At 38.9% G+C, this 57,671-nt stretch carries 50 protein-coding genes and 1 tRNA gene (2 of these 51 running past the window's edge); 31 read left to right on the top strand and 20 right to left on the bottom strand.

All coding sequences use genetic code 11. The features are described 5' to 3' along the window. From nuoK to FHK88_RS13305, 5 genes are all read left to right on the top strand, one after another. On the top strand, nucleotides 1–68 hold the 3' end of the coding sequence (gene nuoK / locus FHK88_RS13285; protein ID WP_264480694.1) for an NADH-quinone oxidoreductase subunit NuoK. Its footprint begins 283 nt before the window's first position; 68 of the gene's 351 nt are visible here — the last part of the coding sequence; its start codon lies off the left edge, out of view; its stop codon occupies nucleotides 66–68. Nucleotides 69–73: 5 nt separating this feature from the next. Beyond that, the gene (nuoL, locus tag FHK88_RS13290) at nucleotides 74–1,948 is read left to right on the top strand and encodes an NADH-quinone oxidoreductase subunit L (RefSeq protein WP_227431190.1); all 1,875 of its coding nucleotides are present in this window, start codon (nucleotides 74–76) and stop codon (nucleotides 1,946–1,948) included. A 1-nt stretch (nucleotide 1,949) separates the two neighbouring features. Beyond that, nucleotides 1,950–3,635 (top strand): NADH-quinone oxidoreductase subunit M, encoded by a 1,686-nt coding sequence (gene nuoM / locus FHK88_RS13295; RefSeq protein ID WP_227431191.1) that lies wholly within the window; start codon nucleotides 1,950–1,952, stop codon nucleotides 3,633–3,635. A 3-nt stretch (nucleotides 3,636–3,638) separates the two neighbouring features. After that, a complete protein-coding gene (locus FHK88_RS13300; protein WP_227431192.1) occupies nucleotides 3,639–5,114 on the top strand; it encodes an NADH-quinone oxidoreductase subunit N in 1,476 nt (491 codons plus the stop codon). Nucleotides 5,115–5,273: 159 nt separating this feature from the next. Beyond that, on the top strand, nucleotides 5,274–6,137 hold the full coding sequence (locus tag FHK88_RS13305) for a ferredoxin--NADP reductase (RefSeq protein ID WP_227431193.1): 864 nt from the start codon (nucleotides 5,274–5,276) through the stop codon (nucleotides 6,135–6,137). 126 nt (nucleotides 6,138–6,263) lie between these two features. On the opposite strand, the gene FHK88_RS13310 is transcribed toward FHK88_RS13305, so the two are convergent. Next, complete coding sequence (locus FHK88_RS13310) at nucleotides 6,264–7,004, bottom strand: hypothetical protein (RefSeq protein WP_319800169.1); 741 nt, start codon at nucleotides 7,002–7,004, stop codon at nucleotides 6,264–6,266. A 237-nt stretch (nucleotides 7,005–7,241) separates the two neighbouring features. Between FHK88_RS13310 and FHK88_RS13315 the strand changes: the two genes are divergently transcribed. Beyond that, nucleotides 7,242–8,129 carry an energy transducer TonB gene (locus tag FHK88_RS13315; protein ID WP_227431194.1) on the top strand — a complete coding sequence of 296 codons (888 nt, stop codon included), beginning with the start codon at nucleotides 7,242–7,244 and terminating at the stop codon, nucleotides 8,127–8,129. Nucleotides 8,130–8,224: 95 nt separating this feature from the next. Here the strand turns inward: FHK88_RS13315 and FHK88_RS13320 are convergent, their stop codons facing one another. From FHK88_RS13320 to FHK88_RS13340, 5 genes are all read right to left on the bottom strand, one after another. Next, on the bottom strand, nucleotides 8,225–8,935 hold the full coding sequence (locus FHK88_RS13320; protein ID WP_227431195.1) for a MipA/OmpV family protein: 711 nt from the start codon (nucleotides 8,933–8,935) through the stop codon (nucleotides 8,225–8,227). A 153-nt stretch (nucleotides 8,936–9,088) separates the two neighbouring features. Further along, nucleotides 9,089–9,820, bottom strand: coding sequence for a rhomboid family intramembrane serine protease (locus FHK88_RS13325; protein ID WP_227431196.1), 732 nt, complete (start codon nucleotides 9,818–9,820; stop codon nucleotides 9,089–9,091). Nucleotides 9,821–10,159: 339 nt separating this feature from the next. Continuing rightward, complete coding sequence (locus FHK88_RS13330; protein WP_227431197.1) at nucleotides 10,160–11,371, bottom strand: alpha-hydroxy acid oxidase; 1,212 nt, start codon at nucleotides 11,369–11,371, stop codon at nucleotides 10,160–10,162. Between the two features lie 220 nt (nucleotides 11,372–11,591). Next, nucleotides 11,592–13,346: an L-lactate permease gene (locus FHK88_RS13335; RefSeq protein ID WP_227431198.1), complete on the bottom strand. Its 1,755-nt coding sequence runs from the start codon at nucleotides 13,344–13,346 to the stop codon at nucleotides 11,592–11,594. 597 nt (nucleotides 13,347–13,943) lie between these two features. Beyond that, complete coding sequence (locus tag FHK88_RS13340) at nucleotides 13,944–14,237, bottom strand: glutaredoxin family protein (RefSeq protein ID WP_227431199.1); 294 nt, start codon at nucleotides 14,235–14,237, stop codon at nucleotides 13,944–13,946. A gap of 101 nt (nucleotides 14,238–14,338) precedes the next feature. On the opposite strand from FHK88_RS13340, the gene mtgA reads away from it, so the two are divergent. The 3 genes from mtgA to FHK88_RS13355 all read left to right on the top strand — a co-directional run bounded on the left by mtgA (nucleotide 14,339) and on the right by FHK88_RS13355 (nucleotide 17,876). Beyond that, nucleotides 14,339–15,022 (top strand): monofunctional biosynthetic peptidoglycan transglycosylase, encoded by a 684-nt coding sequence (gene mtgA / locus FHK88_RS13345; protein ID WP_227431200.1) that lies wholly within the window; start codon nucleotides 14,339–14,341, stop codon nucleotides 15,020–15,022. Between the two features lie 261 nt (nucleotides 15,023–15,283). Then, nucleotides 15,284–17,389: a polyphosphate kinase 1 gene (ppk1, locus tag FHK88_RS13350; protein ID WP_227431258.1), complete on the top strand. Its 2,106-nt coding sequence runs from the start codon at nucleotides 15,284–15,286 to the stop codon at nucleotides 17,387–17,389. Between the two features lie 241 nt (nucleotides 17,390–17,630). Beyond that, the gene (locus FHK88_RS13355) at nucleotides 17,631–17,876 is read left to right on the top strand and encodes a hypothetical protein (RefSeq protein WP_227431201.1); all 246 of its coding nucleotides are present in this window, start codon (nucleotides 17,631–17,633) and stop codon (nucleotides 17,874–17,876) included. A 123-nt stretch (nucleotides 17,877–17,999) separates the two neighbouring features. Here the strand turns inward: FHK88_RS13355 and FHK88_RS13360 are convergent, their stop codons facing one another. Continuing rightward, a complete protein-coding gene (locus FHK88_RS13360) occupies nucleotides 18,000–18,704 on the bottom strand; it encodes a tRNA-(ms[2]io[6]A)-hydroxylase (protein WP_227431202.1) in 705 nt (234 codons plus the stop codon). A 513-nt stretch (nucleotides 18,705–19,217) separates the two neighbouring features. Between FHK88_RS13360 and FHK88_RS13365 the strand changes: the two genes are divergently transcribed. The 11 genes from FHK88_RS13365 (at nucleotide 19,218) to FHK88_RS13415 (ending at nucleotide 34,026) form a co-directional block, all read left to right on the top strand. Further along, the gene (locus FHK88_RS13365) at nucleotides 19,218–21,428 is read left to right on the top strand and encodes a malate synthase G (RefSeq protein ID WP_227431203.1); all 2,211 of its coding nucleotides are present in this window, start codon (nucleotides 19,218–19,220) and stop codon (nucleotides 21,426–21,428) included. 480 nt (nucleotides 21,429–21,908) lie between these two features. After that, nucleotides 21,909–22,928, top strand: coding sequence for a porin (locus FHK88_RS13370; RefSeq protein WP_227431204.1), 1,020 nt, complete (start codon nucleotides 21,909–21,911; stop codon nucleotides 22,926–22,928). Nucleotides 22,929–23,405: 477 nt separating this feature from the next. Further along, a complete protein-coding gene (locus FHK88_RS13375; protein WP_227431205.1) occupies nucleotides 23,406–24,398 on the top strand; it encodes a porin in 993 nt (330 codons plus the stop codon). Nucleotides 24,399–24,545: 147 nt separating this feature from the next. Further along, nucleotides 24,546–26,180: a CTP synthase gene (locus tag FHK88_RS13380; RefSeq protein WP_227431206.1), complete on the top strand. Its 1,635-nt coding sequence runs from the start codon at nucleotides 24,546–24,548 to the stop codon at nucleotides 26,178–26,180. A gap of 237 nt (nucleotides 26,181–26,417) precedes the next feature. After that, nucleotides 26,418–27,284: a 3-deoxy-8-phosphooctulonate synthase gene (gene kdsA / locus FHK88_RS13385; RefSeq protein WP_227431207.1), complete on the top strand. Its 867-nt coding sequence runs from the start codon at nucleotides 26,418–26,420 to the stop codon at nucleotides 27,282–27,284. 56 nt (nucleotides 27,285–27,340) lie between these two features. Further along, entirely contained in the window at nucleotides 27,341–27,562 is a 222-nt protein-coding gene (locus tag FHK88_RS13390; protein WP_227431208.1) for a copper ion binding protein, read from the top strand. A 209-nt stretch (nucleotides 27,563–27,771) separates the two neighbouring features. Next, a complete protein-coding gene (locus FHK88_RS13395; protein ID WP_227431209.1) occupies nucleotides 27,772–30,063 on the top strand; it encodes a heavy metal translocating P-type ATPase in 2,292 nt (763 codons plus the stop codon). Between the two features lie 357 nt (nucleotides 30,064–30,420). After that, complete coding sequence (gene eno, locus FHK88_RS13400) at nucleotides 30,421–31,737, top strand: phosphopyruvate hydratase (RefSeq protein ID WP_227431210.1); 1,317 nt, start codon at nucleotides 30,421–30,423, stop codon at nucleotides 31,735–31,737. 25 nt (nucleotides 31,738–31,762) lie between these two features. Then, nucleotides 31,763–32,116: a septum formation initiator family protein gene (locus tag FHK88_RS13405; protein WP_227431211.1), complete on the top strand. Its 354-nt coding sequence runs from the start codon at nucleotides 31,763–31,765 to the stop codon at nucleotides 32,114–32,116. Between the two features lie 339 nt (nucleotides 32,117–32,455). Beyond that, the gene (ispD, locus tag FHK88_RS13410) at nucleotides 32,456–33,187 is read left to right on the top strand and encodes a 2-C-methyl-D-erythritol 4-phosphate cytidylyltransferase (protein ID WP_227431212.1); all 732 of its coding nucleotides are present in this window, start codon (nucleotides 32,456–32,458) and stop codon (nucleotides 33,185–33,187) included. A gap of 185 nt (nucleotides 33,188–33,372) precedes the next feature. After that, nucleotides 33,373–34,026: a BLUF domain-containing protein gene (locus FHK88_RS13415; protein ID WP_227431213.1), complete on the top strand. Its 654-nt coding sequence runs from the start codon at nucleotides 33,373–33,375 to the stop codon at nucleotides 34,024–34,026. A gap of 357 nt (nucleotides 34,027–34,383) precedes the next feature. Here the strand turns inward: FHK88_RS13415 and FHK88_RS13420 are convergent. From FHK88_RS13420 to pyrC, 3 genes are all read right to left on the bottom strand, one after another. Beyond that, a tRNA-Glu gene (locus FHK88_RS13420) sits at nucleotides 34,384–34,459 on the bottom strand. 141 nt (nucleotides 34,460–34,600) lie between these two features. Further along, nucleotides 34,601–35,401: a ribonuclease T gene (gene rnt / locus FHK88_RS13425; RefSeq protein WP_227431214.1), complete on the bottom strand. Its 801-nt coding sequence runs from the start codon at nucleotides 35,399–35,401 to the stop codon at nucleotides 34,601–34,603. Between the two features lie 173 nt (nucleotides 35,402–35,574). Continuing rightward, nucleotides 35,575–36,675, bottom strand: a complete 1,101-nt coding sequence (gene pyrC / locus FHK88_RS13430) for a dihydroorotase (protein WP_227431259.1) — start codon at nucleotides 36,673–36,675, stop codon at nucleotides 35,575–35,577. Between the two features lie 358 nt (nucleotides 36,676–37,033). On the opposite strand from pyrC, the gene FHK88_RS13435 reads away from it, so the two are divergent. Beyond that, nucleotides 37,034–38,269: an argininosuccinate synthase gene (locus FHK88_RS13435; protein ID WP_227431215.1), complete on the top strand. Its 1,236-nt coding sequence runs from the start codon at nucleotides 37,034–37,036 to the stop codon at nucleotides 38,267–38,269. Between the two features lie 131 nt (nucleotides 38,270–38,400). On the opposite strand, the gene FHK88_RS13440 is transcribed toward FHK88_RS13435, so the two are convergent. Further along, complete coding sequence (locus tag FHK88_RS13440; RefSeq protein ID WP_227431216.1) at nucleotides 38,401–39,648, bottom strand: hypothetical protein; 1,248 nt, start codon at nucleotides 39,646–39,648, stop codon at nucleotides 38,401–38,403. 99 nt (nucleotides 39,649–39,747) lie between these two features. Here FHK88_RS13440 and FHK88_RS13445 point away from each other — a divergent pair, with 99 nt between their 5' ends. Beyond that, nucleotides 39,748–40,320 (top strand): L,D-transpeptidase, encoded by a 573-nt coding sequence (locus FHK88_RS13445; protein WP_227431217.1) that lies wholly within the window; start codon nucleotides 39,748–39,750, stop codon nucleotides 40,318–40,320. A gap of 148 nt (nucleotides 40,321–40,468) precedes the next feature. On the opposite strand, the gene FHK88_RS13450 is transcribed toward FHK88_RS13445, so the two are convergent. After that, complete coding sequence (locus tag FHK88_RS13450) at nucleotides 40,469–41,971, bottom strand: CYTH and CHAD domain-containing protein (RefSeq protein WP_227431218.1); 1,503 nt, start codon at nucleotides 41,969–41,971, stop codon at nucleotides 40,469–40,471. Nucleotides 41,972–42,295: 324 nt separating this feature from the next. Continuing rightward, nucleotides 42,296–43,879 (bottom strand): isocitrate lyase, encoded by a 1,584-nt coding sequence (locus FHK88_RS13455; protein ID WP_227431219.1) that lies wholly within the window; start codon nucleotides 43,877–43,879, stop codon nucleotides 42,296–42,298. A 347-nt stretch (nucleotides 43,880–44,226) separates the two neighbouring features. Between FHK88_RS13455 and FHK88_RS13460 the strand changes: the two genes are divergently transcribed. Continuing rightward, nucleotides 44,227–45,216, top strand: a complete 990-nt coding sequence (locus FHK88_RS13460) for a LysR family transcriptional regulator (RefSeq protein WP_227431220.1) — start codon at nucleotides 44,227–44,229, stop codon at nucleotides 45,214–45,216. Between the two features lie 106 nt (nucleotides 45,217–45,322). Here the strand turns inward: FHK88_RS13460 and FHK88_RS13465 are convergent, their stop codons facing one another. The 3 genes from FHK88_RS13465 to FHK88_RS13475 all read right to left on the bottom strand — a co-directional run bounded on the left by FHK88_RS13465 (nucleotide 45,323) and on the right by FHK88_RS13475 (nucleotide 49,208). Then, nucleotides 45,323–46,111, bottom strand: a complete 789-nt coding sequence (locus FHK88_RS13465) for a lytic transglycosylase domain-containing protein (protein ID WP_227431260.1) — start codon at nucleotides 46,109–46,111, stop codon at nucleotides 45,323–45,325. A gap of 289 nt (nucleotides 46,112–46,400) precedes the next feature. Then, entirely contained in the window at nucleotides 46,401–47,675 is a 1,275-nt protein-coding gene (locus FHK88_RS13470; protein WP_227431221.1) for a cation:proton antiporter, read from the bottom strand. Nucleotides 47,676–47,714: 39 nt separating this feature from the next. After that, nucleotides 47,715–49,208 (bottom strand): YihY family inner membrane protein, encoded by a 1,494-nt coding sequence (locus FHK88_RS13475; RefSeq protein ID WP_227431222.1) that lies wholly within the window; start codon nucleotides 49,206–49,208, stop codon nucleotides 47,715–47,717. Between the two features lie 126 nt (nucleotides 49,209–49,334). On the opposite strand from FHK88_RS13475, the gene wrbA reads away from it, so the two are divergent. Together wrbA and FHK88_RS13485 are read left to right on the top strand one after the other, a co-directional pair. After that, on the top strand, nucleotides 49,335–49,937 hold the full coding sequence (wrbA, locus tag FHK88_RS13480) for an NAD(P)H:quinone oxidoreductase (protein ID WP_264480696.1): 603 nt from the start codon (nucleotides 49,335–49,337) through the stop codon (nucleotides 49,935–49,937). A gap of 54 nt (nucleotides 49,938–49,991) precedes the next feature. Then, the gene (locus FHK88_RS13485) at nucleotides 49,992–50,432 is read left to right on the top strand and encodes a hypothetical protein (protein WP_227431224.1); all 441 of its coding nucleotides are present in this window, start codon (nucleotides 49,992–49,994) and stop codon (nucleotides 50,430–50,432) included. 123 nt (nucleotides 50,433–50,555) lie between these two features. Here FHK88_RS13485 and FHK88_RS13490 read toward each other — a convergent pair whose 3' ends face one another. Next, a complete protein-coding gene (locus tag FHK88_RS13490) occupies nucleotides 50,556–51,281 on the bottom strand; it encodes a DUF3108 domain-containing protein (RefSeq protein ID WP_227431225.1) in 726 nt (241 codons plus the stop codon). Between the two features lie 321 nt (nucleotides 51,282–51,602). Between FHK88_RS13490 and yaaA the strand changes: the two genes are divergently transcribed. Together yaaA and FHK88_RS13500 are read left to right on the top strand one after the other, a co-directional pair. Next, nucleotides 51,603–52,403, top strand: a complete 801-nt coding sequence (gene yaaA, locus FHK88_RS13495) for a peroxide stress protein YaaA (protein ID WP_227431226.1) — start codon at nucleotides 51,603–51,605, stop codon at nucleotides 52,401–52,403. A gap of 54 nt (nucleotides 52,404–52,457) precedes the next feature. After that, a complete protein-coding gene (locus tag FHK88_RS13500) occupies nucleotides 52,458–53,006 on the top strand; it encodes a hypothetical protein (RefSeq protein WP_227431227.1) in 549 nt (182 codons plus the stop codon). A gap of 189 nt (nucleotides 53,007–53,195) precedes the next feature. On the opposite strand, the gene FHK88_RS13505 is transcribed toward FHK88_RS13500, so the two are convergent. The 3 genes from FHK88_RS13505 to groES form a co-directional block, all read right to left on the bottom strand. Further along, nucleotides 53,196–53,372, bottom strand: a complete 177-nt coding sequence (locus tag FHK88_RS13505) for a hypothetical protein (RefSeq protein ID WP_227431228.1) — start codon at nucleotides 53,370–53,372, stop codon at nucleotides 53,196–53,198. A 229-nt stretch (nucleotides 53,373–53,601) separates the two neighbouring features. Further along, nucleotides 53,602–55,251: a chaperonin GroEL gene (gene groL / locus FHK88_RS13510; RefSeq protein WP_227431229.1), complete on the bottom strand. Its 1,650-nt coding sequence runs from the start codon at nucleotides 55,249–55,251 to the stop codon at nucleotides 53,602–53,604. An 85-nt stretch (nucleotides 55,252–55,336) separates the two neighbouring features. Continuing rightward, on the bottom strand, nucleotides 55,337–55,627 hold the full coding sequence (gene groES, locus FHK88_RS13515; RefSeq protein WP_227431230.1) for a co-chaperone GroES: 291 nt from the start codon (nucleotides 55,625–55,627) through the stop codon (nucleotides 55,337–55,339). Between the two features lie 236 nt (nucleotides 55,628–55,863). On the opposite strand from groES, the gene FHK88_RS13520 reads away from it, so the two are divergent. From FHK88_RS13520 to FHK88_RS13535, 4 genes are all read left to right on the top strand, one after another. Next, on the top strand, nucleotides 55,864–56,397 hold the full coding sequence (locus FHK88_RS13520; RefSeq protein ID WP_227431231.1) for an acyl-CoA thioesterase: 534 nt from the start codon (nucleotides 55,864–55,866) through the stop codon (nucleotides 56,395–56,397). 87 nt (nucleotides 56,398–56,484) lie between these two features. Further along, nucleotides 56,485–56,694 carry a Fe-S cluster assembly protein IscX gene (iscX, locus tag FHK88_RS13525; protein WP_227431232.1) on the top strand — a complete coding sequence of 70 codons (210 nt, stop codon included), beginning with the start codon at nucleotides 56,485–56,487 and terminating at the stop codon, nucleotides 56,692–56,694. Between the two features lie 58 nt (nucleotides 56,695–56,752). Then, nucleotides 56,753–57,226 (top strand): GyrI-like domain-containing protein, encoded by a 474-nt coding sequence (locus FHK88_RS13530; RefSeq protein ID WP_227431233.1) that lies wholly within the window; start codon nucleotides 56,753–56,755, stop codon nucleotides 57,224–57,226. Between the two features lie 80 nt (nucleotides 57,227–57,306). After that, nucleotides 57,307–57,671: the 5' portion of a hypothetical protein gene (locus tag FHK88_RS13535; protein ID WP_227431234.1), read on the top strand. Its footprint extends 19 nt past the window's final position; only the first 365 of its 384 coding nucleotides appear in the window; the start codon lies at nucleotides 57,307–57,309; the stop codon falls past the right edge of the window.

A 57,671-nucleotide genomic window follows, 5' to 3' on the forward strand; every position in this document is an offset into this window, starting at 1 on the left:
TTTTATTGCAATTTTATCATAAGCGGGGTCATTTAGATGTCGATAGTGCCAATGAGATGAAAGGATAAGTGCCATGAGTTTATTATCATTGACCTTTATATTCCCATTCATTGGCTTTTTGATATTAGCCACAATGCGTGACCGTTTAAGCCAAGATACGGCAAGAGCTGTTGGTGTTGGTAGTATGGGGCTAAGTGCGCTGTGTGCATTGGTCGTATCGATTCAGTTTTTGACAACTTATGAGTCTGGTACTGTCGTCAATATACCTTTGTGGACATGGATGCAAATAGGAGATTTTGCACCAGCTTTTGGATTGAGCTTTGATGGTCTTGCATTGACGATGACAGGTATCATCACTGGCGTGGGCTTTCTGATTCACTTATTCGCATCTTGGTATATGAAGGGTGAGTCTGGTTACTCACGCTTTTTTAGTTATATGAATCTGTTTGTCGCCAGTATGTTATTGCTGGTATTGGCAGATAATTTGTTGCTCTTATATCTTGGCTGGGAAGGTGTTGGTATCTGCTCTTATCTATTAATTGGTTTCTATTTTCATGATAGAGCCAATGGTCGAGCAGCCATTAAGGCATTTACAGTGACCCGTGTGGGTGATGTGTTTTTGGCGTTTGGACTGTTCTTATTGTTCCGTGAGTTTGGGACATTAAATATTCAAGATATTATTACTCAAGCCCCTGCATTATATGCAGTCAATAATCAAAATATGATTTTGGCGACGATGATGCTTGTTGGTGGTGCGATGGGTAAGTCTGCCCAGATTCCATTACATACATGGTTGGCAGATGCAATGGCAGGACCAACGCCTGTATCGGCTTTGATTCATGCGGCAACGATGGTAACGGCAGGTGTCTATTTGATTGCACGGATGCATCCAGTATTCTTATTAACACCAGGTATTTTATTGTATTGGGTCGGTGCCGTTGGTGCGATTACACTTGTAGTGGCTGGTTTTTGTGCTTTGGCACAGACAGATATTAAACGTATCTTGGCCTATTCAACAATGAGCCAAATTGGCTATATGTTTTTAGCACTGGGTGTTGGTGCTTGGCAAGGTGCGATTTTTCACTTGATGACGCATGCTTTCTTTAAGGCATTATTATTCTTATCTTCAGGTGCTGTCATTATTGCTGTTCATCATGAGCAGAACATCTTTAAGATGGGCGGATTACGCAAAAAGATTCCATTGGTATTTTGGAGCTTTATCGTTGGTGGCGGTGCATTGGCAGCTATTCCATTTGTGACCATTGGTTATTATTCAAAAGATGCTATCTTGTGGGAAAGTTATGCTGCAGGACACCAAATGTTGTTTTATATGGGTGTATTTGGGGCATTTTTAACGTCTATATATACCTTTAGAATGATTTGGTTCACCTTTTATGGTGAAGAAAAGACACATGCTCATAAGCTGTCAGGATTATCCTATCAGATACCTTTGGCTGTGTTATTGGTATTATCGACAGGACTTGGTGCATTGATTACGCCACCGCTACAGGGTGTGTTGCCAGAAGGCGTCGGGAAACTTTTAGAAGTGGCTGGTGAGGCACATGGTAAACACTTTGCTGAGTTTACAGCGATGGGGGCAATGCTGGCAGGTGCTGCTGTGGCATACATGCTGTATGTGGTCAATGCTGGTCAATTATTAGCAAAATTTAAAGCGTCTAGCATTGGTGGTGCTATTTATTATTGGTGTTATAACGGCTTGGGTTTTGATGCGTTATATGATTGGATTTTTGTGAAACCATTCTTGTTGATTGGTCGTTTGCTAAAAGTAGATCCAGTGGATAAAACATGGGGTGTTTTACCAATGCTTGCCTCTATTGGAAATAAGGCCGTGGTGGCAATACAAACAGGCTCACTGCGAGGGTATGCTGCTAGCTTTGGTATTGGCATGGCAGTGTTATTGGTACTTGTGATGATGACGGTGGTATAAGATGACTCAATTACAGCTTTCTTGGATGTTACCAGCGCTTATTTCAGTACCTTTTATTGCCGGAATTTTATGCTGGCTGGTTGAAAAGGTCAGTGATAGATTGCCACGCTGGGTAGCATTGTTTGGCATGATTATTACATTTGTCATGACACTCATTTTATGGCAACACGGCGGATTTACTGGTATGAGCCAGCAGGTATATCCTGCGAGTGCTGATTTGCCATGGTTTGCTCAGTTTGATATGCCGTGGATTGATAGCTTTGGGATTCGCTTCCATTTAGCTATGGATGGCTTGTCACTATTGATGGTGGTTTTAACAGCTTTGTTAGGTATTTTAGCTGTAGGTTGTTCTTGGGGTGAGATACAGCGCCGTGTTGGCTTCTTCCATTTGAATTTATTATGGAGTTTGGGTGGCGTTATTGGTGTCTTTTTGGCTATCGATTTGTTTTTGTTCTTCTTCTTTTGGGAGATGATGCTTGTACCGATTTACTTTCTAATTGCGCTTTGGGGACATAATATTCCAGGTGGTAAAAGTAGAGAGTATGCAGCAACTAAGTTCTTTATTTATACTCAGGCATCTGGCTTGATTATGCTGATTGGTATCTTGATTTTGGTGATTGTAAGCTATGCAGCAACTGGAAAAGTAAGCTTTAATTATAATGATTTATTAGGGGTACAACTGGGAGGATGGGAATATCCGATTATGTTGTGTTTCTTTATTGGCTTTGCGGTGAAGTTACCGGTAATGCCTTTTCATGGTTGGTTGCCAGATGCTCATGCCCAAGCACCTACTGCTGGTTCGGTCGATTTGGCTGGTATTTTGATTAAAACAGCAGCTTATGGGTTGTTACGTTTTGTCTTACCATTATTTCCAACTGCATCACAAGAATTTGCACCAATCGCAATAACATTAGGCACAATTGGTATTTTTTATGGAGCATGGTTGGCGTTTGTGCAAACCGATGTCAAGCGCTTACTGGCTTATACCAGTGTATCTCATATGGGCTTTGTGGTATTAGCAATCTATGCAGGTACGTTATTAAGCCTGCAAGGATTGATGGTACAAATGCTGGCTCATGGTTTATCTTCAGCCGCCTTATTTATTATGGCAGGACAGTTATATGAACGTCTACATACGCGTGATTTGACAGTGATGGGTGGTATGTGGGGGCAGTTGCGTTATTATCCTGCATTTTTGATGTTCTTTTGTGCCGCCTTATTAGGTATACCTGGAACAGGGAACTTTATTGGAGAATTCTTAATCCTATTAGGCTCATTTGAGCAGTATCCAGTATTTGTCATTCTGGCGACATTCAGTTTGGTGTGGGCAGGTTTATATTCTTTAATACTGATTTATCGTGCTTTATTTGGACAACCGCAGAAGTTTGAAGCTGTGTCAATGCAACAAGCCTCTTATTCTCATATAGATGAATCAGCAAAAGTGGTAAAAGAACCTGAAGTCAATCCAAGGGTTACGACAAAGCGTCGAATACTCTATGACTTAAATGCACGTGAAATGACGATGTTATTAATATTAGTTGTTGGCTTAGTTTGGTTGGGATTGTTCCCCCAGCAGGTGTTGGATACATCTAGTCAAAGTATGCAATGGATTAATAATGCCTATACTTATCATCAAGTTGTAAATATAGATATGCTGTCAACATTAACAATCGAGGAGGCGCGTTAAGTCATGAATGAATTAATGACGATAGGTTTAAATAGCTTAATGCCATTTGCCTCTATTATTATTGTTGTTTTGACGGTTTTGTTGGTGATGATTTTGATTGCTGCAAAGCGCTCACACTTCATCACGGCAACAATTAGTGTGATTGGATTGAATGCAGCACTGATTGTGCTGATGATGCAAATCTTAGGTTGGTATGCCATACCAGCCGAGATAGTCGTAGACCCTATGTTTGTGGTTGACTCTTTTGCCCAGTTTAACATGGTTGTGATTTTAGTATCATCACTGGCTTGTTTTACCTTATCTTATGCTTATTTTGAGTCATTCAAAGATAAAAAAGAAGAGCTGTATTTATTGATGCTACTCTCTACTATTGGCGCAATGTTGATGGTGTGTGCGCATAATCTTGCCTCATTCTTTATCAGCTTAGAGTTATTGTCCGTGCCATTATATGGCATGCTGGCATATGCTTTTATGCGCAATCAATCGTTAGAGTCGGGTTTAAAGTATCTGGTTTTATCAGCAACTGCCTCTGCGACATTATTGATGGGTATGGCATTTGTGTATGCGGAAGTGGGTACATTAGACTTTAAAGAAATCAGTGTTGCTATGCATTATGTACTAGAGTCACCATTGATGATTCTGGGTGCTACTATGATGTTATTTGCCATCGCTTTCAAGTTATCTGCTGCCCCTTTCCATACATGGACACCTGACGTCTATGAGGGTGCACCAGCGCCAATTGCGACATATCTGGCATCTGTGAGTAAAGTGGCCATGATGGGATTAGCCATTCGTTTCTTAATTGATACAGCCGCCTTAGCAATTGAAAGTTTGCAAATGCTAATGATGGTTATTGCAACGTTATCAATATTGGTAGGTAACTTATTGGCAGTTCGTCAAAATAATTTAAAGCGTCTGCTAGGTTACTCTTCAATTGCTCATATGGGATATGTGCTGGTAGTGGTTGTTAGTATTGGTGCTGCTGCTGAAGTTGTCAGTAATATGTATATGGCAATGTATGCACTGACGTCGATTGGCTCTTTTGGCGTAATTACATTAATGTCAAGCCCTTATCAAGATGCAGGTGAGGCTGATAAACTCAGTTATTATCAAGGCTTATTCTGGCGTCGACCAGTGATGACAGGGATGATGACGATTATGTTGCTATCTTTGGCAGGTATCCCATTGACAGCAGGGTTCATTACCAAGTTTTTTGCAGTGTTATCAGCTGTTCAGGGGATGCAGTGGTTCTTAGCTGTTATGATTGTTGTTGGTAGTGCTATCGGCTTATACTATTATCTACGTGTATTACTGACAATGTATAAACGCCCTCATGGTAATATTAAATTTGATGCGATGCCTCATTGGGGCGCTCAAGTTGGTGGCATCATGATTATGATAGTAACTTTAGTGGTGATTTATTTTGGTATATTACCAAATGACTTGATTATATGGTCGGAGCAGGCACGGATTTGGTAATCTAAAAAGAAATAACTGTATAGACTGTAAAAGGTTGTTTGAGCATATATAGGTGTTGGGTTTATGTTAAACTTAACACCTATTTTTATATAAAAATAGGCTGAATTTTGCTATAAATATGAACATTGATAATAGTTATTAGCCTATGAGTAAGTATTTATGAGTAATAATATTGTGCCGGTACGGGTATTGAGCAAGACAACATGGACACCAAAGCTATTTAGCTTTCGGGTGACACGTCCTAGTAGCTTTAAGTTTACAGCAGGTCAGTTTGTACGTTTGGGTGTCAATCCCAGTCAGCTTACCTACTATAGACAACTGAAGCTGTGTAACCAGCTAGCTGGTTATGACCCTGCTTCTAATTTACAAAGTATGACATGGCTACCTGCAAATACAGATATTTTTCGAGCCTACTCGATTGTTTCATCGCCTTATGATGAAGAGATAGAGTTTTTTTCTATTGTGATTGCTGATGGTGCATTTACCTCACAGCTCCAGCATTTACAAGTTGGTGATGAATTGCTTTTAAATACCACACCTTTTGGATTTTTGACATTGGCACGTTATCAAAAACCATTACCAAAGGATTTATGGTTATTGGCAACAGGAACAGGTGTTGCGCCTTTTCTATCTATGTTACAAGATTTGCAAACATGGCAGGATTATGAACATATTGTTTTGGCATACAGTGCAAGAACATGTGCAGAGCTTGCTTATCTTGAAAAAATTGGGCGACTAGTTGAAGAGTTTGCTCAGTTAGTAGAGAGTCCTGCAACATTTACTTTTGTACCAATTGTGACACGTGAAGAAATGGCAGGTGCATTAGCAGAACGTTTGCCTAAGCTTTTATTAAGTGGTGAGTTAGAAAAGCAGGTTGGTATGAAGTTATTGCCTGAAAGCTCTCATGTTATGCTTTGTGGAAACCCACAGATGGTTGATGATACAAAAGAAGCCTTGAAGCAGATGGGGCTAACCATGAATCGACGTGGTGAGGGCAATATTGCAGTAGAAAACTATTGGTAGTTCAGTCTAGGGTGTTGGGATAAGGAAGGATTAATTAAGTTTGCTTAATGGTGAAGTGTAGGAAACAATAAGGCATCAAAGGAAAGACACCTTGATTCCTACACTCAGTTATACTGACAGCTTATTTTATTCCATGCTAGGGCTGGTTGCATCACTAACTGGTTGGATAGGACCGTCCATCAGTTCTGGTTGATCAGCTGGGGTGACAATGTCTTCGCCGCTGCTATTAATAAACAAGTTTTTAATTTTAACTTGTGACTTTAGTACTAGTTGTTCTTCTTCCACAACACCATAATTCACATGAAACTTATGTAAAGTACTCATGATTTTTTCATTTTTCTTTAACCAGCGATGTATATCTAAGTAAATGATATTATCTTTGGGACGGGCGATATTGATATAACTTAGAATAAAGCCAAGAGGGTCTTTTTTAAGGATTCGATGATAAAACCAGATGACAGCTTTAATTCCTTGTAGTTTTAAAAATGACTGACAGCGTAGTTTTAGTACATCGGTATAGGTCTTTTGCGCAAAAACAAAGCGTTGTACATTGTTATCAATCTGCACATGTACCAGACCAAAGTTACCAGCAACTTCTGCATAGATGCCAGCGACTTCAATTGTACAAAACAGGCGAAACCAGTCATCGTGTAACTCAACTCGCAGCTCTAAAATAGCGTCCACATTATTGGTTACGAATTTTTTGAGTGCATCATTGATATATTGTTGATTCACAGGTAAAGCAAACTCATCATCAACTATATCGGAGGCTTTATCCATCAAGTTTTTTGCTGTTGAGGCAATGTGATACCATGTTTCACTCAGGCTATCTGAGACAGTATCGATAAATGGCTGTGATTCTTGCACAGATTTAATCCTTCTGGTTAAACAAACGAACTTAGTGTTCAATGTATGAAGAGTGTGTTTTCAAGTGTTTGCAATGATGCTAACTGAAGTTGTCATGAATGTATAAAATAGTCGCCCATTTTAACAAAGTTACTCGTCATCTGTGTTAGATTATGTGACATATCAGCGCATCATGGTATCATATGATGTGTCGATAAATCAGCCACAAAACGTGTTTGTAAGTCAAAGAGATTATTGATGGCTCATATAAAAGATTCCCAAAGTTACCATTTTTCTGCTCAAGCACCACAGCGTGATTTTAGCATGCTGTTTGCAGTTGTCGTAGCAGTGGTGGTGCATGCTGTCATCATTTGGGGGATTACATTTTCAGATAACATTAGCCCCGCAGATAAAGTACAAGAAGTGGCAACTGTACTGACGCAAAATATGCAAGAAAATGAAGAGGCTAATTTTATTGCCAATGCTTCACAAGAAGGCGGTGGGCAAGTGAGACAGCAGCTACGCTTGGAGACGACTCAGATTAGTCCGATGAGTGATGATGCGATGAATGATACACAAGATATCATCAATCTACAAAAACAGCAGCGTCAACAGCGTTATCAAGATAGCTATCTAAGAACGACGCTCAGTTATCGTGAAGTAGAGCAACAAAGTGATAATAAAGAAGAAGATACACACGATGATTTACGAGAGCAGGAGGAAAGATTGCGTCAAGAGATTGCCACTCTTGAAGCGCAATTGTCACAAAAGCAGCAAGTATTTGCTAAAAAGACAAAAATTGAAACAGTGGATAGTAATGCGACCACACATGGCAAAGCAGCACAGTATTTAGAGCGCTTTCGTCAGCATGTAGAAAATGTAGCGACTCAACACTATCCTGCACAGGCACAATTACAAAATATTCATGGTGATGTGCGTTTAATGGTTATTATTAGTAGTGATGGTACAGTCAAAGCCATTCGTTTATTAGAATCTTCGGGTTCAACGATTTTAGATGAAGCCGCTAAAAAGTCAGTACGTCAATCTGCACCTTTCGGTAAGTTTACCGATGATATGAGTGATATAGTAGAGTTGCGTATCATTAGGACATGGCGATACTCAGATAGTATTCAGGTAACTTATTAGTTAGTAGCGTTGAGCTTATGTCATTATAGTTATAAAAAAATGGCTTAGGGTTTTATTCTCTAAGCCATTTTTACAGCTGTTTTAGGAATGGATTTTTAAAAATTATACAATAAACCGATGGTTGTTTTTGCTTCTGTGCGATTTTTTACCATTGGGCTGTCATACTGTGCATCTGGTAGATAGGTGAAGCTTTGATTCGCAAATCCAGCAAAATGCTCATTAATTTCGTAACGGGCACTTAAGTTAACATAAGGGCGGAAGCTTTGTTTAGCTTGATAAGCATCAACGCCTGAGCGTTTTGCCTCTTGTTCACTTACTCCATAATAGTAGTTGCTATAGTTTTTATCATACCACTCAAATCCTACACTCGGATATGCTGTAAAGTTATCACGACTGTACTTTGCCACATAGTTAATCCGACCCATATTGCCATCGCTATTTCCACTGACATCATGGGCGGCTTGTATACGAAAACCGCCAATTGGAGTAGTGTGTAAGTATTCTGCACCTACAACAATACTTCGTTTACGTTCATCAAGCTGTGCCAAATTACCTTTAGCATCATCTGGATTAAACGGTGTGCCATTTAGCTGGGCATAGGCGGAAATTCGTTTGTTATTATCTTTTGTAAGATAAGCACCAATTTGATTTCCACGCGCATACACACGATTATTATCATAAAATAGGCTGGGTAAAATATGAACCTGTGTATCCTTTGTATCATAGACAGAGCGAGTCATGACAGCATTAATACCCACACTCAGTTTTGCTTCTGGATCTGCTGTTAATGGCTTCGTCTCAGCCATGACAGTATGGCTGCAGCCAATGGCAACTAGAGCAAGCAACGTGCGATGATATATCATAGGTATATGAGTGGTTCGTTGGAGAGATGATAAAAGCATGAGAGTCTCACATATAGAGTTGATATGAAATGTATATGGGATATTTTAGTTTGTTAATTAGCTCAAGTGTAATGCTATCTGCTGATGAATGTCTAGCCAAATCCAGAAAAAACTTATCGTACATAGACAAATGATGCTCCAAGGTAGGATGACTGAAAGTACTTTGGATTTTAAATGTGATAAGGCTATTGAACCTCCAATTACGGCACCTGTTAATGCACCTCCAATATGCCCTGCGTTGTCTATACCAGGAATCGCAAATCCATAGACCAGATTAATTGCCATAATAATTGCCAAGCTTTTCATATTAAGTTGAATACCATTGACTGTCATTTTTAATAATGCGGCAACTAACAAAGCACCACCAATACCCATAATGCCACCTGAAGCACCTGCAGATATTGCCGGTAGAGTGGTACTGCCATCTAGTAGAGACTGCCAACCTAAATAGTTATTTAGCAAGTTGCCACCCACTGCTGATAATAAGAAAATAATAAGAAACTTAATATGACCAAACATTGGCTCAGCAACTTGTCCAAAAAAATACATGGCAAAGGCATTAAATAGTAAGTGCATCAAACCAATATGTAAAAAGGCACTACTGAATAGTCGCCATGGCTCATAGCCCATACTGAGAGGGAGAACATTTGCACCCCATTTAATAAGATCTTGTGAGGAAGGATTATCGATATTAACACCAGTTAGGGCTTGGATAATAAAGAGTAGTACTATTGAAATTAGCAATAAAGTTGTAACTGGAGCGAATTTTAATAAACTTTGTATTTTCATAACGGTCTTTAACTAGATGTTAGGCATAGAGTGAGAATGGTGACATGGTTGTAGTATCAACTTAATTTTCTTCCTTTGCTTTTAGCTAGCTAGATGGTTTATACCGTTGATAGGTATCATCCAGTCGTATGGAGTGAGAATTAATTGACCATCATGTCGTCGTCCTTTTGACTATAATGAAGGTGGAGTAATAAAAAACCACCTTTTGTATCTATATCATAAAATATATAACAAAAGGTGGTGGTTTTTTGACGACTTGCCCTAGATTAGATAAGAGCATACCTCATGCCTATGCAATGATGCTCATACTATGCAAGATAACTTGGTCCCAGTACACTTTTAACCCCAATGCATCGGTGCAATATGAGGATTAGATGCTTTTAAATGCTCAAATGTACCTTTAACAAGGATGTCATCAGTAACTGTATGAATGTCTGTATGACCACAAAATGCCATGGTGACATCACATTCTTTGTAGATAATCTCTAATGCACGGCGAACACCATCTTCACCATATGCACCTAGACCATACAAGAATGAGCGCCCAATCATTGTACCTTTTGCACCCATTGCGATGGCTTTTAGTACATCTTGTCCAGAGCGGATACCACTATCAAGCCAAATTTCAATATTACTGTTTTCTGCTTGGATGGCTTGTACAATATCGGGTAGGGCAGCAATAGAAGAAGGTGCGCCGTCAAGTTGGCGACCACCGTGGTTAGATACAATTAATGCATCTGCGCCACTACGTGCAGCTAAGATGGCATCTTCTGGCTCCATGATACCTTTAATAATCAGTTTGCCACCCCATAGCTCTTTGATTTGTGCAACATCATCCCAGCTTAATCCTGGATCAAATTGTTCAGCTGTCCAAGAAGATAAAGAGGATAAATCCCCAACACCTTTAGCATGACCGACAATGTTTCCAAATGTATGGCGTTTTGTGCCAAGCATGTTCATGCACCATTCAGGCTTGGTCATTAAGTTGAGAATATTTTTAAGTGTTGGTTTTGGTGGTGCAGACAGACCATTTTTAATGTCTTTATGGCGTTGTCCAAGTACTTGTAGGTCAGCTGTCAGAATCAGAGCTGAACAGTTGGCTGCTTTGGCACGATTGATAAGATTATGCATAAACTCTTTATCGCGCATCACATATAGCTGAAACCAAAAAGGACTACTGGTATTTTCAGCGACATCTTCAATTGAGCAAATACTCATGGTAGATAGTGAAAAAGGGATACCAAACTTTTCTGCCGCGCGAGCTGCGTGGATTTCACCATCTGCCCACATCATGCCAGTAAATCCAGTAGGTGCGATAGCAACTGGCATCTTCACATCTTGTCCAATCATCTTGGTAGCAAGGCTGCGTCCTTCCATATCAACAAGCACTCTTTGACGCAACTTGATACGGTCAAAGTCAGTTTCATTATTGCGGTAGGTTGTTTGTGTCCATGATCCAGAGTCGACATAGTCATAGAACATACGCGGTACTTTGCGTTCAGCTACTTGGCGTAGATCTTCAATCTCTGTAATTTTTGTTAAGTCTTTCATAATACTACCTTTATTTATGACATAAAGCCTGTGTCACATGATGACACAGACTTAAAGAAGCAATGCAATGGATGAGCAAAGTAAGGTTATGGAATGCCTTCTTATATTCTAATACCATATTAACGAATATTCATGTACTATCTGAACTATTTCAGTAAAGTAAGGTAAATTAAAATAGGGTTTGTCAAACTTTGCTCATTAATACACATAAGAAATACAGTTAGGCTGCTTTTTTACCACTAATGCTCATGACAGTAAAGAATACTAGAGGCCAAATAATGGCTAATGCCCACCAGAGCATATTACCAAAGATTAATGCCATGCCAATAAAGCCAGCCTGTACTACATAATAAATCATTGCCAGTAGTGTCTTACGGATGACATAGCCTTCTTTATTAATCAAGCCAACGACCGCACAAGCTGCTACAACGTTATGTACAGAAACCATATTTCCTGCTGCACCACCAATGGCTTGTAGAGCCACAACTTGCGCGGCTAAATTAGTATCTAGACCAATCTGTCCAGCGGTTGACCATTGGAAGTAAGAGAACATCATATTACTAATGGTATTAGAGCCAGCAATAAATGCACCCATTGCACCAATCCAAGGTGATACTAATGGCCATGCACCATGGAACGCATTGGCAGCACTTTCAGCAAGCAAAATAGGCATAGCAGGTAGAGATGTTGCCACTTCAGTAGCTGAACCTGAGTTGATAAATACTTGCACCATAGGAACAGAGAACAACAAGGCAGGTGCTGCCGCAATCATGGTCTTGGCTGAATTTGACCAGCTGCGTTTGACAGCAGAGCTATTCATACTAAAGAGCCAGATACATAGTAGTGAGGTAATGATTAAAATAGTACCAGGTGAGTATGCCAGCTGAATCTTACTAGAAATAGAAGTACCGAACAGGTTGGCAAACTTAATGGTTGTCATATCACCTACTAAGAAAGCTTTTAGAGGAGCAACCACACGAGTAATAATTAATAGCACAATCACAATGATATAAGGTGAAAAGGCACGAATAATTGAAAAACGAGGTGCAACGCTGTCATCAAATTTCTCTTCAGCCAATGTACCTAGCCAAGCTGGATCCCAGTCAGAACGAGGTGCGAAATCAAAAGTTTCTTTTGGTACTAAAAATCCAGCTTTGGCAGCAGGTAGTACAATTAATAAACCAATGAAACCACCAACTAATGATGGAAACTCAGGACCTAAATATTTTGCTACTAAGAAGTAAGGAACAGTAAAGGCAAGACCTGCAAAAATAGCAAATGGCCATGCTTTTAAACCTTCAACAAATGAACGCTTTTCACCAAAGAAGCGAGTTAAGAAAGCACTAAGAATTAGCGGGATTAGAAATCCGATCAGAGCATGTAGAAGCCCGACATTTGCTGTGATTTGTAGTAGATACTGCTCTACTGTGCTTGGAGTAATGGCTTGAACGATATCTTCTTTACCACTAATACCAGTATTCACACCCAGTAATAAAGGCGTTCCAACAGCACCAAACGAGACTGGTGTTGATTGAATGATAAGCACTGTCATCACACATGCCATTGCAGGGAAACCTAATGCTAGAAGCAACGGTGCGCCCACTGCTGAAGGTGTACCAAATCCTGATGACCCTTCTACTAATGAACAAAATAACCAAGCAACAATAATAGCCTGAACACGTCGGTCAGGTGAGATATCCATAAAGCCACGGCGGATGGCAATAATAGCGCCACTTTCTTTAAGTGTGTTTAACAGTAAAATAGCGGCAAATACAATAAATAAAATTGTTAATGCAACAATGATACCATTAACAGAAGCAGCGGCAACCTGTGCGCCACTGGCATGCCAAACGAATAATGCTAATGCTGCAGTGACTAAGTAGGCAGCACCCATAGCAATTTTTGCTGGTAAACGTAATAAAACCAGCAGTCCTAGTACCACTAAAATTGGGGTAAGGGCTAAAAAAGTATACATAAACATTCCTTATTTGAATAGCTCCAGACATCCAAGGTTGGTAATAGTTGATAACCTCATGTCTGTCTTTGCATTATCACCCGTACCCATTAATCACACGTGGATATTTTGTACGTTAATATTATGAAGAATAGGCGAGTAATAATATCAATCATTAACACCCAATAAGCTAAAAATATAAACAAAGCATATTTAGAAAATAAGATACTGTTAAATAAGCTTTGTTCTTGTTCTCAGTTTCTGTCTTATATCTAGAAGTACAATTGCGTATCATATTCAAAGACAAGAAAGATTCTTATTGGACAAGCCATCATACCTAAATTTTTACAAAATGATACTATTGTTCACAGAGCAGATAACTAATTTGGTAGTCGTTCTTAAAGAATTGTGCTACATAAAAGGTGTGTGATGTTTGGAAAGACAATGAAATTGCGGGGTTGTCGGTGTGGAAGGACAGATAAGTAAGCTATGATTGATTTTCCTTATCATTGAGTTGAGTTCGACTTATGATAATTAAAATGAGACGTATTTTTTCACTTAATCTTATCTTGTATTATTGCCTGTTGAGTGCAATAAAGCCATGCTATTATTAAGGTTTTATAAAAGTTGTTGCATGTCGGGTAGTGTAAAAGGGTAATCAAGACGAGCAGAAGGCGTTAGTAATACAGGAATTTTTTCAGCAAACTGCATCATCAAATCTTCATCTAAATCTGCTATGTCCAGTACCTTGTAGGTTATAGCGTATGTTCCACAAAATAGCCTAAGCAAATTTTCTGCATCATCACACAAATGACAGCCGAGTGTACCTAATAAATACCAGTCTGTTACTTGTGTGTTGTCATGTGTCTGTATAAGTGATAATACTGCTGTACTGTTAGTGATAGGTTGCATAAATAATAAATCCAATAGTGATAAGCATATGAAGCTTATCATGACATAGGCGATGAGTTAAGATATATTGAGCATCCTTGTTAACTTTTAGGTCTTTATTCATGGCAGTTATTGGTAAATTTATTAAACGTCTAGTATGGGCGTTAATTTTGCTTGTTGTCGCATTTCATGTATTGGTTGCTGGCTTATTAGCTATTTGGAAAACACAACCAATTAATAACACGATGTTTATGTTACAGCACCGCTTATCTGGTGGTAGTATCACTCAGCAGTGGGTTGAGTATGCAGATATTGCGAAGTCTGCTAAGCAAGCAGCCATTGCCAGTGAGGATGCGAAGTTTGTTAGTCATGATGGCTTTGATATAGAAGGTATTGAAGTTGCTATGAAGAAAAATGAAGCATCAGGAACATTAGCTGCAGGTGGTTCGACCATTACACAGCAATTAGCAAAAAACTTATTTTTAACGCCACATCGCTCTTTTATTCGTAAAGGGGAAGAGGCAATCATTACGGTAATGATTGAAAATATGTGGGATAAACAACGTATTTTGACTGCTTATTTGAATGTGGCCGAGTTCGGTGATGGTATCTATGGTATTGAAGCAGCAGCTCAGCACTATTTTGATAAGTCAGCTAGCCAGCTTAACCCCAGTGAGTCGGCATTACTTATTAGTATGCTGCCTAATCCAAAGTATTATGAAAAACATCTTGATGCTAGACGATTACGTAATAAGCAACGAATTATTGAAAGGCGTTTAAAGTCTGCGACATTGCCTGAGTCATAAAGTACCAGACTCTAATAGATTAAAAAATAAAGTTTGTGATGTGATGGCTCCCCTGTTGCTATGGAATCGTCATATTCTTATGTTATGGTGCGCTGAGCCTTTATTTCTATTTAGTACAAGTGACTGATGATAGAGCATAAAAATTTTAGGAGAGAGAATATGTCAACAAATTCTAGCCAAAAAACAAATGTGAATGAGAATAATAGCCAGATAACAACGGTTAATGTTAAAGCAGAAAATAAGACAATAGCTCAAAGTGAAATGACCCAAATTGATTGGCATAAGTTGCCTGATGGTACTTATTCACCAAACTGTTATATTAACCGTGAGTTGTCATGGTTGCAGTTTCATCTGCGAGTTTTGGCTCAAGCAACCAATCCTAACCATCCTTTATTAGAGCGCTTATTTTTTCTCATTATTTTTTCATCAAATATGGATGAGTTCTTTGAGATACGCGTCGCTGGCGTGATGAAAAAGATGAATCATGGTAATGTTTCTATTGCTTCAGATGGGATGAAGCCAAGTGATGTTTTGGCAGAAATCGCAAAAATTTCTCATGCGGCTATTACTGAGCAGTATCGTATTTTAAATGAAGATATTTTGCCTGAGCTGGCAAAGCAAGATATCCGCTATTTAAAGCGTGATGAGCTAGATGATAAACAGTCTGCATGGATGCGCAATTATTTTATCGAACAGGTTATGCCAGTATTAACACCAATCAGTATTGACCCTGCGCATCCGTTTCCACGTTTGGTAAATAAAAGCCTAAATTTTATGGTGAGCTTGGAAGGTAAAGATGCTTTTGGTCGAGATATTAATTTGGCAGTCGTACCAGCACCTCGTAGCTTGCCACGTGTCATTCGTTTACCTGATGAGCTGACGGGGGGTAAAGAGCATCATATTATGCTATCAGCGGTGATTCATGAGCATGTTAATGAGCTGTTTCCAGGGATGAAGGTCACAGGCTGTCATCAGTTCCGCCTGACCCGTAATGCCGATTTAAAACTCTCAGATGATGTTGATGATATTGCTAAGGCATTAGAAGGAGAGCTGGATAACCGTCGCTTTGGTGATAAGGTACGTTTGGAAGTGACAACCAATTGCCCCCAAGAGATTAGCGACTATTTGCTTAATGAATTTGAGTTGCATGAAAATCAGTTGTATCGAGTGAATGGTCCTGTGAATTTAACACGATTACTATTTGACTTTAATGTCCCTGAATTGCGTTATCAGCCCTTTACTCATGTGATTCCTAAGCCATTCCGTCGAGAGTCCTTTGATAAAGGCGATAGCATGTTCACTGCCATGCGCCGAGGTGATGTTTTGGTTCATCATCCCTTTGATTCTTTTAGCCCGATTGTATCTTTATTGTGGCAGGCAGCTCATGACCCGAAAGTACTGGCGATTAAACAGACATTATATCGCTCAGGAACAAACTCGGAGATTGTACAGGCATTGGCGGCGGCGGCTCGTAATGGTAAGGAAGTCACGGCTGTGATTGAGCTGCGCGCTCGTTTTGATGAAGCCAAAAATATTGAGGTAGCTAACTTATTACAAGAAGCAGGTGCAGTTGTTGTTTATGGAATTGTTGGTTATAAAACACATGCTAAACTTATGCTTATCGTTCGCCGTGAAGATAATCGTATTCGCCGTTATGTGCATTTAGGTACAGGTAACTACCATGCAGGTAATGCCAAGGCATACACTGACTATGGCTTATTTACTGCTGACCCTGATATTTCAGAAGACGTGCATAAGATTTTTCAAGAGCTGACAGGTATGGGCAAACCTGCAAAAGTTAATAAGCTATTACATGCGCCTTTTACATTACATGATAGCCTAATGCGCTTTATTGATGATGAAATTAAGCATGCTAAGGCGGGTAAAAAAGCACATATTATTGTCAAGGTAAATGCCCTGACAGAGCGCAAATTGATAGATAAACTTTATGATGCGTCACAGGCAGGTGTCAAAATAGAGCTGATATTACGCTCTATGTGCTGTCTGCGTCCACAAGTTAAAGGTTTATCAGAAAACATCACTGTACGCTCTGTTGTAGGACGTTTCCTTGAGCATACCCGTGTCTATTATTTTTATAATGATGGTGATGAGCGTCTATATTGTGGTAGTGCAGACTGGATGGATAGAAATCTATTCCACCGTGTAGAAGTTGCTTTCCCCATTGAAGATAAAAAGTTGTTCCAGCGTGTTTATCAAGAAGGGTTGATTAACTATCTACAAGATAATGTACAGGCATGGGAATTATCTGGCGATGGTTGCTGGCATGCCTTACAACCACAGTCTGATGAAGAAGCTCATATTGCTCAAAAGCATTTGTTAAGTGTGATTAATCATGTCAATGATTAAGTGATAAGCATATCAATACTTCAGTGTATTTGACAGCTTATTATTAGTTGATATGCTTAATTTACAATGGATATCACACCCTCCTTCCTTGCTTTTTTTTAAAGTGGAAAGCTGGGAAGGGGTTACATATAGTCACATATTGCTACATCATTACTTTAGTAAAATCAATAAGATAAATATATTATAAATAATAAGTAGGAAGGATTAGCGTAATTTAATTAATAGTATAGGATATGAAATTATGACAAATAAAACAGAAGCTACCCTTGAAAAATCAAAAGAAATGATTGACTCAGAGCATGTCAATAAAGGTGATATGCCAGCACGACAGCCAGATAGCAGAGACCAACAGGGGCAGCCTTTTGATGGTGGTCTGAATGAAGAAACGGCTGGCACGGAATCACCGCACAGTGAAGCTTTGAATGAACAGAACCGCTATGAATCGGTAGACCATGCGCAGTCTCGGACATTACCTACTCAAAAATAGTTCATAGAAAAGCAATTCAATTAAAGTCAAACTATTCATAGCTAGAGCATTTTACTTTGCTCTAGCCACTACCTATCCCTATCCCTAGCTCTAGATTTAGATAGACAAAAAACAAGTTTGCTTTTAGGCTGGTACGCCACTGTGAAAGCGTAACTCTGTATCAGGGCTAGTGATTAACTCAGCCTCTACCTGTCTAAAAAATGCCACCCGCTCATCTACTGGTGTGTCACTTAATGAATCGGCTAATGCTAAATAATCCTCATAGTGACGGCTTTCTGACTTTAATAAATAGCGATAGTATTTGGTTAGGCGCTCATCATCGATGATATTTGCCAGCGCAGCAAAACGCTCACAAGAGCGTGCTTCGATAAATGCACCAATAATTAAAACATCAATCATCGCAGCAGGTTCATAAGTGCGTTTGTGTTTTAGTAGCCCCTTAGCATAGCGTCCAGCAGGTAGGTGTGACCATGATAAGCCACGCTCTGCCATGATACCTACCACCTGCTCATAATGAAGCATCTCTTCTCGGATAAGCTGTGCCAGTTTGAGTTGTAATTCTTGATGGAACTCATAACGAAAGATAAGGTTCATAGCAGTGCCAGCCGCCTTTTTTTCACAGTTGGCATGGTCTTGTAATAATAGCGGAATATTATTAATTGCGGCATCTAACCATTTCTGAGGTGTTCTTGCGCCTAAAAACTCATGGATATGTGAGATATCGACGTGATGGGCTGGCAGGTTTGTAACCGTGGATTCAGAGCTATTCGTTTGTGTGTCTGTTAGCATTGTTGATTGAGATAGGGTAGTCGTCATTTGTTTACTCATCAGTCCTCATTCATCTCTGACTAGGGTGTTTTTTTTAGCAAAAATTGCTGTTATAGTCGATATTATACAATGATACAGATAGGTAACAGCAAACATATGCATTGTTGTTATTAAAGTTATTATCAAAATCTAAAAAATATACAATGGATTGAGACAGCTCACGTTCTAATGCAAGCCATATTTCATCAGGGTTATCAAATAATTAAAGCCTAGATATTTATCTAATGAATGATATTTTCTTGTATATTTTATTATTTGATAGTAGGATAAAAAATCTTCCCGCTCTAAACAAAGACATATTGTCATAAAGCTTCATGATTTTATGGCACATGTTATTTTTGATTTACTAGAAGCGGACTGTTGAACATTCATCTTTGTAAGAAAAATTTAGCCAATTTTTATACAACAGTAAAATATAGCTGTACCCCTTGTAAATACTAATTTAACGGGGTAAATGTTTAACAAGCTAATATCAAACCAACAAAACTTGTAACCAACAATAAGGAAAGCGCTATGACTCAAAGCCAAAATGCAAATCAAGCCCGAGTTCAAAAAGGATGCCTAGCCATTGATAATGAGCTTTTTGACTTTATCGAAAAAGAGGTTCTGCCTCGTGTCGATGTTGACTCAGATAGTTACTGGAGTGGTTTTGAATCCGTGGTAAAAAACTTTACACCACGTAATAAAGCGCTATTGGCAGTGCGTGATGACATGCAAAGCAAAATTGACCAGTGGCATTTGGATAACCCTGCACAGCAAGGTGAAGTTGACTTTGCTAAATATAAGCAGTTTTTGACAGACTTGGGATATCTATTGCCAGAAGGGGAGGATTTCCAAGTTTCTACAGAAAATGTTGATGCTGAGATTGCAAGCACCCCTGGACCTCAGCTTGTAGTTCCTGTACGTAATGCTCGCTATGCTTTGAATGCAGCCAATGCACGCTGGGGCAGTCTTTATGATGCTCTATATGGTACAGACATGATTGATGAAGCTGATGGTAAAGAAAAGGGCAAAGGATATAATCCTAAAAGAGGTGCTGAAGTCGTTGCCTATGCCAAAAACTTTTTAGATGAGCACTTTACCTTGCAACAAGGAAAATATAGTGATGTTACGGGCTTTAGCGTGGTTGATGGTCAGTTAAATATTGCCCAAGGTGATACCAGCACTAGCTTAAAAAATCCAGAAAAATTTGCTGGTTATGTTGGTAGTGCTGAAAGTCCAACGGGTATTTTACTAAAAAATAATAACTTACATGTTGAAATCCAAATAGATGCCAATCATCCAGTGGGTAAAGATGACCCTGCCAATATTAAAGATGTATTGCTTGAGTCAGCAATCACTGCCATTCAGGACTGTGAAGACTCTGTAGCGGCTGTGGATGCAGAAGAAAAAGTTGAAGCTTACCGCAACTGGTTTGGTTTAATGAATGGTGATTTAAGTGAGACCTTTAGTAAAGGTGGAAAAGAGCTAACCCGTACATTAAACCCTGACCGTGAATATACCACACCAGATGGTGGTAAGTTGCTTTTACCGGGGCGTTCTTTACTATTGATTCGTAATGTTGGACATCTAATGCAAAATCCTGCCATTTTGGTAGATTTGGGTGATGGACAAGAAGAAATCTTTGAAGGCATCATGGATGCACTTATCACACCTTTATTATCATTAAATGACATCAAAGGTAAAAGCAGTTTATCAAACTCTCGTGAAGGCTCAATGTATATTGTGAAGCCAAAAATGCACGGTCCAGATGAAGTGAAGTTTGCTAATGATTTATTTGCTGCCGTTGAAGATGTGCTTTCTTTACCTCGTAACACCATCAAAATGGGAGTAATGGATGAAGAGCGTCGCACAACTGTGAACTTAAAAGAATGTATCCGTCAAGCCAAAGAGCGTGTCATCTTTATCAATACAGGCTTCTTAGACCGTACAGGTGATGAAATTCATACCAGTATGAAAGCAGGTGCATTTGTGCGTAAAGGTGATATGAAGTCGCAAGCATGGCAACCTGCTTATGAGCAGTGGAACGTGGATATTGGTTTAGAAACAGGATTGTTAGGACGCGCACAGATTGGTAAAGGAATGTGGGCAAAACCAGATGAAATGAAAGAAATGGTTGCGACCAAAATTAATCACCCCAAAGCTGGTGCTACTACCGCATGGGTACCATCACCAACAGGTGCAACATTACACAGCTTGCATTATCATCAGGTGAATGTTCCTGAAGTACAAGAGAGTCTAAAGAATCGTCAGCGTGCCAGTGTTGATGATATCTTGACCATTCCGCTTGCCAAAGATACTAACTGGACAGAGGAAGAAAAACGTCAAGAGCTAGAAAATAATGCTCAAGGTATCTTAGGTTATGTTGTACGCTGGGTGGACCAAGGCGTTGGTTGCTCTAAAGTACCAGACATTAACAATGTCGGCTTAATGGAAGACAGAGCTACTTTGCGTATTTCTAGTCAGCACATTGCTAATTGGTTACATCATGGTATCGTGACTAAAGAGCAGGTTATGGATGCACTTAAACGCATGGCAAAAGTCGTTGATGAGCAGAATAAAGATGATGCGAATTATCGTCCAATGGCAGCAGATTTTGATAAATCATATGCGTTCAAGGCTGCTTGTGACTTAGTATTTAAAGGACATGAACAGCCCAGCGGCTATACTGAGCCTTTATTGCATCAATCACGCTTAGCAATGAAACAGAATAAGCCTCTATAGGTCTAAAAACTCTTCAAATTATGTAAAAGTTTGTTAAAATCTTTTATATGTTTATTAAAGCTGTATTTGGAAAGATAGATAAATCCCTGTTCCCATAAGGGCTGGCAGGGATTTTTATAATTTGCGACAAAAAATAATGACTCAAGCGCCGAAAAAAATGTTGCAAATTATGTCAAAGTTGATATGCTTATAAGCAAGGTATGAGTTTGGTAATGTTTGTTGCTCACAATACAACATAAGAGTCTGATTCTTACGTGAATTTATTGAAAGCGCCAAATATAGAATAAAAAGTCTAGTCTTTCATGAATATGTCATTAGAGATATACCTACTATACTGAACAAAGAAGATTTTTAACTCTTTGTGACTATAACTGAATAATTTTGAGGATTTCAGTTAAGTTATATAAGTTTAAACAATTGGGCGTTAGCTGTTAGGGCAGCCCATCACTAAAAATGTAATGTAAAGTGGAGAGATTTCCCATGAAAAAACTACTTTTAGCGTCAGCTGTTGCTGCTCTATCTGTATCTGCTGCGCAAGCGGCTCCTACCGTTTATGGTAAAGCGTTTTTAACTCTTGATGCAACATCTCAAGACAGCGAAACCACTAACAAAATTACTAACAAAAAAGAGAAAGATGACAGCAAAAGCCGTCCAGCTCTAAGCTCAAACTTCTCACGTATTGGTTTTAAAGGTTCTGAAGCACTAACAGCAAATACTGACTTAGTTTATCAACTAGAATATGGTGTTAATATTGATTCTAGCTCAGGTCAATTCTATGCACGTGATACTTACTTAGGTCTATCTAACAAACAACTAGGTACAGTAATGGCTGGTCGTTTGACTGGTATTGATGACTCAGTTGATTTTGCTAATGTTACTGCTGGTGGCTTAGCTGATGGCGTATTAGCACCAGGTGGTGATCGCTATAATAATGCATTTGCTTATGCTTCACCAAGCTATGATGGTGTACAGTTCCTAGGTATGTATGCATTAGATGAAAATAAAGAAGTAGCTACTAGCCGTGATGGCGGTGGTGTTGCAGCTGTATATGCTCCAGCAGGTCAGCCTTTTAGAGCAGGTGCAAGCTATCTTCACTTCGCTTCAAGCAAAAAAGTTGCACAGATTACTGGTGATGCTCAAATCAAAGATGCCTTCCGTGTTAGTGGTTCTTTTGACGTAAGCCCTGTAGTTACAGTGGGTGCATTGTATCAGTTAGCTGACTATAATGCAGACAAAAAAGAAAATGCTGTAACAATCAGTGGTGAAATGAAAACAGCAACTCCTTGGACTGCATATGCACAAGGTGACGTAGTTAAAAACGTTGGCGGTGCTGATGATGCTGATTCTTATCGTGTTGCAGTTGGTGGTAAATATGCATTTAATGGCAACACTACTGGTCATGTATATGGCGTAATGGGCCAAAAAGAGTCAGAAGATGTTTTATACAAAGATAAAAATACAAGCTTTGGTATCGGTGGTGGTCTAGAATACAAATTCTAATTTTATTTAGAATTTGATACCACAAAAAACTCACCTTTCGGGGTGGGTTTTTTTATTTGTGATGTAGCTGTGATACAACCTTCTATCTATCTAATTCATTTCTTATGACAATAATAGGTCATGTCACCTTAGTTTCTAATAATGCCAATGATGAGGGTTTGTTAAATATTTATCTGTGCATTTGGTATTTATAAGAGCAATGACGTTTATTGTCTTGATTAAGACAAATGCCCTCCATTTTTTGACAAAGATGAATATTCAACAGTCCCTATTATCTAACAAAATATAAGAATAAATCTTTTATCTTTCATGAATCTGTCATAGATATATAGCATACTAACACCACGTAAGAAGAAGCCTAAATCTTTGTAACTACAATGATTATTTGAGGATTTCAGTTGTGTTACTAGATTATATATCTGGGTATTAGTAATTAGACTAGCCCATCACTTAATATGTAAAGTGGAGAGAGTCCCCATGAAAAAACTACTTTTGGTATCAGCAGTTACTGCTTTATCTCTATCTGCTGCTCATGCAGCACCAACTGTATATGGTAAAGCATTTTTGACTCTTGATGCCTCATCAACAGATTCTGAAACCACAGTAAATGGTAAAAAAACATCTGATGAGAGCAAAAAACGTCCAGCGCTAAATTCAAATAGTTCTCGTATTGGTTTTAAAGGCAAAGAGCCATTAGCGAATGATATCAGTCTGATTTATCAACTAGAGTATGGTATTGATGTATCTGCTGACAATCCATCAAAGCAGTTTAGATCTCGTGATACATACTTAGGTTTATCTCATGCTCAGCTTGGTACAATCAAAGCAGGTCGCTTGTCTGCTATTGATGGGAAAGTAGACTTTGCTAATGTGACGGCTGGTGGATTAGCAGATAGAGTTATGGCTTCGTTTGAAGGGCAACGCATGAATAATGCTTTTGTTTATAACTCACCAGACTTTAATGGTGCACAAATATTAGCCATGTATGCTTTAGATGAAGATAAAAGTGGTCGTGAATATACTGGTATTGCAGGAAAGTATGAGCCAGCAGGACAGCCTTTTAAAGCTGGAGTCAGCTATATTCATGGTGCATCAGCAGGTGAAAAAAACTTAAAAGATGCCTTCCGTGTTAGTGGTAACTATAAACTTAATGAAGGCATTACAGTAGGTGCTTTATATCAGTTAAGTGACTATAATGCTGATGATAAGGAAAATGCAGTTACTATCAGTGGTGAGATGAAAACTGCGACACCTTGGACTGCCTATGCACAAGGCGATATGGTGACGAATGTAAAAGGTGCTAAAGATGCAGATGCTTTCCGTGTCTCCGTAGGTGGTAAATATGCCTTCAATGGTAGTACAACAGGACATATTTATGGTGTTATGAGACAAAAAGAAGAAGAAAAAGCGATGACTAAGATGAAAGAAACAACTTTTGGCATCGGTGGTGGTCTAGAATACAAATTCTAATTTGACCTAGAATTTGATACTATAAAAGACTCACCTTTCGGGGTGAGTTTTTTATGGCTGAGAATATACTGCTAGATAGGAAGTCAAGCCTGTTTTTTTGAGCCAAATTTTAGTAAAATTTGCATTTACCATAAATAGACGATGACTATGACCAAATTTATCTTCGTAACAGGTGGGGTTGTATCCTCACTGGGCAAAGGCATTACAGCAGCTTCTGTTGCTGCCATTTTAGAAGCACGTGGACTAAAAGTTACCATGACTAAGATGGATCCTTACATCAATGTAGACCCTGGCACGATGAGTCCTTTTCAGCATGGTGAAGTGTTCGTCACCGAAGATGGTGCAGAAACTGACCTTGACCTTGGTTATTATGAGCGCTTTTTAAGGCACTCAAAAATGAGCAAGAATAATAACTTTACTAGTGGTCGTATCTATCAGACTGTGCTTAATAAGGAGCGTCGAGGCGATTATTTAGGGGGTACAGTACAGGTCATTCCGCATATTACCGATGAGATTAAAAGTAAGATTCATGCCAGCGGTGCAGGTTATGATATTGCTATTATTGAGATTGGTGGTACGGTAGGTGATATTGAGTCACTGCCTTTTATGGAGGCAGTTCGTCAAATGCAAGTGGAGCTGGGGCGTAGCAATGCTATGCTGATGCATTTAACATTAGTTCCTTATATCTCTAGTGCTGGAGAAACAAAGACAAAGCCAACCCAACATTCTGTTAAGGAGTTGCGCTCTATTGGGTTGCAACCGGATATTTTAATTTGTCGCTCTGAGCATCATATTAGTGAAGATAATCGCCGTAAGATTGCACTATTTACGAATGTTGAAGAGCGTGCCGTTGTGATGTGTGAGGATGCTGATAGTATCTATCAGATACCTAGAACTTTATATGAGCAGGATTTAGATGACCTAATTTGTGAGCGCTTTGGTATCCAAGCACCAGAGGCTGACTTATCAGACTGGGATGCCGTGGTCGATGGTCTGTTAAATGCACAAGGGAATGTGACTATTGCGATGGTTGGGAAGTATGTTGAACTCCCAGATGCTTATAAGTCAATTAATGAAGCACTGTTGCATGCGGGTATTATTCATAAAACTCATGTCACCATTAACTATGTTGATGCTGAAAAGCTGGAAACGGATGACAGCTTGTTAGAGCAGGTCAAATCTGCTGATGGTATTTTAGTTCCCGGTGGTTTTGGTGAGCGTGGTAAGCTGGGTAAGATGAAAGCCATTACTTATGCCCGTGAAAATAAAGTACCTTATTTAGGTATTTGTTTGGGCATGCAGTTGGCAGTGATTGAATATGCCAATAATGTGATGAATATTCCAGCAAACTCAACAGAGTTTGATAGAAAAACGTCTGAGCCAATTATTGGTCTAATCACAGAGTGGCTAGATGAGCGTGGTGAGCTACAGATTCGTAGTGATGATTCTGACTTGGGTGGTACAATGCGCCTAGGTGGTCAGCAAGCTGAGCTTGTAGAGGGTACAAAACTGCGTAAAATCTATGGTGCTAGTACCATTACTGAGCGTCATCGTCATCGTTATGAGATGAATAATCGTTATGTGGAGCCATTAGAACAGGCGGGTATGACGATATCAGGCTATTCAACGAAGCAGCATCTGGTCGAAGCTGTCGAGATTAGTGACCATCCTTGGTTCGTGGCAGTACAGTTCCATCCTGAGTTCACCAGTTCACCTCGTGGTGGGCATCCATTGTTTTCTAGCTTTGTAAAAGCAGCCATAGATCATCAGCAGACACACTAAGTAAATATTTTAAGATGATATTGGTGCTGATTTTATATTAATGGCATCGCATCTGAGACAGTTATTGTAGTTATGTATCATTTATTCAAAAGACCAATGTGATATTGGTCTTTTTTTCTTTGAAGCTAGAGTTTATTGGAGATTTGAAATAGATCAATCGAAAATAGATTAATCCATAAAATTGGTATAACCTATAGGTCATTTGATTGTTTTATAAATTGTATAATAAGGAAACCTATGAGTAATACAGAGAAAGCACAACCTCAGTCACATATCCAGTTGCATGATATTTGTATTGGTAATGATCAGCCTTTTGTACTGTTTGGAGGTATGAATGTGCTGGAATCAAAAGAGCTAGCATTTGAAATTGCTGAGGCATATATAGACATTTGTCAGCGGTTAAATATTGGCTATGTGTTTAAAGCCAGTTTTGATAAAGCAAACCGCTCAAGTTTGCATTCATTCCGTGGTCCGGGGCTGAAGAAGGGTGTAGATTGGTTGGGACAAATTAAGCAAAAATATCATGTGCCGATTATCACGGATGTTCATGAGCCATATCAAGCTGAACCAGTAGCAGAGGTTGCTGATATCATTCAATTACCTGCATTTTTATCACGGCAGACGGACTTGGTGCAAGCAATGGCAAAAACAGATGCCATTATTAATATCAAAAAAGCTCAGTTTTTAGCACCACATGAGATGCGTCATATTATGAATAAATGCCTAGAGGCAGGTAATGACCGTATTATCTTATGTGAGCGTGGTACAGCATTTGGCTATAATAACTTAGTGGTCGATATGCTGGGGTTTGATATTATGAAAAAAATGCAAGTTCCTGTATTTTTTGATGTGACACATAGTTTGCAACAGCCAGGAGCAAGGGCTGATAGTGCTGGTGGACGACGTGAGCAGATTAGTACATTAGCACGTGCAGGCATGGCGACAGGATTAGCAGGTCTCTTTCTTGAGGCGCATCCAGACCCAGATAAGGCAAAATGCGATGGTCCGTGTGCGTTACGTTTACAGCAGCTTGAGCCATTTTTACAGCAATTAAAACAAATTGATGACTTAGTGAAGGGGTTTGCGGTACTTGATACGCACTAAAACAGACCTCATGAAGGTGCTATATATAAGCTTTTTTGTTAATGGAGATATTTATCATGTCAAAGCAAGCGGCAACTATCTATATAGAAGGAATGACGTGTCAGGGCTGTGTCAAAAGTGTTGTTAATGCTGTCAGTGCGCTATCTGGTGTGGATAGTGTTGATGTTAGCTTAGAGAAAAAGCATGCTGATGTGTCCTTTGATATGACACAAGTTTCTTTAGATGAACTGCGTGAGTGTATTGAAGATGCTGGCTTTGATGTGATGAATATTCAATAACAGATTGGCTTGGATGAGGGGAATGTCTGCAATGATGTTCCTTTTATGATATTCATTTATTGTATTTTTAGAGGTGCAGGCTGGTAGTATGCCTTATGTACCTTCGTTCTTCTGTCTTGTCATGATTGTATTTGGAGTCATAGACAGCGATAAAATAAACACACAAGTGGCATGTTCGTTTGTACTGGCATGCCTATAAAAAGGCTAAAATGAGCGCTACATTAGATTCTTCAACTTCTACAAAGACAAATTCAGAACACATACAGTTATCAATACAGGATATGTCCTGTCAAGCATGTGCCTCTCGCATAGAAAAAGTATTAAATAAAAAGTCTGCCATCTATCAGGTCTCGGTAAGCTTTGCCGGTGAGACTGCTAATGTGGAGTATGATCCATCACAGACATCGGCAGATGAAATCATTGGGTGGATACAAAAGACGGGATTTGAGGCAAGTATATACCAGCCGGATACTTTGTTTTCACCAGATGTAGAAGATGAGCATTCCCACAAATTCCCATGGCAACTGTTTATATTATGGTTGTGTTTGTTGCCATTTTTGCTAGGTATGGTGGGTATGTTGGCTGGACAAGGTATGGCATGGATGCCACCGTTATGGATGCAGTTTGTTTTGGCAACAGTGGTGCAGTTTGGCTTGGCACTGCCATTTTATAAAAGTGCATGGGCATCTATAAAAGGTGGTCTTGCCAATATGGATGTTCTGGTTGTTATTGGTACATTGACTATCTGGACGTATTCAACATATAGCTGGCTGGTGAGTAGTGGGTGGTCTCATCATGCGATGGGAGATTTGGATTTTTCCCAGCTTATATCGTCTATGCCAACAATGCATATGCCAATATATTTTGAAGCAGGGGTGATGATTATTGCCTTTGTCCGTTTAGGGAAGTATTTGGAACATCGTACTAAAAAGAAAAGCTTGGATAGTATTCATTTGTTGTTAAGTCTAACCCCTGAAATGGTGGAAAAACAGCAGACAGTCAGCAGTAATATAGATGGCAATGAGACAGAAAGCTTTCAGTCTGTACCTTTAGCCGATGTACAGTGTGGAGATAAGTTGCGAGCAAAGCAAGGCACTCGTATCGCAACGGATGGTATAGTGGTTGCTGGGGAAGGGTGGTGTGATGAGAGTCATTTAACAGGAGAGTCTGTACCATTATCTAAAAAGATTGGTGATCATGTGCTGGCTGGTGCGATGGTGGCAAATGGTAGCTTGGTATATCAGGTGCAGGCATTGGGTGGAGATACACAGCTTGCAGATATGGTACAGGCACTGAGTGAAGCACAAGGCAGTAAAGCTCAGTTGGCACGGTTAGCGGATAAGGTAGCTGCTGTTTTTGTACCGATAGTTGTCATATTGGCATTGATTACTTTTATTATCACGTGGTGGTTGACTGGCGCTCTAAACCTGAGTGTATTACATGCCGTCTCTGTTTTAGTCATTGCTTGCCCTTGTGCGTTAGGATTGGCAACACCTGCAGCGATTATGGCTGGTATGGGTGTGGCAGCTCGTCATGGTGTATGGTTTAAAGACGCCCAAAGCTTAGAGTCTTCTGGGACTGTTGACACAGTTGTATTTGATAAAACGGGGACACTAACACAGGGTCAACCCAGCTTGGTCACACATATGATGGTGAATCAAGCATTGCGCTGGCAAGATGTACTTCAGCTGGCTGCCAGTGTCGAAGCCCATGTAAGCCATCCTTTAGCAGATACTATTGTACGTACTGCAAAAGAAAATCAGTTGCCACTTTTTCCAGTACAGAGAGTAGAAGTTGTGCAAGGTCAGGGTGTTCAAGCACAGGTTGAAGGTTATGGGTTGGTCAAAGTTGGGACGCCTGAATTTGCTTCCTTGACGCTGCCTAGATATATGCCACAAATATGGCAGACAGCCAGTAATGTCGCAGTGAGTGTTGATGGTATTGCATTAGGAATGTTTGCTCTGGCAGATGATGTAAAAGAAGATGCTCATCAGACAGTCAGTCAGTTACAAGAACAAGGCTACCATGTCATATTAATGAGTGGTGATAAGCAATCAGTAGTTAATCATGTTGCCTCTGTATTAGGTATTACTGAAGCTTATGGCTCAATGAGTCCAAGAGAAAAAGCCAGTAAAATTGATGAGATACAGCAACAGGGACAGAAAGTTGTTATGGTTGGAGATGGTGTCAATGATGCTCCAGCTATGGCAGTTGCAACAGCAAGTTTTGCCATGGCAGAAGGTACAGATGTAGCAAAACATAGTGCCTCAGCCCGTCTACTTGGCGCATCACTTGACCATGTATTGACAGCCCAAAATATTGCTCATGCTACTATCAGAAATATTAAGCAGAACCTGTTTTTTGCCTTTATTTATAATTGTATTGGTATTCCATTGGCCGCTTTTGGCTTTTTAAATCCAATGATAGCAGCTGCTGCAATGGCGATGAGCTCAATCTCAGTGCTATTAAATGCGTTACGATTGACCCGATATCAACCATAAATTGGGATACCGTCTATAATTTACTACAATGCACGGTTGATTTACTAGAGAAGCAGAGTATTTCATAGATATTAAATCTATCCCACTCTATGCTATGATATATGGTCAGTCCCATATAGAATCACTATAGAGCTAGGCTTATTAGCAGTGCGATGACCTATTCCTTATCTGCTTGTCTGGTCGTGATATTATTTTGAATTGATTTTTGAAAAAATAGTTTTGTCAAAACTTATGTGGTTGAAGTGAGATTAGATTGCTTTACTAAAAGTCTCTGATCGGTTACTGAATAAACGCTACAGAAAAAAGTTACTTGGCAAAATATCTGAATACACTTAACACTAAGGATAAGAGCCTCTTATGTACGCTGAAAATACCAATAATGTTTCTGAGATTTCTGACATTCGTGCCCGCGAGATATTAGACTCACGTGGCAATCCAACCATCGAAGCAGATGTGATTTTAGCCGATGGTACATTGGGTCGCGCAGCGGCTCCAAGTGGTGCATCAACTGGCTCTAGAGAAGCATTAGAGCTACGTGATGGTGATAAGTCACGATATGGCGGTAAAGGTGTCAAAAAAGCAGTCGCTAATGTAAACAGTCAAATTCGTGCTGCTTTGATGGAAATGGATGTGACTAACCAGCAAGCACTAGATGATAAATTAATACAGCTTGATGGCACAGAAAATAAAGACAACCTAGGTGCAAATGCTATGCTGGCAGTATCATTAGCTGCAGCAAAAGCTGCTGCACAGTCTAGTCAGCTTCCTCTGCATCAGTATATTGCAAATCTACGCAATCAAACATCATTGACCATGCCTGTCCCAATGATGAACATCTTAAATGGTGGTTCACATGCAGATAATAACGTCGATATTCAAGAATTTATGATTGAGCCAGTTGGTTTTACTAGCTTTTCTGAAGCGTTGCGTGCGGGTACAGAAATCTTCCATAGCTTAAAATCAGTCTTAAAAGCTCAAGGTTTAAATACTGCTGTGGGTGATGAAGGTGGATTTGCACCCAATTTACGCAGTAATGAAGAAGCCATTACCGTTATTTTACAAGCGATAGAGCAAGCAGGATATCGTGCAGGTGATGACATTCATCTGGCATTAGACTGTGCTTCTAGTGAGTTTTATAAAGATGGACAGTATGTATTGGCAGGTGAGGGAAATAAAGCATTTGATAGCCAAGGCTTTACTGATTACTTAGCAAACTTAGTTGAGCAATATCCTATTATTTCCATCGAAGATGGACTCGATGAATCAGACTGGGAGGGTTGGGCATATCTAACTCAAAAACTGGGCAAAAAAGTGCAGTTAGTAGGTGATGACTTATTTGTAACCAATCCCACAATTTTACGTCAAGGTATTGAGCAAAATATTGCCAATGCTATCTTGATTAAGTTTAATCAGATAGGAACATTGTCGGAAACTTTAGATGCTATTTATCTTGCTAAAGATAATGGTTATGCAACGGTTATCTCACATCGCTCTGGAGAGACTGAAGATAGTACCATTGCTGATTTGGCAGTGGGTACTGCAGCAGGTCAAATCAAAACAGGTTCACTATGTCGTTCAGATAGAGTAGCAAAATATAATCAGCTATTACGAATTGAGCAACAAATCCGTGCTAGTTATCCTGGACGAGAAGCCTTTATTGGATTGCGTGGTTAGATCCTATTAAGGTTGCTGAGATACTATGAAATATTTTGGTCAGTTTCTTTTATTTTTGGTTGCAGTTGCAGTGTTAATTGGATTGCAGTATCAGTATTGGCTAGGTGAAAATGGTCATGCCGATAGTAAAGACTTACAAACTGAAATAGAAGCACAGCTGATTAAAAATAAAGAACAAGAACATCAGAACCAAATATTGCGTGCTGATGTTCGTGATCTTAAAACAGGATTGGAAGCAGTAGAAGAGCATGCACGAGTTGACTTGGGGTTAATAAAGCCACATGAGACTTTCGTGCAGCTATCTACTGCTCCAAATACACATACTAGTATTGTGGCACCTGACATTGATCCAGATGATGCCATAGAAAGTATCCCCTAATTAGATATTTCCTTATATGTGATAATACAATGATATTACTTGTATGAAATAATGGTTATTAAGCTAGAACTAGAAATGTTATTTATCATGGCTTGCATGAGTGTCGTAGTTGCTTCTAGTCATCGGCTTATTATCTGATTTAAATAACAAATCCCACCTATCTGTATCCTTACTCTTTACATTCATCCCCCCTATTAATACTGAATGTCTATAAAAATTACCGATATATTGGTTTTATATGATAAGGTGTGCAACCTTTATCATTAAGCCTCCAACAATTAATTCTTAGTAAGTTGAGTGTGTTAATCCATTAACTTCGAAATGATGAATGATAAATCCATGTTACAAACTGAATCTTCTATAAAGCAGTCAGATCAGACTCCTCAAGTTCATACTTTAGTTGTTGCTGCAGGAAAGGGTAGCCGTTTTGGTGCAGAGAGACCAAAGCAGTATACATCACTACTTGGTAAGCCAGTTTTGTTACATTCGCTAGAAAAACTGAGCCGTAGTCAATTTATTGAACATGTATTTTTAGTCATTGCCAAAGATGATGCTTATGCACAAACACTAAACTACCCTTTAGCAGTGACCACGGTGTATGGTGGTGCTGAGCGTTGGTTATCTGTGATGGCAGGAGTGGAGGCAATTTGGCAACAGCCAGACTCTAATGATGCAGATTTGGTATTGATTCATGATGCGGCTCGACCCGCCGTGATGCCAGAGCATATTGATGCTGTGATTGAGACAGCTGCTCAGGTTGAATATGGTGCTATATTAGGTGTACCAGTTGTCGATACCATGAAACAAGTGGCACGCGATAGCAATATTATTCAAACAGTAGATAGACAGAATTTATGGCAGGCTCAGACACCACAAGTATTTCGCTTGGGAGTATTAAGAGACATGCTACACCGGATGAGTGAATCAGATGGTGTTATTACTGACGAAGCGAGTGGATTTGAGCGTTTAGGCTTACCTATAAAGATAGTAGAAGGTAGTCGATTAAATATAAAAATGACACATCCTGAAGATGTTAAGTTATTAGAAGCCATTTTAAATTCAGAAAATTAGCCATATACCAAAAATGTAGAATTGTATATCAATATTATTTTAAGTCGAATATTAGTAATAATATTTTATGTAAGTGTGTTTTTTTATATATTTTTGTTAATAAATAGCGTATTATAGGGTTCAGGCAGTAATAAATAAGTATTAACTATTCAAATCATGATAATAATATTCAATAAGAGGGTGACATGAAAAATAATAATAATATTGCTATCTTATCGGATTGGTCAGAAAAGTTATATCAGTTGGTTTATATCAGTCAGATTAGTCAACCATATCAAGCACAGTTAAGTAGTGTACTCAATGATATTGAATATGTATCTAACTATAAAAATAAAAAGAATAAAATCACAGGTATTTTATGTTATGGCAATGGTTATTTTTTTCAGTATCTTGAGGGTAGCAAACAAGCATTGCAAGCCATTAAGAATAATCTATTGAAGGATTGTCGGCACTATAATTTAAAGTTTTTAGACTTTAGTCAGTTGACACATCGGCGTTTTTCTCAGTGGAAAATGCAAGTGCTGATGTTGGATAAGAGAGACAGCGTACAAGAAAATACTCAATATCCCATATACAGTACGCTATCTTTTAAGCCATATACATGGCAAGTGAATGAATGGCAGAATTTTTTACAGCAACTGATTAGTAATGATAGTAAATATAAGCTACAAGAGGTAAATGTGACGGCAAGTCGTTCTATAAAGCATCACCGTTTAAGTAAGACAGTAATGAGTCTGTTTGCACGCCATCAGGCATTCTTTGTTGTACAGGCTATTTTAGGCATGTTAGTGATTTTGGCTGTGCTTTTCTTTATGGTAACAAGCTGGCTCTCTTTTTAAAGAGCCAGCCATGGTTAGTATCCGTGTGTCTTGTTTTATTTGTCAATATCTATTGTAGTCTTCTTCAACTGATCAAATAGCTATCTATATACTGGTTTGTATACTATAGTCAATCTAATATAATTTCACCATAAGGCAACCTAGTGCAGATAGTACATGTAGTACATCTAGCGAGGCTAACAGCGTGGTGGATTTATAGTGGGCAGGCTATAACATTATTAAGTGGTATGATTGTTTGGATATAGATAAAGGAAAATTCAGGCATAAAAAAACCAGCTTTGAATCAAAGCTGGTTTTTTAGAGTGTGAGGCTATTAGATTTACTATCTATATAACTAATTTACTCACTTAGAATAAGTGGTATCCCGTAGGGGATTCGAACCCCTGTTACCGCCGTGAAAGGGCAGTGTCCTAGGCCTCTAGACGAACGGGACACATCATACTTCAACTGCTTTCACCATTAATGTCGAAGTGGTGCGTATTTTAGAGATATAGAGTGATGTTGTCAACACCTTTTTTGATTTTTATTCAGTTTTTTTAGCAGTTAGAAGGTGGTTAGAAGATGATGGACTTTTTTATGCTTTATCTGAGCCAGTCGAGCAATCTTCAGCGTCAGTTTCACTGTTCTCATGATGTTGATGCATGGCATTAGCTAACATTGGGTATTGATTGAGAATATGACAAAATAGTTCAGCAGTTTTTTGAGTGTCATATAGTGCAGAGTGTGCATCTGAACCATTAAAGTCAATGCCAGCCGCTTTACAGGCTCTTGCCAGTACAGTTTGACCAAAGGCTAAAGCAGATAAAGTCACTGTATCTAGGACAGAAAAGGCATGAAATGGACTATGGTTTTTACTGTTGGTACGAGCTATAGCTGCATTTAAAAAGTTGAGGTCAAAGTGGGCATTATGACCAACTAAGACGCATTGACGGCAATCATGCTCACGGCGTACTTCTTTTAAGCCTTTAAAGATACGGCGCAGTGCTGTTTTTTCATCTTCAGCAATGGCTTTACGCAGCGGATTTGTTGGGTCTATGCCAGTAAATTCTAAGGCACGTGCTTCTAAGTTAGCACCTTCAAAAGGCTCAATATGTGCATTCAGCGGTTCACCTTGATAGAATCGACCCGTTTCGTCCATTAAAATAGGGATACAAGCAATTTCTAAAAGGGCATCGGTTTGGGCATTAAAGCCAGCCGTTTCTACATCAACCACGACTGGCATAAACTTACGGAAGCGTTCATTGAGCTTGGTAATGGTGTCAGTAGTCTCTTTTGAGGGCGTTGTCCCATCTTCTGTAGATACTGTATTTGCTATGTTTGTTACATTAGGCTGAGTATCATCTGAAGTTGTGAGGATATTACTATTTGAAGTCATAAATCTTTATTCTATTGTGTAAGTGGGATAGATATATTAAGCTTGTCCTATACTATCAAAACGTGATTGAGTAGGGTAATACCCTAATAAAATATAACCCATCTTTTGATGGGTTATTGGTATGTTGCAACCGCTTGTTTCACTGTATTGATGGCAGTTTGTTATATGTTTATTTATGCTTTGATTGACCAAGGTAGAGTTTCTCCCGCAGATAATGGCGTCAGCGTTGAGCCATCCATATAAGGGTAACTACTTGCAATGGTCATGGGTTGCTTATGTAAGGTGATATGGCTGGTATTTAATGGTAATCCATAAAACTCTGCTCCAAATATACTAGCAAAGCCTTCAAGTCTATCAATTTTACCCACGCTATCAAATGCTGTTGCATATAAAGGTAGGGCAATATTAGCACTGTAACAGCCAGCACAGCCACAAGCGTTTTCTTTTTTGTGGGTAGCATGAGGTGCTGAATCTGTTCCTAAGAAAAACTTGCGATTACCACTGGTTGCCACTTCTAAAAGTCTGGCTTGATGCGTCGCTTTTTTAAGAATAGGCAGACAATAAAAATGAGGCTTGATACCACCAACAAGCATATGATTGCGATTAAATAGCAAATGTTGTGGGGTGATGGTGGCTGCCACATTATCACCTTGAGCCAGTACAAAGTCGGCTGCATCACTGGTGGTGATATGTTCAACGACAATTTTTAACTCTGGATAGTCACGAACAATTTGTCCTAATGTGCTATCAACAAATTGCTTTTCTCTATCAAAAATATCAACGTGAGCATGGGTTACTTCACTATGTACCAAGAGTGGTAAGCCATATTTTTGCATGGCTTCAAGTGCTTGTGTGCAGTGTTTTAAATCAGTGACACCATCAGCAGAGTTGGTGGTTGCTCCAGCAGGATATAATTTAACCGCTTGTACAATACCGCTTTCGGCAGCATTTTTAATATCAGTTGCACTGGTATTGTCAGTAAAATACAAAGTCATGCGTGGGTTAAATTCATCTTTACGCTGCTTGGTTATGTCTGCTTGTGTTAAGGCATCTAAAATACGCTGGCGATAGGCAATCGCATCGCTTGCAGTTTTGACTGGTGGCACAAGGTTGGGCATACAAATCACCCGATTAAAACTATTGGCAGCATGAGCAACGGTAGTGGCTAATGCCTCTCCATCACGTAAATGAATGTGCCAGTCATCTGGCTGTAATAGAGTGATTTCGTTTGGGGTATCAGAAGAGGAAGTGGCTGTATTGGTATTGGCTGTCATATTCATAATTAGCTGATTCTGGCTATTCCACGTTAAATTTGAAGGTTAAATCTGCAAGTATTAGAAGAAAATATAAAAAGACGATATATGATGTGGTTATGATAGCAGGTTTTTCTAGGGGGCTATAGTGAATATGGGGAAGCTGTGGTCATTATCAATAAATCTAGAGCGAATCTGGCTTTTGTCTGTTTTAAATTTGGTGTAGACTGGTGGGTTGTATTATATGCTGGGGTCTATTGAGATATAGATTCAATCTATATCATTATGATATTGATGATTTTGTATCCAGTGTATTGAGATGCTTAAGACCTCCAAATCACGAAAGCGCTTTTTATTGTTAACATTATAGGAAATATTTATGTCAAAACTTGATCCAAAAAATATTAATAAAATTGTTCTTGCCTATTCAGGCGGGCTAGATACTTCCATCATTGCTAAGTGGTTGCAAGAAACTTATGACGCTGAAGTGATTACGTTTACTGCTGACATTGGGCAAGGTGAAGAAGTTGAGCCTGCTCGTGCCAAAGCACAAGCAATGGGTATTAAAAATATTCATATTGAAGACTTACGTGAAGAGTTTGCTCGTGACTATGTGTTCCCAATGTTTCGTGCCAATGCCATCTATGAAGGCGAGTATCTACTAGGTACTTCTATTGCACGTCCCTTGATTGCCAAACGTTTGGTTGAGATTGCCAAAGAGCATAATGCTGATGCCATCAGTCATGGGGCAACAGGGAAAGGTAATGACCAAGTACGTTTTGAGCTTGGTGCAATCGCTTTAGCACCAGAAATTAAAACCATTGCACCTTGGCGTGAGTGGGATTTATCAAGCCGTGAAAGTCTAATGAAATATGCCGAAGAGCATAATATTCCTATTGATTTTGCTGCTAATAAGAAAAAATCTCCATATTCAATGGATGCAAACTTACTGCACATCTCTTATGAGGGTGGTCTACTAGAAGACCCATACGCTGAGGCAGAAGAGGATATGTGGCGTTGGTCAGTTAGCCCAGAGAATGCCCCTGATGAGCCAGAGTATGTTGAGCTAGAATACAAGCAAGGCGATATTGTGGCAGTTAATGGTGAGCAACTAAAACCGTTTGAAGTGATGATTAAGCTGAATGAGTTGGGCGGTAAGCACGGTATTGGACGTTTGGATATCGTTGAAAACCGCTATGTCGGTATGAAATCTCGTGGTTGTTATGAAACACCAGCAGGAACAATCATGATTAAAGCTCACCGTGCTATTGAGTCATTGACTCTAGACCGTGAAGCAGCGCACTTAAAAGATGAGCTGATGCCTCGTTACGCTAAAATCATTTACAATGGTTATTGGTTTAGCCCTGAGCGTGAAATGTTACAAGCCTTGATTGATAAGTCACAAGAATATGTTTCAGGAACAGTACGTGTCAAATTGTATAAAGGCAGTGTCAGCGTGGTGGGTCGTAAGTCAGATAATTCGCTATTTGATGAAAAAATCGCTACTTTTGAAGATGATGCAGGGGCGTATGACCAAAAAGATGCTGAAGGCTTTATCCGTCTAAATGGCTTGCGTTTGGCGATTGAAGCCAGCAAAGGGCGTGATTTATCATAAGGTGGTTTTTATAGACTATTATGGGTTAAATTGAGCCTAAATATGTTTATAGAACAGCAGATAAATAAAAAATCCCTCTTTTAATAAAGGGGGATTTTTTTATATTCTCAAATTATATAAAGAAAAGATTTTTAATGTTGCTTTTCGGAGCTTTCATTAGCATCCTTATCCTTACTTTCTTCATCATCAACCCGAACAATGGCAATGTCATGAATAATAGGCTCTTGTTGAGAGGTACTTGGTACAGTTATCTTTGTGGTATGTCTTTCTTTATATTGATACTTGATGACAGCCAGTATGCTTAATCCACCAATGACTGCCACAATCAGCAGGATAACAGGATTTTTCCAGAAAGGAGGTGGTGTGTCATACTCAATCGGTTGCTCACTGGCAGTCTTGGGTGTTTCAGGTGCATTACCAAGTAAATGTTTGCTAATTAACGGTCGGCTGGGTGGTTTTTCTGGCTCAGAGGTGATATGAAGGCGGTTTCTACTGAGGTAAATATCGGCAATCTTAGCCAGTTTTAATAGCCAACGCTGATAAGGTAATGAAATCTGTGATAATGAATCAAACTCTAATATGTCATCAGTTGGGCTGGGCTGTGATGAATTTGCAGTGTTTTTATTATCTGAGACACGCCCAATGACTTTTGCATATTGGGGTAGTGTTTCCTCACTTTGGTATTTTTGTTTTTGCTGTGGAATTTGGTAGCCCACAATGTCACACCAAGTCAAGTCAAAGCTAGATACAATATATTCGGTACGGTCTAGTATAGGAGTGGCAGATGATGCTTGCTGAGTAGTAGTTGTTTCATCTGCTGTATTAGTTGTAACGGGATTTGTTATAAATAGTGGGTCAGCTTGGCGTTTTTCTAAACGTAAAAACTGAGGTTGTAGCTTGAACCATTCGTCTATTTCTTGACCATCTAAATATGCGTAATCTGTCAAAATAGCGATTTCACGTAGATAGATAAGAGTGAGTGCTGCTAATAAAGGGCGCACTTGTTTGCTAGAGGTATGGCTTTGTTCTGCTAGCTTTTCATAAGCTGTATGTAGGGTGTCACTGTTCTTATATAGAGTGTTTAGTAGTGGTTGCCCATACTGCATGGCAATTTGCATGGTCTTGAGATTAAAGGCATTATAGTGACGAAGCTCTTTGACTTGGCTACGGGTTAGTAGCTTTTTTAGGATGGTTGAGCCATCAAAGTTTTGTTGATAAGCGAGTAATGCGCAGATGGTTGCTTGAATAGAGCTCTCAATAATAATTCGGGCTTGTGGTAGAGACATACGACCACTGTCTGCCACTATAGAATCTATTGGTAAGGTATCAATCGTTAAGAAGTCATACAATGAAACCCGAGTGGGTGTTAGTTTTGCCATATAAGGTTTTTTTATAGCTAAAATTTAGTGATATATTACGGGGGTTGATAGATGGATACAATCCCCCAGTAAAAATTATAGTCAGTTTATAGGTCTTTTATGTTAAGTACAACAGAATCTAAGGTGTCTGTCCGTGTAGACAATGAGTCTGTATCAAGTCTAAGGTCTCAAGATAGCAATACCTGTTATATCAAAATAAGTATTGCGGGGCAAACGTTAAGCCTAATAGAGAATGAACAAACAGTCGCTTGTTATAGCGTATCTACTGCAAAGAATGGTATTGGAGCAATGGAAGGGAGTGGTTGTACACCGTTGGGAGAGCATGTCATTGCACAGAAAATCGGTGGTGATGAGCCAATACGCTCAGTGTTTGTTGGACGTGTGCCGACAGGTGAGATTTATGATGCTCATATTGGACGTCAATTTCCAGAGCGAGACTGGATTTTAAGTCGTATTTTATGGTTATCTGGCTGTGAAGTAGGGGTGAATCAAGGCAGTAATGAGTCAGGATGCTGTGATACTTATCAGCGTTATATTTATATCCACGGCACACCAGATACAGAGCCGATGGGAGTGCCTTTGTCACATGGTTGTATTCGTATGCGCAATGATGATGTGGTGGCTTTATATGACCAAGTTACAGAAGGCACAAGGGTTATAATTATTCCCTAGTGGTTATAAACAGTTAGCGTTGTTTTGTAATGTTTTGCATAGTATAAAATAGAAGATAATATAGCAGCAGGGTAGGTTGGGTGGTTTGTAGATAGTACGACTTTAAAACCATAATATACATACCCTGCATCTATTGAGTTAGAGGCTACTACCAAAATTTTGGTGCATTTTTAACACTCTTTAGGCTTTCTGCACAGCGTTTGGCAGCATGTTTTTCTTGTGCGCCAAAATAGCCAACAGCGAACCAAGCATTAGCATCATCAGTTACTTTTTGTTGATAAAAATCATGACCAACTAGACTGTCATTATATTCCCCAAGAACATCTTGTGCAGGCTCTAGATATTTTAAGAACTTTTTATGTTTTTTCTTTTTAAAGATTGGTGCAGCAAACTCACTAATATAACGTAAACTTTTTAGGCGTTTACGGACATCATGCTGTGCTTCAATATCCAATGTATCAAAATGCTCACTGGCGTTGGCAATTTTGGCAAAAAGCTTATCTAGAGTTTTGGTAACTTTAGCCTTTGCTTTTTTATTACTATTAGACTCCAAGTCTGGGTCAGACATGGTATATTCAATCAGCTCTAACAGGGTTAGTTGAAAGTCATTGGCTTGTACGGCATCAATAGGCAGTATCTTTAAGCTTTGGCGCTCTTCCTGCCAGTCTACAAAGGGTGCACCTTGCTCTTCAAGCATTGGCTGGGTTTTTATTTGTAGAATCTCACGGTCACGATATTCGCCTAAAAGACTAAAGGTCTGTTTTAAAACGGGTATCCAGTCTGTATTAATCTGCTCAGAGAAGTCTGCAAAGAATTTTAGTGCTGTGCGTAAACGGCGAATACCAACACGTAACTGGTGCACATGATTGCCATCTTTGCTACCTGCGGCAATGGCACTAGCATTAGGTAAGATTTGTATCATACAGTTATGCACAATGGCACGCATAAAGGCTGGCTGGCTCATTTTTTTGGAGATAGCCAACTGTTTTAGGTCTGATTTTACAGCATCACTATGTGTCTTATTCGCTAATAACAAACTACCTCGCTCTGCTTTGGTCACCGTGGATAAGCACAGTTTATAGCGTTTACACCATGTTTTAGCGACCTCAAATAAGTAAGCAGTATCTCCTTGTAATAGCTCAAACTCGATTTCGTGGATATGTTGCTGTTGGGACTTGTCTTCTCCATGAATTACTTGCCCTTGGTCATAAGCAACTTCAATAACATTGCCTTCTTTTTTGACCAGTCGGGTAATGCGCTCAACATCCGTGACATAGAGTTGCACCAGTTGGTTACTTAACTCATCAATGTCTAGCTGGCTTAATGTATCTTCGAGGGCTGTATCATGATAGATTTCTAAGTCAGGGCTAAGAGCATCAGCTTGTGTTTTTGGTAGTTGTTGAGCATCTAAAGTATGGTTATGCTCAAGACGAGCTGCCATACCATCTCCTGCCGTCTTAATGGTTTGTACCCATTCATCCCCTTCTTTACGAATACGTAGAGCAATACCTGCTTTTGCCAATTGCTGAGTGGGGGTATCAAAATAATGTGCTGCCAGTTGTGAAGTTTGTGAAGATTTAATATTTGCTTGGCGCATCAGTGCATTGACTTTATATTCAGGAACTAAAAACTTTAGCTCAATTTCTTGCATAATATCATTCCCTTATGGTGATAATTAATTCACTACTATAATCCTAGGATAGAAGGCATAGAATAACAAGTAAATTTATATGACATCTTGATGACAAGTGGCAAAATAATAGAAAAAAATGGTATTGGTAAATAGAAGTAGGCAATCTATGGTAAAAATAACCGATAGGCTGTATTTATTAATCAAAGAGCGACAAAATAAACAGACATAAAATAAAAACCGCCCTACTACTGTAGAGCGGTTTTTTTCAATGGTCAAATGTTATATATCAGATTGAATATAATTGACCAATTATTCATTTACATAGATATCATGTGTAATATCTTAGAACTGGTTCATGGTGTTTTTCTCACCACCAGCTTTTAGAGCATTATCACCAGAGAAAATCTCTTTATGGTCATCACCTAAGTCAGAACCAGCCATCGCTTGGTGTTTCACACAAGAGACGCCATCACGAATCTCTTTACGTTGAACACCTGCAACATACGCCAACATGCCTTCATCACCAAAGTAACCTTTAGATAGCTCGTGCATATGTAAAGCAGTGGTGTGATAAGTTGGTAAAGTGATGAGGTGATGGAATACACCAGCCAGTCTAGACGCATCTTTCTGGAAGTTACGTGCGATATCATCAGCCGCTTTATCTAACTCAGTGCCATCATACTCTGCACTCATTAGGTCATCTTTATTATAGGCAGAGGTATCTTTGCCTTCGTCTTCCCATTTCGCAATCACTTGCTTACGGAAGTTTAGCGTCCAGTTAAATGATGGACTGTTGTTGTATACCAACTTCGCTTTTGGTTGTTTTTCTTTGATGCGGTCAACCATTGATTTAATATGCTCAACATCTGGTGTTGGCGTTTCAATCCATAGTAGGTCAGCACCGTTTTCTAGGGCAGTAACACAGTCAAGAACAACACGGTCAATGTTAGTATCTTCACGGAACTGGTATAGACCATTGGCTAGACGCTTAGGACGTACTAACTTGCCATCACGTTTTAGCAATACGTCATACTCATTAACATCAGCAATATCTACTTCTTCAACGTCTAAGAAGTCAATATATTGAGAAGCTAAGTCACCAGCTTGTTGTGATACTGGGATTTTTTGAGTCAGTGAAGCACCTTCAGAGTCAGTACGTGCAACGATTACGCCATCATCAACACCAAGCTCTAGGAAAGCATAACGGATAGCGTTTAGCTTAGAGATGAAGTCTTCATGTGGTACAGTTACTTTACCAGCTTGGTGACCACACTGTTTTGCATCAGATACTTGGTTTTCAATCTGAATTGCACAAGCACCAGCTTCAATCATTTTTTTAGCAAGTAGGTAAGTGGCTTCTTCATTACCAAAACCAGCATCAATATCAGCGATGATTGGCACAACGTGTGACTCAAAGTTATCAATTTTTGCTTGGATTTCGCTGGTATCTTTACCTGCTTCTTTAGCAGCATTAAGCTCACGGAAGTAGTCATTTAGCACTTTAGCATCTGCTTGACGCAAGAAAGCGTAGATTTCTTCAATCAATGCAGGTACAACGGTTTTTTCATGCATAGATTGGTCAGGTAGGGGACCAAACTCTGAGCGGAGTGCTGCAACCATCCAGCCTGATAAATAGATATAACGCTTAGAAGTGGTGTTGAAATATTTTTTATTTGCATACATGGTTTGTTGAGCGACGAAACCATGCCATGCACCTAAAGATTGGGTATATTTAGAAGTATCTTCATCATACTCTTTCATGTCTTGACGCATGATAGCAGCTGTATACTTTGCAATGTCTAATCCTGTTTTGAAACGATTCTGCACAACCATACGTGCTGCATCAGTTTCACTAATATTTTGCCAATTTCCATGCTTTTGTTTTAGCTCACGAATATGTTCTACTGCCGATGTAAATGTAGACATCTAATATCTCCTTGATTGCAAAAGTAAAAAAAGAAAAGATAGTTTTAATTGGTATAATGTAATAATCCAAATGCAGTATAACAGCTGCAAATATACTAAATCATCTGAACTTGTATATTATCCCTCTATCTTTATTAAGTACATCTGATACGATACTGTATTTAACTATAACAGCATTCACTATATTAATCACTATATAATGCTTAGAAAGATTTATCTAATTTATGATAGTTATCTTTAGTATTCACTGTTATTATAGTACAGGGTCTATAAGGGTTCAAGGGTGTTTTGAAGTGTAATATATAATGGTTATAGAGATATATAGAAACAAGTGAGTATTAAAGTTTATGAATTTACAGCGTGTTGATTTAAATTTATTGGTTCATTTAGATGTGCTTTTGCGTGAAAAGAACGTGACACGTGCTGCTGAACAATTAGGTATTACCCAACCAGCAATGAGTAATATTTTACGGCGTTTGCGTAAGTTATTTAATGACCCTTTATTGGTTCGCTCTTCTGAAGGAATGACGCCAACAGAGCGAGCATTAGAGTTACAGCCTCGTATCCGTGAAATTTTAGCCGATTTAACCCAAGTGTTAGAGCCACGTACAGAGTTTCGTCCTTATAGTACATCACGTGTATTTCGGATTATGACTTCAGATTATGCAGAAGCAACTTTAGTACCTAGATTAGTAAAAGCATTACGCTCAGAAGCACCTAATGTTATTTTAGACTTTTTAACACCCTCTGATGTGTCATATCGAGACATGGAGCAGGGGCGGGTGGATTTAGCAATTAACCGCTTTAATGAGATACCACAAAGTTTCCATCAAGTATTGGTCTGGCGGGATACATTTAGTTGTTTATTATCGGCACAAAGTCCTTATGTGAATCGGTTTAATCTAAAAAACTATCTAAAAGCACAACATGTTTGGGTATCAAAGACTGGTATGGGTGTTGGTTTTGGGGTGAATCCAGAGAAATCAGGCGGATTAGGCTCAATTGATCAAGCATTACAGCGTTTGGGGCAGAAGCGTCAAATTAGTGTTTTTACTCGTCATTACCAGATGCCAGCGATGCTTGCAGCCAATAAAGACTTGATAGCGACGCTACCCACCCGTGTGGCTCGTATGCAAGCCACAAATGACAGTATTGTTTTAAAAGAGCCACCGTTTTTTATTCCTGAATTTGAATTAACGATGGCATGGTCACCTTTACTACAGCACCACCCAGCACATAGATGGTTACGACAGTTGATTATGCACGTTGCCAGACAGGTTGTTGCAGAAGAAGATGCGGGTCATCAAGAAATGCCAGTAATTAATCATTTATTTTAAGACTGGATACTTGAGTAACTGGATAACAGCTAAAAAAAGCACCTGATAGTCAGGTGCTTTTTTTAATGATGATAGTTGAATATTACTGATATAAATTAGAGCTAAATTAGCGTAGCGCAGCATAGGCTGATTGGGCATAACTGCTTGGCTGTGGTTGTGAGTCACTAAAGACAACCTGATTGGTTGCATAGCTGGCAGGCAGTATGTGTGCGCTACGTGTGCTATTTTGAGAAGGCGTATTTGTTGCGGCTGCATTGAACTCTAGTCGGTAAATATTGTTATAGCGTCCCAATACTCTTTTTACATAATCTTGAGTTTCTCTAAATGGTGGAATACCACGATATTTATCGACATTACCTTCACCAGCATTATAACCTGCAACCACATGTTCAATATTGCCATTAAAACGGCGTGTTAGCCATGCGATATATTTGGCAGCCCCTTCGATATTTTCAGCAGGGTTCCATGGGTTGCTAACAGAAAAGCGTCGAGCGGTGGCAGGCATTAATTGCATGAGCCCCTGAGCCCCTACAGGAGATCTTGCATTGGGGTTAAATGCTGATTCGGTGTGCATCATGGCCTTGATTAATGCAGGATCTACACCATGTCGTGCAGCAGAAGCGCGGATATAGCTGTCATAAGCGTTGCGGTTGGCACTATTGCTTGGTGTACTAAAGCCACGATAGCCATTAATAGATGCTGAAGAGGTTGGTGTGCTAGAGTCTGCACCGCCGGATTGAATGCGGGATTCAGGATAGTAAGTAACTTTGACACGTTGAGTAAACTTATTAAAGTTACCTGATGGATTGACATTGGTCAGTAGTACTTGTCCGTTGTTATCTTTGTAAATATACATATTACCTGCATGGCTAACAGATGCTGTAGCAAGTGCCATCAGAGGTACAATAGTATATAGACAGGTATTTAATGCCTTTTGTTTATTTATGTAGCGAGTCAATGGGCGGCATTTTAGGCGTAAGAATGAGTCGTGCATAATTAAGTTCACTTTATAATAAATATAAGAAGAGTATTATCAGACCATAAATACTGTTAAAAACAGCACACGGAAGCATTCAAGATAACTAAAAATATGGTAAGGTATAGGGATAATATACCATATCATCTTGATATTTTCTAACCAGTCAACCCTTTCTTCTGTGTACTCAACCAGCAGTTGTTCAGCATTAATGAAGTACTTTGTGCTTGGAAGGTCGAGCGCTTTCTGCAACTTTACTGATAGTCAGTCCTTGTACTAAGATAGAGAAGATAACGATAGCATATGTGAGTGCTAGAAGTACGTCTCGCTCAGTCCCCACTGGCAGTTGTAGTACCAATGCAACAGAAATACCGCCTCGTAATCCTCCCCATGTTAAGACTTTCCATGCTCCTTTTGGCAAATCAAGCTGACGATTAAAGGTTTTTGTGGTCAGTCCAACGACAATAAAACGTGCACCAAGAGCAATAATAATGGCAAGAATGGCAGCAATAAATAAGTTGACTGAATAAGCAATAATAACGACTTCAAGACCAATTAGAACAAATAAGATGGCATTTAGTATTTCATCAATCAGCTCCCAGAATAAATCAACATAGTGTCGTGTTTCGTCATTCATGGCATAAGTACGTCCACGGTTACCAACCATTAATCCCATGATAACCATGGCTAGAGGCCCTGATAAATGCCAATAGCTTGCCAGTGCATAACCACCAAGCACCCCTGCTAGAGTGAGTAATACTTCCTCTTGGTAGCTATCAATGCTTTTGATTAAGTAGTTAACGAGTAGTCCAAGTGCTAGACCAAATGCGATGCCCCCACCTGCTTCTAAGGCTAAACTATGGCTGATTACTTCAGCAGATGGAATATTACCACTGGTTAATATTCCAAGAAATAACGCAAAAATAACCACACCAATACCATCATTAAATAATGATTCTCCTGCAATCACTGTCTCTAGGCTTTTTGGAGCGCCAGCCGATGATAAAATACCCAAAACAGCAATGGGATCGGTTGGTGAGATAAGCGCACCAAATAGTAAGCACCAAATATAACTAATTTCAAAACCAAGTAGAGGGAGTACCAAATAGATAGCGGTTGCAATTAAAAATGCTGATATTAACGTACCAAAAAAAGCCAATACACCAATGGGAATTTTATAACGTCGTAGGTCACTGATGTTAATATGTAGTGCACCAGCAAATAACAGCATAGATAACATGCCATCAAGCAAAACTTCGGTAAAGTTGAGCTGTGCCAGTAGACTGACTTCGTAATCAATTAGCTCATCAAATCCCAAAAACCCCAAAAAGATGGCGGCAATAGATACCACCAGAGAGATAACCATCACTCCAATAGTCGTGGGTAAGCCAATAAAGCGCTTGTTGATATAAGCAAGAAGTGCCGTAATGGATAAAAAAATGGCACTAATTTCAAGTACGGTTAGACCTGTAGAATGTGGCATTGCAAACGTCCCAGTTAAGTCAATTGTATATGAATGATATTATGAGTTTTTGGGATTATCAGCTTCTGTAATCAGTGCTTGACGCTTATCCCAGTCTCGTCGATTGATTGACGGCGCTATAGACTCATTCTCATCATTTTGTCCATCTTGAGGTATTAGTATTTCATTATTAAAGTTATCTGTGGTTTTTGTTGCATCTTTTTCGAAAGTTTCTGGCTGTTGCTCATTAGATTCTTCTGAAAGATAATCATCTGAGCTGATTTTTTCTACTTTTTTACGTGGTTGGCTATGAGAAAATATATCAGCCAATGGGATATTTAGCTCTTTTTTGGTGTAATTTTCTGTACGGATAAAATGGATAACTAATGTACTGAGCCATGGTGTTTGTACATTTTTATAAACCCTATCTAACTCTTCCTTGATAGGCAATGGATAGGGTAGGGTGCAATAAAAATCCCAAAGTGAGATTTGTTTAAGGTCTTTTTTCAAGACATAGTTATTATTTTCTGTGACAGTAATTAAGTCATTTTCTTGTAAATAGTTAACATAAGTATACCATTTTGGCAACTCTTTTCTTCCAAGGACATCTCGAAGTTCTTGCTCGCTGACAGACTCGCCTAACTGATGACGGTCATAAACTAAATTTAGCATATCAAGTAGGCTTAATAGAGGATGGCGAGGATAAACTTCTTTGGTTTCAAAGATGGTCAGTGTATAACTAATCTCTACACCAATTAAGATTAAGTTCCATGACAGATAGAGCCATAATAAGAAAATGGGTAAGGCAGCAAATGCACCATATATTGCCTCGTAGCTGGTAAAGTGAGACATGGCAATACTAAATAAGGACTTGAGTAGCTCAAAGGTAATAGCAGCAATAACACCAGCGATGGTTGCATTTTTGACAGGGACATAGGCTTTAGGAATAAACCAGTACATACCAATAAAGCCAGCTGTGGTGATACAGAAGGTAAGGATATGTACCCAAAAAGACCAGTCAATACCGTAGCCTGCGATTTGTTGGTTTAAAAAGCTAAGACTCTGTACGGTACTGGAAACAATAAAAGCCGTGCCTAACACCAAAGGACCTAAAGTAACGATTGCCCAATAGCGTAAAATACTGCGAATACCACCTGATTTGCTTTCAACCCGCCAAATCTGGTTAAACGCTGTTTCGATGGTAAATAGTGTCATCAATGTTGTTACAAATAATGCCATGATACCAATGGCAGTTAAGTTGGTAGATTTTTCAGCAAACTCATTAATATAGCTACTAACCTGCATACTCGATTGTGGCAGTAAATTATTATAAATAAGCTGATAAATCTGCGCTCTGACTGAGCCAAGAGCTGGTACAGATGACAGAATGATAAGTAGTATTGTCAATACTGGTACGATAGACAATAACGTGGTATAGGTTAAGGAGGCAGCTTTTTGCTGACAGTTATCTTCTAAGTAGTGCCGAGTTAAAAATCGTAGAAAGACAAACCATTTTTTATCATAAAAAGGCAGTTTTTTGAGTAGAGTTTCCATATACCGATACATACTGTTGTAAAAAGACGAGATAGTGTAACAAAAATTATGCTTTCGCATCTGCAAAAAAATTGTGTCAAAATACAAACTTATCAACCAACCATTAAAAAAGGCTTAGCAATGACAATGACTCCTTATGTTTTGGTGTTATATTACTCACAATACGGCACAACAAAAGAAATGGCTTATGCCATTGCTCAAGGTATTGAAGATGCTGGTATTAGCGCACGTATACGGACTGTGCCAAAAGTTGCTCCTGAAACAGTAACTGCCAGTCCTGCCATACCAGATGACGGTGATTTATACTGTACAATGGATGACTTAAAAAACTGTATGGGATTGGCGTTAGGTAGCCCGACACATTTTGGTAATATGGCGTCACCAATGAAGTATTTTTGGGACAGTACAGTGACTTTGTGGTTAGCGGGTAATTTACAAAATAAGCCAGCTTGTGTGTTTACTAGCACTGGAACGATGCATGGTGGTCAGGAAACAACCTTACTGAGCATGATGATGCCTTTATTACATCATGGCATGATATTGTTAGGCGTTCCTTACTCAGAGCCAGAACTGAATCGCACAACTCGTGGTGGGACACCCTATGGTGCGACTCATGTCAGTGGTGCTAAGCATGACCATCCTATGACAAACGATGAACGCGTATTGGCAATTGCTCAAGGTAAACGTCTTGGTATTACTGCACAGGCGTTATGCACTGCCTCATGGTAGTTTGTCTTATTGACTTTTAATGTATACCTATAAAATGTAAGGATAAAATGGCTTATGCGTGAAAGCCGAAGCAAAACAGCTCAGGGGTTAAAGCCCGTTACGCCAGTTCGCCAGAAATTAAAGCTGGTCTGGGTTGTTTGGTTGTTGTATCGTCTGATAGCTCTACCTATTTTAGTAAGCCAACTTAGCCAAAACAATCCAGAAATTATGGGTGGTATTGTGTGGCAGGCGATTTGGCTACTGCCAGCATTTGTGCTGACACCATGGATGGTGAAAGGAAAGTCACCCTATGCACTTTTGCTGGCAAGTATGATTACTTTGGTATATATGGGTGCCAGTGGTGTGGTGTTATTTACTCGCCTTTATGCTGAGCAGTGGTCAATATCTTGGATATATATGATTGATACTCTGTTACTATTGGGAGTAAATATTCTATTATTTGTCCTATTAAAGCGTTTGCCTTCCATGAATAAAGCACGAATGGAACGTCATTAATAAATCTGTATCTAAATGCTAAGATTATAAACTAGTAAAAGGCTGTCCATTTTTGAACAGCCTTTTATAAAATAAAGAAGAGCTATAAGCATATTATAAAAACATAAATACCTATTTATATAGTTAGTTAACTCTGGTTAGCTCCATTTTAAGCTCTTTACCATCATTGTTTTGAGTCATCTTAACAGGTAAATAATTGAGGCTAGGTGCAAGCCAAAAGCTGGTAGAGCGACTGTTATCATCATGCACTCGGTCAATACGAACCGTGTCATAAGTACCAGCAGGGACAGTGATACGGTAGTTTCCAGCTTTTCTAAAAGGTGTTCTTTCAACTTTGTCTTTTTTTGCCAGATAATAGTTGCCAGTAAAGCGACCACTGAGCAAGTCTTGGCGTATTTGAGTCTCAAGACTTAAATCATCTAATGCACCATTGGGTGCAGAAAAAGTGTTGCTTCTGCCTCGATAAGTACTCACTACCTTTTTGGTTGAAGGATTAAAGCTCAGGTTGTGTGTCCGTCCAAGACCAAAGATTCTGTAAGTTGTACTGGCACTGCTTGGGGAGACTGTATTACCATGGATAGTAAATGTACTGCTTTGATTGGCTGTGGCAACACCTGATACGCGGGCGTTAACTTTATAGTTCCATGTATTACCATTTTGAGTGAGTTGGCGGGTTGCTGTTCCGTTATATTTGTTTTCTACAGTAAACTTATAATCTGCTGTAAATGGTGTCACACTACCAGATGCCATCGCGCCTGTTGCTGGCGCTAGTGTTGCTGTCGCAATACCAATACTAGTGGCGACAGAAGTTAGTAGTGATTTTTTTGAGTGCAGTAGATTTTTAATCATGGCTTTACCTTGATAAATAATATAGTCAGTTCAATATATAGCAGGTATCAAGTCAATATGACCGTGAATATACCCGTATGATTTTAAATAGACCATAAGGTGAGTCATTTCTCAGCTAAAGTAAGAGTAAGTAAAAATACTTTAATTCTTTGGCTGAAGTTAGTCATATTCTGTTACATTTCTGCCAGACAGTGTGATATCTTTTTGTGACATTTTCTTTCTACTTAGATGATTTGTTAACAAAGTTTGATGATGAGAAGAAGTTAAGAGAGATATCGTATCCACTAAAACAACTTAATATTTAACTTGAAAGGATAATGTATGTATTTCGTCCTATCTCCCGCCAAAAGCCTAAACGAAAGCGATGAATTGCCCATCAATGTTGGTAATTACTACAGTCAGCCAGAGTTGATTGAGCAATCACAAAGCTTGATGAACGTACTCAAAAAGAAAGAACCCATCGACTTACAAGAATTAATGAACATCTCTGATGACTTAGCTCAGCTCAATACCAAACGCAACCAAGATTGGCAATGGAGCAAAGATAAGCCGTTTACCGCAGATAATGCCAAGCCTGCTGTTTATCTATTTGATGGTGACGTTTATACAGGGCTTGATGTCTATAATATGGATAAAGACAGCGTTATCTATTTAAATGAGCATTTAGGGATTTTGTCAGGATTATATGGTGTACTAAAACCGCTAGATTTAATCCTACCTTATCGCCTAGAGATGGGGACAAAGCTTAAAAATCCACAAGGTGATAACTTATATGAATTTTGGGGAGAAAAAATTACCCAAGTGATTAATGAGCGTATGACAGACAGTGATGATAAAGTGCTGATTAACTTAGCTTCCAATGAATATTTTAAATCAGTGAAGAAAAAAGTGTTGACCGCCAATATCATTACCCCTCGCTTTGAAGATGAGAAAAATGGTAAATACAAAGTGATTAGTTTTTATGCCAAAAAAGCGCGTGGCTTGATGGTGAAATATGCGGTAGAAAATAAACTGAGCAATGCTGAGCAGTTAAAAGCGTTTAATTTGGCAGGATATTATTACTGTGATGAGTCATCTGATGAGAATACGTGGACATTCCGTCGTGATGAAAAGGACCAGTAATTTGCTATGATATGGTTTGTGTCAATCCCATACAAATAACATGGAAGTTTTTTAATGAATCAAAAGCCATTAGCTTTGCCAATTAAACTTTATCCACAAAAGCATTTAATGTTATACGTTATTTGTGTTTGTGCGTTTTGTTTCTGTGTTTTTTTTGCAGAGGTGTTTTTCGATTTTTTCCCTACTTCCTCCCGTAGGGAATTACCATTGTTCATTGAAATATTAGCAATGATTATAATGTTATGCGTTACACTCTTTTACATTAAACTCATAACCAGCCATTTGCCTAATATCGTCATTTATCAAGATAGACTTGAGTTATTAAATCCACTAAAAAATACTTATGATGTGTTTGAATTTAGCCATATAAAAACGATTGAATTTGGTTATGGTGAATATCCTGGGTTCGAAATTTACTTAAAAAATAAACCCTTATTATCATTTGCAGATAAAAAATATTCACTGACTTATTACAAGCTGAATAATACTAAATTACGTAGCAGACAAGTGGCAGATCTTATCGAGCAAGCATGGAATAACTACAATAAAAATCTTGATGAGCCTATTAGGTTACACGAAACAAAAAGAACCTTTTTTGATTGATTTATAGTAGGCATACTATATAAAGTAAAATCCCAATCGGTTTATTACACCAATGGTAACTTACGATGACTACGGTATAAATCCTCATGTAACCGTACTACTGTTGCTTCTCATTCATTCGTAGGGTTATTAGATATCAGTCTAACAAAGCCAATTTAACAAAACCATTAACAACTATTAAAAATATAGCTATGGACTGCCAGTTTCTGTGACCACACAAATTCCATAACCTTCAGGATTTATACCACCCCCCATATCCAGACAGGTATCTGTATATAAAAATGATTTTAGTTGATAACCCAAAATAAAGCTGAGTATGGATGCTAAAACAAAGCTGATGATAATCAACCATTTCTTCTGTTTCATGGCATAGACCTCTGTAGAGCAAATAGAATCGAAGGTGTATTTTACATTGAGAGTGATTAATGTAAAGTCATAGGAAAGTGATACTATAAAAATCCATGAAGTTTTCATTAATATCAGAAAACCCCAATAAGCTATTGCTTATTGGGGTTTTGTTTTATCGCTAATAATACAAATTAAATATATGGTTTATAACGATAAATTGGTACGAAATTTTTAGCTTGGACGATGATTACATCATACCGCCCATGCCTCCCATTCCGCCCATACCACCAGCACCGCCCATGCCTGCCATTGGGTCATCTTTCTCTGGTAGGTCAGTAATCATGGCTTCAGTGGTTAACATCAAGCCTGCGACAGATGCAGCATTTTCTAGAGCAGAGCGAGATACTTTGGCTGGGTCAAGGATACCCATTTCAATCATATCACCATACTCACCAGTAGCAGCATTGTAACCATAGTTACCTTCGCCATTTTTCACTTCGTTGACAACAACAGAAGCTTCTTCACCAGAGTTGGTAACGATTTGACGTAGTGGGGCTTCCATGGCACGACGTAGGATATTGATACCCGCAGTTTGGTCATCATTATCACCAGTTAGGTCAGCAAGTGCGCCTAAAGCACGGACTAATGCAACACCACCACCAGGCACAACGCCTTCTTCTACAGCAGCGCGAGTGGCATGCAGTGCATCATCAACACGGTCTTTTTTCTCTTTCATTTCGGTTTCAGTTGCTGCACCAACTTTGATAACTGCGACACCGCCTGATAGTTTAGCAATACGCTCTTGTAGTTTTTCTTTATCGTAGTCAGAAGTTGATTCTTCAACTTGACGACGGATAGAGTCTACACGTGCGTCGATGTCTGCTTTATTACCAGCACCATCAACGATTACTGTATTTTCTTTACCAACAGTGACTTTTTTGGCAGTACCAAGCTGTTCAACTGTTGCAGTCTCTAGACTTAGTCCAACTTCTTCAGAGATAACCGTACCACCAGTCAAGATAGCGATATCTTGTAGCATGGCTTTACGACGATCACCAAATCCAGGTGCTTTTACCGCACAAGTTTTTAGACCACCACGCATGTTGTTAACAACCAATGTGGCAAGTGCTTCATTTTCAACGTCTTCAGCAATGATAAGCAAAGGCTTGCTTTGTTGCATTACTTGTTCTAGTAATGGCACGATTTCACGGATATTGCTGATTTTTTTATCAACCAATAAGATAAATGGATTATCAAATTCTGCGGTTAGGCTATCTTGTTTGTTTGCAAAGTAGGGGCTGATATAACCACGGTCAAACTGCATCCCTTCAACCACTTCTAAGGTATCTTCAAAGCTTGAGCCTTCTTCAACAGTGATAACACCTTGCTTGCCAACTTTTTCCATTGCTTGAGAGATTAGCTCACCAATTTTGGTATCTGAGTTAGCAGAGATTGAGCCAACTTGAGCAATGGCTTTGTGGTCATCAGCAGGGGTAGATAACTGGTGAATCTGTTCAACCGCAGCACGAACAGCTTTATCGATACCACGTTTTAGATCCATAGGGTTCATGCCAGCAGCAACAGACTTCATACCTTCTTGCAAGATGGCTTGAGCCAATACAGTAGCAGTGGTTGTACCATCACCAGCAACATCATTGGTTTTGCTGGCTACTTCACGAACCAACTGTGCGCCCATATTTTCAAACTTATCTTCAAGCTCGATTTCTTTGGCAACAGAAACACCATCTTTGGTGATGGTTGGTGCACCAAAAGACTTATCAATAACTACGTTACGACCTTTAGGGCCTAATGTTACTTTTACAGCGTCAGCTAGGATGTTTACACCATCCATCATTTGCTTACGTGCGTTGCTACCAAATTTGACATCTTTTGCCATGAGAATATTCTCCAATTTTTATGAATGATTAATGTTATAAATTTTATGAAATATTACGTTGAGCAAGTCCATTACAGTATGGATATTAGCCTTCAAGAACACCCAATACGTCAGACTCTTTCATGATAAGTAGCTCTTCGCCATCTACTTTTACAGTTTGTCCAGCATATTGACCAAACAACACTTTATCACCAACTTTTACATCAAGGGCGCGTACTTCTCCATTATCACGAATTTGACCATTACCAACAGCTAACACTTCACCTTGAGATGGTTTTTCTTGTGCTGAGCCAGGTAATAAAATGCCACCTGCAGTTTTTTGCTCTTCTTCCACACGGCGGACGACAATACGGTCATGTAAAGGACGAATGTTCATTCTCTTACTCCATTTAAATTAGTTTAATCATTGTTAATAACCCACATACCTTAATTAATAGTTGCTCTTGAAAAAAATTCAAGGGTGGTATCGTGGGGCTGATACGACAATGGGGTTTCATATACTCGGTTTCAATAACGAATAGATAATTTTTTTATCAACATAGCTGACAATTGCCTAATGCCCGTATAGACTGAGACTTTTATATGACAAAAAAATGTGGCAGGGTTTGATATATGAATATGTTGGTTCGATTTTTTATTTTAATGATGTTGCTCAAGCATGATTTAAAACGTGCACCTAAGCAGGGCTCAGAGTTGACATTAAAGCAACTATTTACCCCATTTGTACGCAGTTATCGTATTTTGCCTCATGACATGGGTTTTCGAAATCATTTGCCAAACTATCGTTATCTATCCTTTATTGAGTTAAATATTACTGGTTGGCTGACGACTTGCTGTCAGAAAAAAGGACATAAACCAATGTTTTGGATTATCTCTATGCAAGAGGTGGTTTATCTAAAAGAGGTTAAGTTGTTTGATAAAATTACGGTATCCAGTCAACTAGAGGGCTGGGATGAGAAATATATATATTTCCAGCATCATTTTATGGTAAAAAATACGATTATGGCAGTGGGTATGACCAAGTTTTTACTGGTGGATAAAAAAGGTAAACGCCCACCACAGACATTGGATATGATGGATGCACACATCACACCAGTGATTGATTCATGGAACACTCATCAACAAGAGGTTAAATCACAAGGCTAACGAAGCCTTGTTGCAGTCTGTTATGATAGATAGTTGAGTATGTTTTATACTTTCAAATATAGCTTAGTAAATAGGAGATAAACAAAAATGTTGCCACAAAAACTTAAATGGACAGACAGCTTAGATATTGCGATTGAGTTGGCAGAAAAATTTCCAGATACCGACCCACAATATATACGTTTTACCGATTTGCATCGCTGGGTGACAGAGCTTGAGGGCTTTGATGATGACCCAAATAAATCTAATGAAGGTATACTCGAAGCCATTCAAATGAACTGGATTGATGAAGCGGATTAATGTTTCTATACCTTACCTGCTATAGATTAAAGTCAATATAAAAAATAGGATATCTAATATGAGTATACAAATAAAAAGTTTAGCAACCCCCATTCTTTGCCAAGGTTTGAGTGTTCGCACCACCAATCAAGCTGAAACCAGTCATAAAACAGCAAAACTTGGGGGGCTGTGGCAAAAGTTTTACCAAACACAGTTTAATAACTTACCTGAAGATGCCAAAATTTATGGTATGTATCATAATTATGAAACCGATGCGACTGGGGAATTTGATGTTGTTGCAGGTTGGAATAAAACAGAGTATGAGAGCCACAGTGAGGACATAGTGACAGTGACCATTCCTGCGGGTAAATATTTGGTGTTTACTAAAAAAGGTGCAATGCCTGATATTGTTATTGAGGGTTGGGATAAGGTTTGGAATTATTTTAATAAGTCAAACTGTGAACACACTCGTCTTTATGATGTGGACTTTGAGCATTATGTCAATGCGAATCCAGATGATGGGCAGGTGGATATTTATATCGGTATTGAATGATTTATTTGAGTATTGAGTAGTTAGCTTTTTGTCATTTGTACAAGGTTGGATTTAATAGAAAGTTTGAGTAGGAGATGATTGTGCAAATAATCCAATTAACTTTTTTGGGGCTTTCTCGAAAATATCACCTTAGAAACTTAGTGGTAGGATTTGCTTTTTGTACTTTCATCTGGTTAATGACAGATTATGTTAGTAGTCGTTCAACTACAGGTGGACTTGATAGTACGTATATACTTGTTAATCGTATTTATTTAGTAATTAGTGCACTATTATATCCTTATGCAAAATATTTTTATGATTGGCTTTGGGATTTGTTTTTTGATGACGAAGTATGGGTTTTAGGTGGTATTTTACTACTTATCGTTTTGTATTTTAAATTTATAATTAGAGCAATGTTGTTTATGTTTGCAATAGGAGTAGCTCCTTTGGGTCTCATAACATTATA

It is taken from the genome of Psychrobacter sp. I-STPA6b (genome assembly GCF_020662265.1).
GTDB lineage: Bacteria > Pseudomonadota > Gammaproteobacteria > Pseudomonadales > Moraxellaceae > Psychrobacter.

Excerpts from the sequence above, each read along its gene's own strand:
- FHK88_RS13325 (WP_227431196.1), bottom strand. The coding sequence starts at position 9,820 with ATGAAAATACAAAGTTTATTAAAATTCGCTCCAGTTACAACTTTATTG.
- FHK88_RS13485 (WP_227431224.1), top strand. The coding sequence starts at position 49,992 with ATGCGTGAAAGCCGAAGCAAAACAGCTCAGGGGTTAAAGCCCGTTACG.
- FHK88_RS13465 (WP_227431260.1), bottom strand. The coding sequence starts at position 46,111 with ATGGCACTTGCTACAGCATCTGTTAGCCATGCAGGTAATATGTATATT.
- FHK88_RS13490 (WP_227431225.1), bottom strand. The coding sequence starts at position 51,281 with ATGATTAAAAATCTACTGCACTCAAAAAAATCACTACTAACTTCTGTC.
- eno (WP_227431210.1), top strand. The coding sequence starts at position 30,421 with ATGTACGCTGAAAATACCAATAATGTTTCTGAGATTTCTGACATTCGT.
- FHK88_RS13375 (WP_227431205.1), top strand. The coding sequence starts at position 23,406 with ATGAAAAAACTACTTTTGGTATCAGCAGTTACTGCTTTATCTCTATCT.
- FHK88_RS13530 (WP_227431233.1), top strand. The coding sequence starts at position 56,753 with ATGAGTATACAAATAAAAAGTTTAGCAACCCCCATTCTTTGCCAAGGT.
- FHK88_RS13355 (WP_227431201.1), top strand. The coding sequence starts at position 17,631 with ATGACAAATAAAACAGAAGCTACCCTTGAAAAATCAAAAGAAATGATT.
- rnt (WP_227431214.1), bottom strand. The coding sequence starts at position 35,401 with ATGACTTCAAATAGTAATATCCTCACAACTTCAGATGATACTCAGCCT.
- FHK88_RS13330 (WP_227431197.1), bottom strand. The coding sequence starts at position 11,371 with ATGAAAGACTTAACAAAAATTACAGAGATTGAAGATCTACGCCAAGTA.
- iscX (WP_227431232.1), top strand. The coding sequence starts at position 56,485 with ATGTTGCCACAAAAACTTAAATGGACAGACAGCTTAGATATTGCGATT.
- FHK88_RS13300 (WP_227431192.1), top strand. The coding sequence starts at position 3,639 with ATGAATGAATTAATGACGATAGGTTTAAATAGCTTAATGCCATTTGCC.
- groES (WP_227431230.1), bottom strand. The coding sequence starts at position 55,627 with ATGAACATTCGTCCTTTACATGACCGTATTGTCGTCCGCCGTGTGGAA.
- FHK88_RS13505 (WP_227431228.1), bottom strand. The coding sequence starts at position 53,372 with ATGAAACAGAAGAAATGGTTGATTATCATCAGCTTTGTTTTAGCATCC.
- FHK88_RS13475 (WP_227431222.1), bottom strand. The coding sequence starts at position 49,208 with ATGGAAACTCTACTCAAAAAACTGCCTTTTTATGATAAAAAATGGTTT.
- FHK88_RS13455 (WP_227431219.1), bottom strand. The coding sequence starts at position 43,879 with ATGTCTACATTTACATCGGCAGTAGAACATATTCGTGAGCTAAAACAA.
- FHK88_RS13520 (WP_227431231.1), top strand. The coding sequence starts at position 55,864 with ATGAATATGTTGGTTCGATTTTTTATTTTAATGATGTTGCTCAAGCAT.
- FHK88_RS13470 (WP_227431221.1), bottom strand. The coding sequence starts at position 47,675 with ATGCCACATTCTACAGGTCTAACCGTACTTGAAATTAGTGCCATTTTT.
- FHK88_RS13340 (WP_227431199.1), bottom strand. The coding sequence starts at position 14,237 with ATGCAACCTATCACTAACAGTACAGCAGTATTATCACTTATACAGACA.
- FHK88_RS13405 (WP_227431211.1), top strand. The coding sequence starts at position 31,763 with ATGAAATATTTTGGTCAGTTTCTTTTATTTTTGGTTGCAGTTGCAGTG.
- FHK88_RS13320 (WP_227431195.1), bottom strand. The coding sequence starts at position 8,935 with ATGGCTGAGACGAAGCCATTAACAGCAGATCCAGAAGCAAAACTGAGT.
- groL (WP_227431229.1), bottom strand. The coding sequence starts at position 55,251 with ATGGCAAAAGATGTCAAATTTGGTAGCAACGCACGTAAGCAAATGATG.
- FHK88_RS13395 (WP_227431209.1), top strand. The coding sequence starts at position 27,772 with ATGAGCGCTACATTAGATTCTTCAACTTCTACAAAGACAAATTCAGAA.
- FHK88_RS13380 (WP_227431206.1), top strand. The coding sequence starts at position 24,546 with ATGACCAAATTTATCTTCGTAACAGGTGGGGTTGTATCCTCACTGGGC.
- FHK88_RS13440 (WP_227431216.1), bottom strand. The coding sequence starts at position 39,648 with ATGGCAAAACTAACACCCACTCGGGTTTCATTGTATGACTTCTTAACG.
- kdsA (WP_227431207.1), top strand. The coding sequence starts at position 26,418 with ATGAGTAATACAGAGAAAGCACAACCTCAGTCACATATCCAGTTGCAT.
- nuoM (WP_227431191.1), top strand. The coding sequence starts at position 1,950 with ATGACTCAATTACAGCTTTCTTGGATGTTACCAGCGCTTATTTCAGTA.
- FHK88_RS13335 (WP_227431198.1), bottom strand. The coding sequence starts at position 13,346 with ATGTATACTTTTTTAGCCCTTACCCCAATTTTAGTGGTACTAGGACTG.
- ppk1 (WP_227431258.1), top strand. The coding sequence starts at position 15,284 with ATGACCCAAATTGATTGGCATAAGTTGCCTGATGGTACTTATTCACCA.
- FHK88_RS13460 (WP_227431220.1), top strand. The coding sequence starts at position 44,227 with ATGAATTTACAGCGTGTTGATTTAAATTTATTGGTTCATTTAGATGTG.
- FHK88_RS13445 (WP_227431217.1), top strand. The coding sequence starts at position 39,748 with ATGTTAAGTACAACAGAATCTAAGGTGTCTGTCCGTGTAGACAATGAG.
- FHK88_RS13435 (WP_227431215.1), top strand. The coding sequence starts at position 37,034 with ATGTCAAAACTTGATCCAAAAAATATTAATAAAATTGTTCTTGCCTAT.
- FHK88_RS13360 (WP_227431202.1), bottom strand. The coding sequence starts at position 18,704 with ATGAGTAAACAAATGACGACTACCCTATCTCAATCAACAATGCTAACA.
- ispD (WP_227431212.1), top strand. The coding sequence starts at position 32,456 with ATGTTACAAACTGAATCTTCTATAAAGCAGTCAGATCAGACTCCTCAA.
- FHK88_RS13415 (WP_227431213.1), top strand. The coding sequence starts at position 33,373 with ATGAAAAATAATAATAATATTGCTATCTTATCGGATTGGTCAGAAAAG.
- FHK88_RS13450 (WP_227431218.1), bottom strand. The coding sequence starts at position 41,971 with ATGCAAGAAATTGAGCTAAAGTTTTTAGTTCCTGAATATAAAGTCAAT.
- yaaA (WP_227431226.1), top strand. The coding sequence starts at position 51,603 with ATGTATTTCGTCCTATCTCCCGCCAAAAGCCTAAACGAAAGCGATGAA.
- mtgA (WP_227431200.1), top strand. The coding sequence starts at position 14,339 with ATGGCAGTTATTGGTAAATTTATTAAACGTCTAGTATGGGCGTTAATT.
- FHK88_RS13390 (WP_227431208.1), top strand. The coding sequence starts at position 27,341 with ATGTCAAAGCAAGCGGCAACTATCTATATAGAAGGAATGACGTGTCAG.
- wrbA (WP_264480696.1), top strand. The coding sequence starts at position 49,335 with ATGACTCCTTATGTTTTGGTGTTATATTACTCACAATACGGCACAACA.
- nuoL (WP_227431190.1), top strand. The coding sequence starts at position 74 with ATGAGTTTATTATCATTGACCTTTATATTCCCATTCATTGGCTTTTTG.
- pyrC (WP_227431259.1), bottom strand. The coding sequence starts at position 36,675 with ATGACAGCCAATACCAATACAGCCACTTCCTCTTCTGATACCCCAAAC.
- FHK88_RS13500 (WP_227431227.1), top strand. The coding sequence starts at position 52,458 with ATGAATCAAAAGCCATTAGCTTTGCCAATTAAACTTTATCCACAAAAG.
- FHK88_RS13315 (WP_227431194.1), top strand. The coding sequence starts at position 7,242 with ATGGCTCATATAAAAGATTCCCAAAGTTACCATTTTTCTGCTCAAGCA.
- FHK88_RS13370 (WP_227431204.1), top strand. The coding sequence starts at position 21,909 with ATGAAAAAACTACTTTTAGCGTCAGCTGTTGCTGCTCTATCTGTATCT.
- FHK88_RS13365 (WP_227431203.1), top strand. The coding sequence starts at position 19,218 with ATGACTCAAAGCCAAAATGCAAATCAAGCCCGAGTTCAAAAAGGATGC.
- FHK88_RS13305 (WP_227431193.1), top strand. The coding sequence starts at position 5,274 with ATGAGTAATAATATTGTGCCGGTACGGGTATTGAGCAAGACAACATGG.